The following is a 57,087-nucleotide window of genomic DNA, read 5'->3' as shown; positions in this document are numbered from 1 at the left end:
CGGCCCGGCTGCGGGTGCCGGTGCGGGACGAGCTGGGCGGCGACCTGACGGTCCGCCGGGCCGACCCGCAGGACCGGGCGGCGGCGCTGGCCATGCACCGGCGCTGCTCCACCGAGACGCTGCGCCGCCGCTACCACGGCCCGGTGGCGGACGCCGACCGCTACGTGGACCACCTGCTGGACCCCCGGCACGGCCAGACCCTGGCCGTGCACACCCGGGACGGCGACATCGTCGCGCTGGCCCACCTGCTCTGGGACGACGACAGCGCCGAGCTGGCCGTGCTGGTCGAGGACGCCTGGCAGCGGCACGGCCTGGGCCTGGACCTGCTGCGCCGGATGGCCGCGCTGGCCGCCCGGGCCGGGGTGGCCACCGTCTACGCAGTCACCCAGGCCGGCAACACCGCGCTGATCGGTGCGATGCAGCGGCTGGAGATCCCGCTGGACTACCAGGTGGAGGACGGCACCCTGGTGATCACCGCCCACCTGTCCGGCGCGGCCGAGCAGCTGCCCAGCCCGTGGACCACCCGGCCCGGGCGCCCCTGACCGCAGGGCGCGCCGGGTTCGAGCCTCCATCAGCGCGCTGAGCAGTCACGACCGGGGGCCGCGACTCGGATCCGTCCCGATGAGCCGTTAGGCTGGCTCGGTCTAACCCGCCCGACGGCACCGGTCAGCACCTGACCGGCGGTCGGCGGGAGGTCGTCAGTCAGAGGAGGAACCCCTGAGCATGTCAGGCACCGGATCGGAGGCCGCGGCCACCGGCGCGCGCGACTCCTCACTGCCCGCCCGCTCCAAGCTCGCCGTCACCGCGGGGAAGATGGCCGCCGCGGCGTCCCGGTCGGTCGGCCGTGGCAGCGGCTCGGTGATCGGCGGCAAGGTCGCCCTGAAGCTCGATCCCGATCTGCTCGCGCGGCTCGCCGAGCACCTGGACGTGGTGCTGGTCTCGGCGACCAACGGCAAGACGACCACCACCCGGCTGATCGCCGAGGCGCTGCGCGCCGCCGGCCCCGTGGTCTCCAACGCGCTGGGCGCCAACATGCCGGCCGGCATCACCTCGGCGCTGGCCGGCGGCTCGGACGCCCGCTACGGCGTGATCGAGGTGGACGAGAAGTACCTGGCCGGCGTGGCCCGGGACACCGCCCCGAAGGCCATAGCGCTGCTGAACCTCTCGCGCGACCAGCTGGACCGGGCCGCCGAGACCCGGATGCTGGCCGAGCGCTGGCGCGAGGGCCTGCAGCACACCGAGGCGGTGATCATCGCCAACGCCGACGACCCGCTGGTGACCTGGGCCGCCTCCTCCTGCCGCCGGGTGGTCTGGGTGGCCGCCGGTCAGGCGTGGAAGGAGGACGCCTGGTCCTGCCCGTCCTGCGGCGGCGTGATGCAGCGCCCGGGCGACGACTGGTTCTGCGGGGAGTGCGGCTTCCGCCGCCCGCAGCCGCACTGGGCGCTCCAGGGCCAGCACGTGATCGACCCCAACGGCTCCGCCTGGCCGATCAAGCTCCAGCTGCCGGGCCGGGCCAACCTGGCCAACGCGACCAGCTCGGCCGCCGTGGCCGCCGTGTTCGGCGTGCCGCCGCAGACCGCGCTGGAGCGGATGCAGTCGGTCGCCGCGGTGGCCGGCCGCTACGACGTGGTGAACTTCCAGGGCCGCGACGTGCGGCTGCTGCTGGCCAAGAACCCGGCCGGCTGGCTGGAGACCTTCTCGCTGATCGACGGCCCGCCGGCGCCGGTGATCCTGGCGGTGAACGCGCTGGACGCGGACGGCACCGACACCTCCTGGCTCTGGGACGTGGACTACGAACGGCTGCACGGCCACCCGATCTTCGTGATGGGCCAGCGCAAGCTCGACCTGGCGGTCCGGCTGGAGGTGGCCGGCCTGCAGTTCCAGGTGGTCGACTCGGTCGCGGACGCGGTCCGGCTGGCGCCCGCCGGTCGGATCGAGGCGATCGCCAACTACACGGCGTTCCAGCAGCTGCGCAAGGCGGTGGCGGCAGGATGAGCACTCCTCCCGGATACGGCGCCCCGCAGCCCGGCTACGGCGGGCAGCCCGGCCAGCCCGGCCAGCCCGGACACCCCGGCCAGCAGGGCGGGTACGGCGCGCCGCCGCAGGGCTACCCGGCGCAGCCCTACGGCGGCCAGCCCGCGCAGCCCCAACCGCCGCAGCAGCCCCAACAGCCCCAACAGCCTCCGCAGCAGCAGCCGGGCCAGGGCTACCCCGGCCAGCCCGGTCACCCGGGCCAGCAGGGCGGTCCGCAGGGCCACCCCGACTACGGCCGGCCGCCCGGCTACCCGGCGCAGCAGCCCCAAGCACCCCAGGCACCCCAACCGCCCCAGCACCCGCAGCAGCAGGGCGGTCAGCAGCACCCCGGCTACCAGGCGCAGCAGGCTCCGCCGCCGCCCGCGCAGCCACAGCAGCAGCACTATGGAAGGCCTTCTCGGATGAGCGACAGCAGCCTGCGGCTGGTCTGGGTCTACCCTGACCTGCTCAGCACCTACGGCGACCGCGGCAACGCGCTGGTCGTCGAGCGCCGGGCCCGCCAGCGCGGCCTGAACGTGCAGCGCATCGACGTCCGCTCCGACCAGCCGATCCCGACCAGTGGCGACATCTACCTGATCGGCGGCGGCGAGGACCGGCCGCAGCGGCTGGCGGCCGAGCGGCTGCGGGCCGACGCGGGCCTGCCGCGCGCGGTGGACAACGGCGCAATCGTCTTCTCGGTCTGCGCGGGCTACCAGATCCTCGGCCACGAGTTCATCAACGACCTGGGCGAGCGCGAGCCGGGCCTGGGCCTGCTGGACGTCTGGTCCACCCGCGGCGAGGGCGCCCGCAGCGTCGGCGACGTGCTGGCCGAGCCGGACTCCCGGCTGGGCCTGCCGACCCTGACCGGGTTCGAGAACCACCAGGGCGTGACCCACCTCGGGCAGGGGGTGGCGCCGCTGGCCCAGGTCACCGTGGGCGGCGGCAACGGCGACGGCAACGGGACCGAGGGCGCGTGGCGGGACACCGTCTTCGGCACCTACCTGCACGGCCCGGTGATGGCCCGCAACCCCGCGGTGGCGGACCTGCTGATCAAGCTGGCGCTGGACGTCAACGCGCTGCCGCCGGCCGACACCACCTGGTACGACGCGCTGCGCGCCGAGCGGATCTCCGCCGCCCAGGGTGCGTGAGCCGGGCCCAGCCGTGCGGAGCGGGCCCAGCCGCGTGAACCGGGCGGCCTCGGCCCGGGCGAGGTGAACGTTCTCCGGCGTCCGGATGTCCAGCATCCGGCGCCGGGAACGGTACCCCCGCGAAAGTAAGAGAATGAGCACCGTCGGATGCAACCCTCCTCGGCAACCGGCAGCACCATCGCGCGGGCGCGCCGACGACGCCGCCCCCGTGCCTGCCCTCGCCTGGCCGGAGGTGGGGGCCGCTATGATCAGTTCGGCGTGAAATGTCCGATTCTGACCCCGCCCTTTCCAAGGTGGTAGTCCCGGCCGCCGGTTAATCCCCCAGCCTGACGGCTGGGCGGTGCCCCCAGGGGAGTTGCAAGAACAATGCGAATTGGTGTGCTGACCAGCGGCGGCGACTGCCCCGGTCTGAACGCAGTCATCCGCTCCGTGGTCCACCGGGGGGTGGTCGACCACGGCGACGAGATCATCGGTTTCCAGGACGGCTGGCGCGGCCTGCTCGAAGGCGTCCACCGGCCGCTGACGCTCGACTCGGTCAGCGGCATCCTGGCCCAGGGCGGCACGATCCTGGGCTCCTCCCGGGTGCAGCCGAGCCATCTGCGGGACGGGGTGGAGAAGGCCCGGCGGTACTGCGCCGAGCTCGGCATCGACGCGGTGATCCCGATCGGCGGCGAGGGCACCCTCAAGGCGGCCAAGCTGATGAGCGACGCCGGCCTGCCGGTGGTCGGCGTGCCGAAGACCATCGACAACGACATCGCCTGCACCGACGTGACCTTCGGCTTCGACACCGCGGTCTCGGTGGCCACCGAGGCGCTGGACCGGCTGAAGACCACCGCCGAGTCGCACCAGCGGGTGATGGTCGTCGAGGTGATGGGCCGGCACACCGGCTGGATCGCACTCAACGCGGGCATGGCGGCCGGTGCGCACGCCATCGTGGTGCCGGAGCGCCCGTTCCACATCGACAAGCTCACCGAGGTGGTCCGCGAGCGGTTCGAGCGCGGGAAGAAGTTCGCCATCGTGGTCTGCGCCGAGGGTGCCAAGCCGGAGCCCGGCACCATGCGCTGGGAGGAGGGCACCCGGGACATCTACGGCCACGAGCGGTTCGCCGGGATCGCCACCACGCTCTCCGGCGAGCTGGAGCACCGGCTCGGCAAGGAGGCCCGCCCGGTGATCCTCGGCCACACCCAGCGCGGCGGCACCCCGACCGCCTACGACCGGGTGCTGGCCACCCGGTTCGGCTGGCACGCCGTGGAGGCCGCGCACAAGGGTGCGTTCGGGCACATCACCGCGCTGCAGGGCACCCAGATCAACCTGGTTCCGCTGGGCGAGGCGGTGGCCGACCTGAAGACGGTGCCGGCCGACCGCTATGCCGAGGCCGAGACCGTCATCTGAGCGGCCGGCTGACCAGTCGTCAGTGCGCCCCCGCCGGTGGATCCGGCGGGGGCGCTCTTGGTCGCGCCCTCCCGTTGGCGGGTTTCCGACGGTGCGTCAGACCCTCATGATCACCGTGCACTCGACCGTCCTAGAGTGGATCACAGCAGGACCACCGTCCTGACACATCCGGCGGAAGTGACACCCATGACCGACGCTCACCGGAGCGGCACCGCGGACCTCATAGCCTTCGCCCGCGCCCGCTCGCCCTTCTACCGCGACCTCTACGCGCACCTGCCCGCGGACGTCGCCGACCTGACCCGCCTGCCGCTGATCGACCACACCGCGTTCTGGCAGGCCCACACCGTCGCGGACAGCCGGCTGCTGACCGGCCCGCACACCGACGGGATCGTGTTCAAGACCGGTGGCACCACCGGGATGCCGCGGATCTCGTTCTACACCCGGCCCGAGTGGCGGGCGATGGCCCAGCGGTTCGGCGTCGGACTGCTCGCGGCCGGCGTGCAGCCCGGGGACCGGGTGGCGAACCTGTTCTACGCCGGGGAGTTGTACTCCAGCTTCGTCTTCACCCTCAACCTGTTCCAGGAGGCGCCGGTCACGACCGTGCAGCTGCCGATCGGCGGGGCGGCCACGCCGGAGCAGGTGGTGGCGACCATGCGGGACTTCTCGGCCACCGTGATCGCCGCGCTGCCGACCTCGCTCTCCCGGCTGGCCCGCGAGGTGGTGGACACCGTGGGCAGCATGCCGCTGATCCGGCTGGCGCTGTTCAGCGGCGAGGCCTTCCACGACGACCAACTGCCGCTGATCAAGCAGGCGTTCCCCAACATCACGGTGCGGTCGATCGGTTACGCGAGCGTGGACGCCGGAGTGCTGGCGGCCCCCGTGGCCGGGGAGTTCGACAACCGGGTGCACCAAGTGCTCGCCCCCGAGAAGGTGGTGGAGCTGCTGGACCCGGTGACCGGTGAGCCGATCGAGGAACCCGGGCGGCCCGGGCGGGTGGTGGCCACCGACCTGGTGCGGCGGCTGACGCCGATGATCCGCTACCCGGTGGGCGACCTGGCCGAGTGGGTGGACTTCCCCAGCCGCACCTTCCGGTTGCTGGGCCGCGCCGAGGAGGGTGCCCGGGTCGGGCCGGTGAGCATCTTCCTGGAGGACCTGCGGACGCTGGTGACCGAGACCGACACCGGCGGCCGGATCGGCGGCCTCCAGGTGGTGGTGCGGCACTTCGACGGGCGCGACCAGCTGACCCTGCGGCTGGCCGACAGCACCCCGCAGGCGGCCGGCCGGGAGCTGCTGGAGGCCGCCGTGATCGAGCAACTGGACGTGCGCCGACCGCTGTTCACCGACCAGGTGGCGCGCGGGGCGATCCACCCGGTGGCCGTGGAGTGGGTCGGGCCGGGCGGACTGGCCGTCAACCCGCGCACCGGCAAGGCGATCCGGCTGCTGGACGAGCGGCTCGGCTGACCACGCCGCAGGGGGTGGCGGCCGTTGCCGTCACCCCCTGCGGGACCGTCCGGTCAGCCGACCCGCAGGTCGACCACCTCGCGCAGCTTGCCGCTGGCCGCGGTGCGGGCCAGCGCGTCCACCGGCACCGCCTCGACCCGCAGGTCGACCACCCGGTCCTGCACCACGTCGGTCGCGAGCTGCGGGTAGTCGGCCAGGAACGCCTCGGCCAGCAGGGCGGAGTCGCGCTCGCCCGGCTCGAAACCGCCGAGCAGCACGGTCAGCGTGGTGACGGCCGAGTCGGCGCCGTCGGCCACCCGCAGCTGGACCGCGCCCAGGTGGTCCAGGGACTCCTGAGCGATCGTCACGAACCGGCGGTAGTTGAGGAAGTGGCCGCCGGCCCGGAAGATGTCGCCGAAGCGGCCGAGCAGTTCGAACCGCGGGGTGCGCCGCCCGCACGGGCAGTCGCCCTCGACCCAGCGGCCGAGGTCGCCGACCTCGTAGCGGTCCAGCCGCTGGCCGCGCCGGGTGTGCGCGGTGAAGACCAGGCGCCCGGGCTCGCCCGGGGCCGCCGGGCGGTCCTCGGTGCGGTCCAGGATCTCCAGCGTCTGCACGCCGCTGAACAGGTGGTGCACCCGGTCCCCGGCGTGCGCGCACTGGTAGCCGAGCGGGCCGGCGTCCACGCTGCCGTAGGCCGCCGAGCGGATCAGCTGCACGCCGAACTCCTCGCGCAGCCAGTCCTGCTGGCGCTGCGGGAAGTGCTCGCCGCCGAAGAACACCTTCCGCACGCCCCGGTAGGCGCGCAGCTCGGCCGCCCCCTCGGTGAAGACCCGCAGCAGGTAGTTCGGCATGCCGAACAGGGTGTCCACCCGGTTGTCGACGATCGCGCGGGCGACCATCGCGTGGTCCTCCTGCCCCGCCATCGGGAACTGCACGGCCCGCAGGGTCTCCAGCACCGAGTGGAAGCTGAGGAACCCGCCGGACAGCTGTCCGGCGAAGAACAGGTTCATCGACCGGTCGGTGCGCGGGTCGAAGCCCGCCGCGAGCAGGCCCTCGGCGCCCGAGCGCATGTGCTCGTGGTAGTCGTCCCAGGCGAAGGCCGACAGCTTGGGGGCGCCGGAGCTGCCGCCGCTGCGGAAGAACACCTCGGCCCGGGCGCCGTCGCCCTGCAGCCGGTCGAACTCGTCCTTGCCCGTCACCGGGACCTGGGGGACCGTCAGTTCGCGCACGCCCAGCAGGTCGTCGAGGCAGGCGTCGGAGCGGAAGCGCTCGTCCAGCTGGACGTCCACCCGGCGGCTGTAGCGCTGCAAGGCGTAGACGCCGTCGTGCGGTTCGCCGTTGTAGCTGTCCAGCATGGCGCCGGGGACGGTGACCCGCTGGGCGCCGGCGGTGAGCACCAGGCCGGCCAGCGCGGCGGTGTCGGTCCGGTCGGCGCCGAGCCCGACCGTCTGCAGGTAGCGGCGCATCGGGCGCAGCACCTCGACGATCCGGGTGCGCGGCAGCGGCTTGACCCACACCGTGCGGTGCAGCGGGGAGGCGCGCAGCGCGCTGCGCAGGTCGGCGAGCACGTGCCAGTCGCCGTCCGGGTCGGCGTGCACCCGGGTCAGGCCCAGGTGCTGCTCCAGGGTGGCCACCTGCACGGTGTTGCTGATCTCCGCGCTCTCCAGCGGATCGCGCTCGGGCAGGTCGAGTTCGCCGACCGCCTCGGCCAGCACGGCGGCGAAGCGCTCGGCGAAGGCGAGGACCTGCTCCTCGTCCTCGGTGTCCAGGTAGACCAACTGCGGGCTGGAGCAGGCCTGCTGGTCGAGCCGGCAGACGTCGGCGGCGATCCCGCGCAGGGTGTCCGCATCGGCCCAGCGGTGCTCGGTGAGGTAGGCGAAGGAGAGCTTCGGCCCCCAGTCGACCAGCCGGCAGCCGGCCGGGACCAGCTTGGCCACACCGGCCAGCGCCTCCTCGCCGCCCCAGGCGGCCACCGCGTCGGCGGGGGCGCAGAGCCGCTCCAGCCAGTCGGTGCGGCTGGAGGGGAAGGCCAGCACGATCACCCGGCGGGCGATCGCGCCGCTCGGGTCGAGGGCCGCGAGCTGGGCCAGCAGCTGCTGGGTGAAGCGCGAACCGCCGCTGGTCTTGGCCGCGTTGACGTTCCCGGCGAGCAGGCCCTCGATGACGCTCAGCGCGCCGGCGGCGGGCGCGTTGCCCGGCGCGACGTGCACCAGCAGGCCGACCGGCAGCCAGCCCTCGAAGATCTCCCGGCGGAAGTCGAAGCGGGCCAGGCGGCCCGGGTCGGTCCCGCCGAGCTCGCGCATCAGCTTGGTCTCCAGCGCCTCGCGGTCCAGCGCCCCGGCGACGTCGCGCAGGGTGCGGCCGGCCTCGGCCGGGTCCACCCGGGCGGCGGCCAACTCCTCGGCCAGCAGCTTGCGCTGGGCGCTCCCGGGGTCGCGCAGCGCGGCGGACAGCAGGTCGCAGGCGGCCAGCACGGTCAGCGGGCTGAGCCGCGGCTCGGCCAGCACCGAGCGGACGTCGGCGTCCAGCTCGTCCAGGCGGCGGCCGGCCTGGTCGTCGGTGAGGAACTCGCCCTGCCAGTAGTGCGGGCGGTCCTCGGCGGGCGTGTGCGGTGCGGTGGTCACGACTTCCCCTTGAGCAGTTCGGCGGCGGCGACGGCGCAGCTGCGGTTGCGGCTGAGCGCGGCCCGCCCGTGCACGGTGAACCAGGGCGTGGGCAGCCCGCAGCCGCACTCCTCGGGGCCGTGCTGGGAGACCAGGTCGGCCATCAGGACGGACTGGGCGGGCACCGAGGTGATGTAGGGCGAGATGAACTGGGCGTAGCCGCGCTCGCCGTGGCCGAGCGGGCGCAGGGTGCGCACGTCGCGCACCATCAGCCGCGACCAGGTGGGCACGTGCAGGTGGTGGTTGGCGCACTCCATGTAGAGCACCGAGTGCTCGACGGCGCCGAAGCCGTCCCTGATCCGCTCGTCCGGGATGCCCAGTTGCTCGTGGATGCGCCGGTACAGCTCGGGCTTGGTCACCTGCCGGTCGGCGTTGGCCTTCCAGCCGCCGCCGAACACCACCAGCGACTTCGGGTTCAACCGGATCGGCGGCAGGCCGAGTTCGCGCATCCGGTCGAGGGTGAAGGAGAGGAAGGCGGGGAACCCGAGGATGCGGACCGGGGCGCCCTCCTCGGCGAACCGCAGCAGCGCCCGCACGCAGCCGAACGGGTCGAACTCGTGGCCGCTGCCGGTGTGCTTCAGCGCGTACTCGGCCGAGCGGACCGGCGCGAAGTGGGCCAGGTACTCGTCGGTGAACGAGGTGCCGAGGTTCAGGCCCGGGCGCGGCTGGTAGTTGGTGAGCAGGTAGTTAACCGGCTCCTGCTCGCCGAGCCAGCCGTAGGAGTCGAAGATCCGAGCGACGATCCGCTGCCCGTTGCGCAGCGTCCAGTCGTCGAAGAACATCTGCGACTTCTGCCCGGTGGTGCCGGAGGAGGTGAGCCGGATCCGCACGTCCTGCTCGGGTATCGAGACGATCTCGTGCGCCTTGAAGAAGTTGGCGTGCACGAAGGGCAGTCGGGCCAGGTCGGCGGCCGACTCCAGGGGGCGCCGGGCGGCGGGGTCGGACTCCCAGAGCTTGCCGAAGAACGGCGAGCGGGCGGCGTGCCAGGCGTTGGACTCGTTCATCGCCCGCACGAAGAGCTCGTCGAGCTCGGGGCCGGCCAGGTAGGGCTCGGCCACGTCGAAGAGCCGCTGGACGTGGGCGAGCGCCTCCGGGTCGGGCACCTGGACCGGTTCGAGGTAACGGCTCGCCAGGTCCACCGGGGTGGTCGTACTCACTGGAACACCTCGTGCGTGTTGAGGTACTGCTGCTTCCACAGCTCGATGTACTGCTCGGTGAACGGCTGGAAGGCCGCGTCGATGGACAGGCCGCGGAAGTCCAGCGGCTGGAGGCTGCGGGTCATCACCACGTAGTCCCGGAAGCCCTCGCCCTGACGGCGCATCGCCGGGTAGGCGGCGGCGGGCAGGAAGCCGTGCGCGAGCAGCAGCCGCAGGTCCTCGTAGCGGTCCAGCGGCAGCAGCGCCTCGATGTGCGAGGCGCCGCCCTCGGCCAGCCGGGCGACCAGGCCCTCGAAGACCGGGGCCAGCGTCGCGAACGCGCCGCCGGCGGTGCCGATCAGCGCGCAGTAGCCGTCGGTGCGGTTCAGCTGGGCGTAGACCTCGTGCGCGCCGTCCGCCGAGGAGAGCAGCACGTTGGGGGTGTGGAAGGGGTAGAAGCGCTGCTCCGGGTCGGGCAGCGCCTCGGCGGTGCGGCGGGCCACGAACCGCGGCGCGTCGACGAACTCCATCTCGACGTCGGCGGACCGGCGGCGGCGCTCGGGCAGCGGCTCGTGGTCGATCGCGGGCAGCGGCTGCTCGGGCAGGCCGACCGCCTGGTGCAGCGCGCGGACCAGGTCGGCCAGGCCCGCGGGCACCCGCTCCACCGGCAGGCGCCGGTCCAGGACTCCCGGGCGGTGCTTGGCGAGCAGCACCATGGTCTCGTGCTCGTCGGCCTTGCGCAGGTTGGGGAAGATGCCCAGGGCCCGGAACCCGGCGCTCAGGCAGACGCGCTGCGGCGCGGTCGAGTTGGTGCGGGCGGTGGCGTAGACCGAGTCGGCGGGCGGGCGGTCGCCGGCTCCGCTCAGCAGTGCCTCGGCGAGCTGACGCACCGCCAGGTGGGCCAGGCCGGTGCCGCGGGCCTCGGGGTGGATCACCAGGCCCTGGAGCTTGCCGAGCCGCTCCTCGGGGTCGAGGGTGCCGATGATGGTCCCGACGATCCGGCCGCCCGCCGGCTCCCGGGCGGCGAGCCAGGTGGTGTTCGGGGCGGCGATCTCCCGTGCCGTCACGGCGGGATCGGTGCCGATCGGCAGCGCGTACCCGCTGCCGTAGACCTGTCGATAGAGTGCTAACAGTCCATTGATGTCGCTCTGCTCGACGGCAGAGAACCGCTGCGTCAAAACACTTCCCCAGTCTTGCCGGTGCACCGGCGGATCACGCCGGAACGCCAGGGTGGGCAGTCCTCGCGATCGAATGCGCGCCCCGGTGGGGTCGGGTCGCATGCGGGAATCCGCGTAGGGCGGGTCACCGTGCCGCGATTCCGCCGGAGTGGGGTGCCCGGCGGCCTGCGGCCGAAAGGAGGAGACGGCCGCGCGATGGCGCGGTCGACTCGTTCACTCTAGCTGCCGTGGGCCGAAGTTGACCATGTGTCAGTTCGCTGACCTGCCCACATGGACGTCGAGTGCGACTGAGATCACAGGATGAGCACGGTTCGCCGGGCCGGGTCGTGGCTTTCCGGCCGCCGGTGCGACGCTTTTCGGACAATGGCCGATCGATTGCCCGGAGTTCGGCGGTGTCCGCACTTTTGCCACGGTGGCAAGGATGGCGATCGACGTTCCCGTGAACTCCGGGGAAAGGCGGCGGGGCGTGCTCAGGGAAACGCGCATCGGGGCGGCCGGGACGGAAATGACGGCCCATTGGCATGTGCAGGGAGAAATGCGGAGGGGAGCGACCTAATGGGACGGGCCGGTGTTGCGAGGCCTCCGCGAGGCGTACCACGCGATTCACGAGCTCCTCGGTAGCGTGCTCCGCATGGAGATCATCGCCTTCGGCGTCCAGGCCGACGAACGGCCACTGCTGGAACAGGCCTTCGCCGGCCGCCACGCCCTGCGGGTGCTGTCCCTCTTCCTGAACCGGGACACCGCGCCGCTGGCCGCCGGCTTCCCGGTGGTCTCCACCAGCGTCAACGCCGAGCTGGACGCCGAGACCCTGGCCCTGCTCGCCGCCGGCGGCACCGAGCTCGTCGCCCAACGCTCCACCGGGTTCAACAACATCGACCTGGCGGCGGCGGCCGAGCTGGGCCTCACCGTCGCCCGGGTCTCGCACTACTCCCCCTACGCGGTGGCCGAGCACGCCTGGGCGCTGGCGCTGGCCGTCAACCGGCGGCTCACCCGGGCGGCGAGCCGGTCCCGGGAGTTCGACTTCCGGCTCGACGGGCTGCTCGGGCGGGACGTGCACGGCATGACCGTCGGGGTGATCGGCACCGGCAAGATCGGCGAGTGCTTCGCCCGGATCGCGCACGGCTTCGGCACCGAGCTGCTCGGCTGGGACCTAGCCGAGAACCCCGCCTGCCGGGAGCTCGGCATGACCTACACCGAACTGCCCGAACTGCTCTCCCGCGCCGACCTGGTCAGCCTGCACGTGCCGCTGCTGCCGGCCACCCACCACCTGATCGACGCCGCCGCGCTGGCCCGGATGAAGGACGACGCGATCCTGGTCAACTCCAGCCGGGGCGGCCTGGTCGACAGCGCCGCCCTGGTCGAGACCCTGCGGGCCGGCCGGCTCTCCGGCGTCGGCCTGGACGTCTACGAGGAGGAGACCGGGGTCTTCTTCACCGACCGCTCGATCCAGGGCATCACCGACGACACCCTGGCCCGCCTGGTCACCTTCCCCCAAGTCCTGGTCACCTCGCACCAGGCCTACTTCACCCGCACCGCCGTCGGCCAGATCATCGACGCCACCGCCCGCAACGTCGAGGACTTCGCCGCGGGGCGGCGCAACGGGAACACCCTGGTGCCGCTGAGCGGCTGACGCACCGGCGGTGCCCGAGGCAGTGCGGTCCCGAAGCCAGTTCCGGGCCCGTCCACCTGATGGTCCGATCAACCGCTGTTCACCTTGATCCCCTTTACTGTGCTCGTAGTTGTCTGATCGTCAGATGTGGAGGAACGCTATGCGAGTCGTTCGGTTCCATGAGCTGGGCGGGCCCGAGGTGCTGCGGCTGGAGGAGGCGGCGCCGGGCGTGCCCGGGGCCGGGGAGGCGCTGGTCCGGATCCGGGTGATCGGGCTCAACCGCGCGGAGGCCAGCTTCCGCGCCGGCCGGTACATCGAGCAGGCCCGGGAGCTGCCCGCGGGCCTGGGCTACGAGGCGGCCGGCGTGATCGAGCAGGTCGGCGACGGGGAGAGCGGCTTCGCCGTCGGCGACCGGGTGTCGATCCTGCCGACCTTCTCGATGAACGACTACCAGGTCTACGCCGAGCAGGCCGTGGTGCCGGTCTCCGCGCTGGTCAAGCTGGCCGCCGAGGTCAGCCTGGAGCAGGGCGCGGCGGTCTGGATGCCGTACCTGACCGCCTACGGCGCGCTGGTCGACATCGCCGGCATCGGCAAGGGCGACACCGTGCTGATCCCGGCCGCCTCCAGCAGCGTCGGCCTGGCCGCGATCCGGATCGCCGGCCGGCTGGGCGCGGTGCCGATCGCGGTCACCCGCACCGCCGCGAAGAAGGCGGCGCTGGAGGAGGCCGGCGCGGCGGCCGTGGTGGTGACGGACGAGCAGGACCTGGCGACCGAGGTGCTGCGGCTGACCGAGGGCGCCGGCGCCACCGTGGTCTTCGACCCGGTGGCCGGCCCCGGCTTCAACGACCTGGCCCAGCTCACCGCGCGCGGCGGCACGCTCTTCCTCTACGGCAGCCTGAGCAACCAGCCCACCCCGTTCCCGCGCGCGGCGATCGGCCGGGGCATCAACATCCGCGGCTACGTGGTCTTCGAGATCACCGCGCACCCGGTGCGCAAGGCCCGGGCGCTGGAGTTCGTCACCGCGGGCCTGGCGGAGGGCTGGCTGGACCCGGCGATCGACCGCAGCTTCCCGCTGGACGAGATCGTCACGGCGCACGAGTACCTGGAGTCGAACAAGCACATCGGCAAGATCCTGGTCACCGTCGACTGACGATCGGCCACGAGCGTCCGAGGGGTGCGGCCCGGCCCACCCCTCGGGCGCCGTCCGCCGTTCCCCTGACCGGGGAGCGGGCGTCGCGGTAAAGTGGCGGCGCGCCGGCGCCGCGTGCGGTACCGACGGCTGACGAGGTGTGGGTTCGAGTACGCAATTGGGGTAACTGTGGCGTCTACAGGGCACATTCTGCGGTTCGACGAGGTTCGCGGGTACGGCTTCATCGCGCCCGACGGCGGGGGCGAGGACCTCTTCATGCACGCCAACGACCTGCTCGGGGAGAAGCACCAGTTCCGCGCCGGGCTGGCGGTCACCTTCGAGGCGGAGCACGGCGACCGGGGCATGAAGGCCTCCCGGGTCCGGCTGGTGGACGCGCCGGTCCGCGAAGGGGTCGGCGTGCAGCGCGTGCCGGCGCCGATCCTGCCGCCGTGGAGCAGCCGGGACGAGCCGAACGACGGCCTGTGCGACGTGCTCTCGGGGGCCGAGTTCCAGCAGGAGCTGACCGAGGCGCTGCTGGAGTCGGCGCCCTCGCTGACCGGCAGCCAGATCCTGGCGATCCGCCGCGCGGTGCTCGGCCTGGCCCGTCAGCACAACTGGCTGGAGAGCTGAGCGGCACCCCGGCGGACTGACGACCTGGCGGACCGACGATCGGTCAATCCGTAGGTTCGAACAGCAGCCTGACGGTCGATCGGACGGTCGGACAACCACCATCCGATCGACTGACGGCGCGAGCGCGGCCGTGGCGCACCCGCCCCGGGCCGCGCGCGCCGCTTAGCCTGAGTCGGTGCGTACACCATCCCGGCGCGGCCCGGACGGCCACCGCCGGGCGGGGTCCGTCGGCGAGCTCACCCGCTGGTCGCCGTTCCTGCTGATCGCGCTCGCGGCCGTGGTCGACGTCGCCACCCCGGGGCAGCAGCGCTTCGACCGGGTGCTCTCCGCCGCGCCCGCGCTCGCCGCCGCCACCTGGAACGTGCCGGCCACCGCCGCGTTCGGCGTGCTGGCCGCCGCCTTCGAGGTGCTGCTCTCGTTCCGCCGGGTCAGCGAGCTGCACCCGGCCTCCTTCCTCACCGCGATGCTGGTGATCACCGCGGTGACCGTCGCGGCCTGCTTCGTCAGCCACGTCCGGCAGAGCCGCGAGCGCGAGCTGGCCGAGATCCACGCCGTCGCCGACACCGCCCAGCAGGTGCTGCTGCGGCCGCTGCCGCCCCGGCTCTCCGGCGTGGACCTGGACCTGCTGTACGCCGCCGCGGCCGCCCAGGCCCGGATCGGCGGCGACTTCTACGAGGCGCTGCGCACCGGCTTCGGCGTCCGGGTGATCGTCGGCGACGTGCAGGGCAAGGGGCTCGCGGCGGTGGAGGCCGCCTCGGTGCTGCTCGGCTCGTTCCGCGAGGCCGCCTACGAGGCGCCCGACCTCGGCTCGCTGGTCCGCCGGCTGGAGACCAGCATGATCCGCTACGCCGAGCAGGTGCCGGGCTCGGACGCCAGCGAGCGGTTCGCCACCGCCGTGCTGCTGGAGCTGCCGGCCGAAGAGCCGGTGGCCCGGCTGCTGAACTGCGGCCACCCGCCCCCGCTGCTGCTCGGCGCCGACGGCGAGGTGCGGCCGCTGGAGCCCTCCGCGCCCGCCCTGCCGCTCAACCTCTCCCCGCTGCTGGACGACGACCACCCGGTGGACACCGTGCCGTTCGGCCCCGGCGACCGGCTGCTGCTCTACACCGACGGGGTCAGCGAGACCCGCGACCCGGCGGGCGAGTTCTACCCGCTGGTGGAGCGGGTGGCCGGCTGGAGCGCCGGAACCTCCCGGCGGGTGCTCGACCTGCTCCGCGCCGACCTGCTGAGCTGGGGCAGCCACGCCAGCGACGACGTCGCCGTGGTGATCGCCGGCCGGCCCCGCCCGGAGCCCACCCCGGGGGCTGCCGGGGTGTAGGGCGCCCGTAGGGTGGAGCAGATGAAAAACGGACGAACCGGACCATCGGTCGTCCCGGCGCACGACGAGGGAAAGCAGGACCGCGGATGGACGGAATGTCGGGGATGCACCACCACGGTGGCGGGATGCTCGGACCGTTCACCCTGCACTCGGTGCTCACCTGGTCCCCGGACTGGCCGTTCCTGATCGGCTGCCTGCTGGCCGCCGGCCTGTACGGCGCCGGGGTGCTGCGGCTGCGGGCGCGCGGCGACCGCTGGCCGGTCGGCCGCGTGGTGGCCTGGCTGCTCGGCGTGCTCACCGTCGTCGCGGTCACCTGCTCGGGGCTGAACGACTACGGCATGGCGCTGTTCAGCGCGCACATGATGCAGCACATGGTGCTCAGCATGCTCTCGCCGATCCTGCTGCTGCTCGGCGCGCCGATCACGCTGGCCCTGCGGGCGCTGCGGCCGGCCGGCAAGGGCCGCCCGCGCGGACCGCGCGAGCTGCTGGTGGCGCTGCTGCACAGCCGGTACGTCAAGGTGCTCTCGCACCCTGCGTTCACCATCCCGCTCTTCATCGCCAGCCTCTACGGCCTCTACTTCACGCCGATCTTCGACTCGCTGATGCAGTCGCGGATCGGGCACCTGGCGATGATGGTGCACTTCCTCGGGGTCGGGCTGCTCTTCTTCTGGCCGATCATGGGCGTGGACCCGGGACCGCACCGGCCGAGCCCGGTGATGCGGATCCTGGAGCTGTTCATGGGGATGCCGTTCCACGCCTTCTTCGGCGTCGCGGTGATGATGGCGACCACTCAGCTGGTCACCACCTTCAACGCGGCCGGCGCCCCGCCCGGCACCGACCTGATGGCGGACCAGAAGATGGCCGGCGGGATCACCTGGGCCTTCGGCGAGATCCCGACCGCCGTGGTGCTGGTCGCCCTGGTCTTCCAGTGGGCCAAGTCGGAGCAGCGCCACGCCAACCGCAAGGACCGGGCGGCGGAGCGCGACGGCGACGCCGAGCTGGTCGCCTACAACGCCTACCTGGCCTCGCTCGAAGGCCGCGGCAACCGGCCGGCCGAGGCCGGCTGAGCCGGCCGCCGACACGCACGGGAGCCCCGTCCACCTCCGGGTGGGCGGGGCTCCCGCACGTGGTGGCAGGCTGGAGGGTGGGTGAGGACGATGACCGTGTTCCAAGCGCACCGGCCGAGGTTCCGCGACCGCGCCGAGGCCGGGCGACTGCTCGGCAAGCGGGTGGCCTCCTGGGCCGCGGACCAGCCGATCGTGATCGGGCTGCCGCGCGGCGGGGTGCCGGTGGCCTTCGAGGTGGCCCGGGCGCTGGGGGCGCCGCTGGACATCCTGGTGGTGCGCAAGATCGGCGCGCCCGGGCAGCCGGAACTGGCGCTCGGCGCGGTCGGCGAGGGCGGGATCCGGCTCTTCAACCACGACATCGTGTCGGCGCTGGGCGTCTCCGCCGAGCGGCTGGAGCAGCTGGCCACCGCCACCTCGGCCGAGGTGGCCGAGCGGACCGGGCGGCTGCGCGGGGACCGGCCGCCCCTGGAGGTGGCGGGCCGGTCGGTGGTCGTGGTGGACGACGGGATCGCCACCGGTGCGACGGTGCGGGCCGCGCTGGCCGTGCTGCGCCGGCGCGAGGTGGCCGAGCTGATGCTGGCCGTGCCGGTGACCGCGCCGGAGGCCCTGCGGGTGCTCGGGCCGCTGGCCGACGACCTGGTCTGCCTGAGCGCGCCGCCGGCCTTCATGGCGGTCGGGCAGTACTACGAGGACTTCGACCAGACCACCGACCAGGAGGTGCGCCGGCTGCTCGCGACGGCCGGCGAGCGGGCTTGACCCGCGGCGCGGGCGAAAGTTCTGCGCGAAGCCTTGACGTCCGCTCCGGGGAGGAGTTGTCTGACCCCCGGTCCGTTCGGTTCTGAGTGATTCCGAGCGAATCTGTTCGTATCTTCGGGCCATCCCCCGAGGCCCCACCCCGCTCGCACTACTGACGTGCCATCAGCAACCCCCATTGCGCAGAGAGGCGCCTCACCAGCATGCCTGGATTCAGCAGGGCCGGATTCAGCAGGACCGCCGCCACCGGGACCGCCCTCGGTCTCGTGATGGCGAGCTCCCTCACCATCGCCGCCGCCAGACCCGCACAGCCGCCGGCCACCACCGCCTGGCAGGCCGGCCGCTTCACCGTCGACACCCCGGACCTGGTCCGCCGCTCGGACGTGGTCCTGGCCGGTCCCAACCGCGACCAGACCCAGGCCCTGCCGCTGGGCAACGGCACCCTGGGCGCCGCCGTCTGGGCGGCCGGCGGGTTCACCGCCCAGCTCAACCGGTCCGACACCCTGCCGGACCGCAAGTCCCCCGGCTGGCTGACCATTCCGGGGCTGGCCAAGCTCACCTCGGCGCCCGACTTCGCCGCCCACCTGGACCTGTACGACGGCACCCTGGTGGAGTCCGGCGGCGGCATGACCGCCACCGTCTACATCCGGGCCGACAAGGACGAGATGGTGGTCGACGTGACCGGCGCCGACCCGGCCACCCCGCAGACCGCACGGCTCGCGCTCTGGTCCGGCCGCTCGCCGCAGGCCCTGGCGGCCGGCCAGGTGGCCGCCCTCGGCGAGACCTGGGTGGACAACTCCCAGCCCGGCGCCAGCGGTTCGACCTTCGGCTCGCTCGGGGCGATCACCGCGGGCGGGCAGGCGGTGACCGCCGCCGTCGTGGACCCGGAGACGGTGCAGGTGTCCTTCACGCCCAACGCCGACGGCAGCTTCCGGGTGGTCACGGCCGCCCCGCACTGGGCCGGCGGCGACGCCCTGGCCACCGCGGACAGTCTGCTCGGCACCGACGCCACGCTGCCCTCGGCGAGCCTGAGCGCGGCCCATCTCGCCTGGTGGCACGGCTTCTGGGGCGGCATCGGGCTGGCCAGGTTCTCCTCGGCCGACGGCAGCGCCGACTACCTGGAGAACCTGCGCACCCTGGACCTCTACGACGCCGCCGCGGAGAGCCGGGACACCTACCCCGGCTCGCAGGCCGGCGAGGGCGACCTGTTCTCGCCCTACCAGGACTCCCGCAACTGGGACCCCGGCGCGTACTGGCACTGGAACCTGCGGATGCAGGTCCAGGTGAACCTGTCGGCCGGCGCGTTCAGCCTCAACGACCCGTACTTCAGCCTCTACCGCGACAACCTGCCGGCCATGCAGGCCTGGACCCAGGCCCACATGGGCGGCCGGCCCGGCATCTGCGTGCCCGAGACGATGCGCTTCAACGGCCAGGGCTACGAGTACGAGACCTGGCTGTCCAGTCCGGGCCTCAACTGCGATGCCTCCAGCGGCCCTTACTACAACGCCCGGACCATCACCACCGGGGCCGAGGTCGGCCTCTGGGTCTGGCAGCAGTACCAGATGACCGGTGACCGCGCCTTCCTGGCCGCCAACTACCCGCTGATGGCCCAGTCCGCGCGCTTCCTGCTGGCCTACGCGACCACCGGAGCGGACGGCAAGCTGCACACCTACCCGTCCAACGCGCACGAGACCCAGTGGGACGTGCACGACCCCACCACCGACCTGGCCGCCGAGCAGACGCTCTTCCCCGCGACCGTCCAGGCCGCCCAACTCCTGGGCCAGGACGCCGATCTGGTCGCCCAGCTGAACGCCGCGATCCCCAAGGTGCTCCCGTTCGCGCGGACCGACGCCGCCACCCGCACCCAGTTGCTCACGCCCGCCGCGGACGCCGCCGGGCAGGACGTGATCGCCCCCTCCTACGATCCCGCGGCGACCAACCACAACAGCGAGAACATCGGCCTCGAACCGGTCTGGCCGTACGGCGTGATCGGTGACAGCGGCCCGCTCACCGACCTCGCCAAGCGCAGCTACGCCGTCCGGCCCTACCCGCTGGCCAACGACTGGAACCTGGACCCGCTGGACGCCGCCCGACTGGGCCTGGGCAGCGAGGTGGGCAGCACGCTGACCGCGCTCACCGAGAAGTACCAGACGCTGCCGGCCGGCTTCGCCAACTTCTTCGCCCAGGACTTCTACGCCGAGCAGCAGGGCGTCACCGCGGCGGCGCTCGACGAGGCCCTGGTCCAGGACTACGACGGGCTGGTCCGGATCGCCCCCGCCCTGCCGCCGGGCTGGGACGCCGACGGCACCGTCTTCATCCAGGGCGCCGACAAGGTCTCGGTCCAGGTGCACGGCGGGCAGATCGGCCCGGTCGGCATCAACGCCGGCTCCACCGGCAGCATCAAGCTGCGCAACCCGTGGCCCGGCCACCAGGTCCAGGTGGTCGACGGCACCGACGAAACGACCGTGGTGGTGAAGGCGACCACCGCCGCGCAGCTCACCATCCCGGCCGTGCGCGGCTCCTCCTACGTGGTGCAGCAGGTCGCCGACCCGGTCCGGGGACGCACCGTGGCGACAGTCACCGGCACCCCGGCCACCCAGCCGCGCAGCCTGGGGTCGGTGACGATCGGGCTGCCGAAGAGCAGCGCGCTGGTCGGCGCGGCCTCCGGGCGCTGCCTCGACGACCCGGGGGCGAGCACCACCGCCGGCACCCAGGTGGACATCTGGGACTGCGGCGGCGGCCTCAACCAGCAGTGGACCCCGCACCCGGACGGCTCACTGACCGTCAAGGGCCAGTGCCTGGACGCCGACGGCGCGGGCACCGTGCCGGGCACCCGGGTGATCCTCTGGCCCTGCAGCGGGTCCGCGAACCAGAAGTGGTCCCTGGCCACTGACGGTTCGATCCGCGCCACGGCCTCCGGGCTCTGCCTCGACGTGACGAACGGCGCGACGGACAACGGCAGTCCGGTGCAGCTCTGGACCTGCTCCGGTTCGGCGAACCAGCGCTGGACGCAGGTCTGATCCGAGCCGTCGCCGGCCCGCACGGGCCGGCGACGGCAGCGGGTCACCCCTCGTCGTCGGCCCGGAAGCTGACCACGTTCTCGCCGTGGACCATGAAGACGTCCGGGTTGGCGAGCGGGGCGAAGCCGGCCTTGGCGTAGACGCCGTGCGCGTCCCGGGTGGCCAGCATGATCCGGCGCAGGCCGTAGGGCGCCAGGTGGTCCCGGATCTCCTCGACCAGGGCGGTGCCCAGGCCCTTGCCGCGGGCCGGCCGGGCCACGTAGACGTCGCACAGCCAGGCGAAGGTGGCGAGGTCGGTGAGGATCCGGGCGTAGGCCACCTGCTCGCCCGAAGCCTCGTCGTAGACACCGAAGTTGAGTGAGTTCTCGACGGCCCTGCGGTGGCTGTCGACGGTGCGGCCGCCGGCCCAGTAGGTGTCCTCGGAGAGCCAGCGGTGCACCCGGTCGGCGTCCAACCGGGCCGGGTCGGTGGAGAGTCGGTAGCCGGCGGGCAGATGTGTCGTCATGATCGGATCCAAGCAGCCGGACCCGGACCGTGGCCACGGCATTTTCCGCTCCGCAAGCGTGCTGCCTGCTCAGGCCGGGGCGGGGATCCGGCCGGCCACCTCGGCGGCGAACTCGTCGAGCGTCATGAGCGCGTTGGCCTCCATCTCGTCCAGGTCGAACTGGATCCCGAAGCGCTCCTCGACCTGCAGCGCGAGGTCGGCCAGCGCGAGCGACTCCAGGTCCAGCCCGGACGGACCGAGGTTGGTCGCACCGGTCACCCCCGAGAGGTCGTAGTCCATCCCGGTGAGTGCGGCGAGCACGAAGGCGCGCACCTGTTCCTGCATCAGCCCTCTCCTTTCACGGCTGGGGTCTTCCATGGCGGGGGTCTTCCATGACGGGTCCGACCGGTGCGGGCGATCACCGGCGGGAATCCCGGAATTCCGGCGCGGGAACAACGGAGCGATTGTCCGGCGCCGATCCGAGATTGGCAGAGAAAGGTCGTCGGGTCAAGGTCTGTACCAATTCCTCGACACCAGCCCGCGCCGCCCGATGGAAATGGCCGTGAACACGCCAGAATGGAATTACGAGGACCCCGATTCACCGGCGGACCGGGTGGCGGAATTCTCCGGTGAACTGGCCCGTTGCGGCGGATCTGGCGCAGGCCACGGACCGGCTGCATGGACTGAGCGCATACGGAGCACCTGGTCGGAAACATTCCGCTGCCACCAGACGCCGACGGCCACCGGGACAGCGCTGGCGGATTCTTCGAACGCCACTGGCGGCGGCTGGAACTGATGCGGGCCGGACCGGCGATGCCCGCGCACGAGGAATTCATGCCGAATCGGATCTTCTGCCACGACGGGCACCGCCGGATTCATGCCGAGGCGGAACTCCGGCACGCGTTGACGGCCGCCGGATTCACCGACCGGAACATTCACCGGACCGCGGGCGCGGCCCGGCGCAGCAGCGGTTCAGTGCAGCAGCGGTTCAGCGCAGCAGCGGTTCAGCGCACCCGGTCGGCGAAGAGCCGGGCCGCCCAGCCGACCGCGAGCACGGTCAGCAGGCCGACCAGCAGCAGGCTGCGCCAGACCGCCGGGTCCCCAGGGTGCCCGGCGAACAGCGCCCGCATGCCCTGCACCGCCCAGTAGAACGGGTTCCACTCGGCCACCGCCCGCAGCCAGCGCGGGGCCAGCGCGAGCGGCAGCAGCACGCCGGAGAGCAGGGCGATCGGCTGGGCGATGGTGTTCACCACCGGGGCCAGCGCCGCGTCGCTGCGCACCACCAGCGCGATGCCGTAGGAGAGGGCCGAGGCCATCAGCGCCATCAGGCCGAGCAGCAGGTAGGCGAGCAGCAGCTGCCCGATCGGCACCGAGAGCCCGAACGGCAGGGCGAGCACCGTGATGATCACCGCCTGGACCAGCAGCGCGACGGTCTCCCGCAGCGCCCGGCCGAGCAGCAGCGCCACCCGGCTGACCGGAGTGACCCGGGAGCGCTCGATGATGCCGGCCCGCAGTTCGCCGAGCAGGGTGAAGCCGGTGAACAGGCCGCCCATGATCACCAGGGCGGTGAGCAGGCCCGGCACGTAGATCCGGTAGGCGTCGGCGTAACTGCCGCCCGGCGCCAGCACGGGGCGCAGCAGCGGGGCGAAGAGCAGCAGGTAGAAGACCGGTTGGAGCACGCCGACGGCGATCCAGACCGGGGTTCGGGCCATCAAGAGCAGTTGGCGCTGGAAGACCAGCCAGGTGTCCCGGGCGAGTTTCAACTCGGGTTCCGTCCTTGGTGTCGGACTGTCGGATGAGTCGTCGTCAGGCGGGTGTTCAGCGAGTTCAGCGGGTGAAGCGAGCGCGGGAGGGTCAGGTGAGGGAGCGTCCGGTGCGGGCCAGGAAGACGTCGTCCAGGCTGGGCCGGTGCAGCCGGATCTGCTTGGGCGTCAGGCCGGCCTCGGCGAGCTCGCGCAGCACCAGCGGAACGGCGGCCCCGCCGTCGTCCACGTAGAGCCGCAGCTCCTCCTGTTCGCCGGCTTCCATCCGGCGCAGGCAGCTGAGCCCGGCGAGCACGCCGACGGCCGGCTCGCGCTCGTCCTCGGGCAGGTCGATGCCGACCACGTCGCCGGAGATCTCCCGCTTGAGCTGCTCGGGGGTGCCCTCGGTGACCAGTCGGCCGTGGTCCACGATGCCGATCCGGTCGCAGAGCGCGTCGGCCTCGTCCAGGTAGTGGGTGGTGAGCACCACGGTCATGCCCTCCGCGCGCAGCCGGCGCACCTCGGCCCAGACGCCGGCCCGGCTCTGCGGGTCCAGGCCGACCGTGGGCTCGTCGAGGAAGAGCAGGTCGGGGCGGTGCACGATGCCGAGCGCGAGGTCGACCCGGCGGCGCTGGCCGCCCGAGTAGGTCCGGCAGTGCCGGTCCGCGAACTCGGTCAACTCGAAGGCCGCGAGCAGCCGTTCGGCGCGGCGGGCGGCCTCGGCCTTGGTGATGCCGTACATCCTGGCCTGCAGCACCAGCTCCTCGCGGGCGCTGGCGTGGTCGGTGGTGCCGCCGCCCTGGGAGACGTAGCCGATCCGGCGGCGCACCTCGGCGGGCTCGCCGCGCAGGTCGGCGCCGGCCAGGGTGGCCTCGCCGTCGTCCGGGCGGATCAGCGTGGCGAGCATCCGCATGGTGGTGGTCTTGCCGGCCCCGTTGGGGCCGAGCAGGCCGTAGATCTCGCCCTGATCCACCGTCAGGTCCAGTCCGCGGACGGCCTCGACGGTGGTGGTGCGGCGGCCTTGGCGGGACTGGAAGGACTTCCGCAGCCCCTTGGTCACGATCAACCGAGACTCCCGTGGTCGGTGGGACCGGCCGTCGCCCGCAGGACGCGGCGCGGTGCTCGGCGGCGGGTGGCCGCCCGGTCGGCCAACTGGCCCGGCGATCACCATAGGGGGTTCCACCGGCCCGGAACAATGGTCTGGACCAAGACGCCGGCACCCCGACCGGTCCATCAGCTGAGATGGACAGCCGCTTGCTCAACCCGGTCAACTGCCGTGCGTGCACCGCCTTCTGCCGGAAAGCCAGCAGCGGGAGGAGTGGGAAGCGTGGGGATCTTGTGCAGGCCCGACGGCGTGGGGATACTAGCCCGGGTGACCGCACTGGCGGCAGTCGCCGTCCATCTGCCATCCGAGTCCGTGCCGGTCGAACTCCTCGGTGAGCGACTCGGATTGACCTCTCGTCAGATCACCCTGCTGCGCCGCTTCCACGGCCTGGACCGGGTCCGGCTGGACCCGGACGGCGAGCTGCTCGACCTGCTGGCACCGGCCGTCGCCGGGCTGGCCGGGCTGCGCGGCCGGGAGTCCGACGTCCGATACGTGATCCACGCCCGGAGCATGCCGGTCGTGGCACCCTACCCGCGCAACCCGCTGCACGAGCTGGTCGACCTGTTCGGCCTGCACCCGGTGGCGGCCTTCACCGTGACCCACCACGCCTGCGCCGCCTCGCTGCTGGCGATCGACCTGGCCGGCCGGCTGCTCGCGGCCGAGCCCGACCCGGACGCGCTGGTGCTGCTGGTGGCCGGCGAGAAGACCTTCACCCGGCACGCCCGACTGGTGCCGGAGACCTCGCTGTTCGGCGAGGGCGCGGCCGCCTGCCTGGTCGCCGCCGACGGGCCCGCCGACCGGGTGCTGAGCTACGCCAGCAGCCAGCTCGGCGAGTTCGACGGTCGCCTGGACACCGACCGGGAGCTGCTGGCCGACTACCAGCGCGGCTACCCGATCGCGATGGTCGAGGTGATGGAGGCCGCGCTGGAACAGGCCGGGGAGAGCTGGCGGACGGTGCGGCTGCTGCTGCCGCACAACGTCAACCGGATCTCCTGGCAACGGCTCTGCAAGCTCACCGGGTTCCCGGTGGAGCGGGTGGTGCTGGACAATGTGCCCGAGGTGGGGCACAGTTTCGCTGCGGATGCGTTCATCAACCACCGCACCGCCACCGCGCGTGGTCTACTCCGGTCGGGCGACCGGTACCTGATCGCGGCGGCCGGCCTCGGCGCGACCTTCTCGGCCATGGTCCTGGAGCACTGACCGGCCGGCGGCCCGCCGTCCCTCCCCGATTCCGACGCCGCGCGGCGCTGCACCACCGCGCGGCCGCCTCCCCTGGACGGACCGTGACGGACCCTGCCCCCGCCCTGCCCTCGCCCACCACCGCCACCGATCCCCTGCTGCGCTCGCGGGTGCTGACCGGGATCGGCGAGCTGCTGCCCCGGGTGCTCGGCCGCGAGCTGCCCGAACTCGCCGAGAACGCCTGCCTCTTCGACGAGCTCGGGCTGACCTCGGCGAGCACCCTGGAGCTGATCCTGGAGTTGGAGGAGTCGCTGGAGATCCAGATCGACGTGGAACGGATCGACCAGGACGCGCTGCGCTCGGTCGCCTCGCTGGCCGACTTCGTGGCCGCCAACACCGTGCCGGAAGAGTGAGCCGATGTTCAGCAGCGGCGCGGTCGCGGCCGACCGCCCCGGCCGGCTGCGCCTGGGCGCGGCGCTGGCCCGGGAGTTCGGGGACCACTCGCCGACCGCCGGCGACCCCGACCTGCGGACCTTCACGGCGGACCTGGTGCGCCCGTACCGGCTGCCGCTCGACGAGGCGGTGCTGACCGGCGGCCTGGGCCACTCCTACGCCGAGCTGGGCGAACACCTGGTGGCCGAACTGACCTCGCCCGAGCGGCCGGTGGACCTGCTGGTGCTGGTCTTCGGCTCGCCCGACGTGCAGCCGGTGCGGACCACGGCGGTGCACCTGAGCACCCGCTGCCCCGGCCGGCCGCTCGCCTTCGCGCTCTGCGACCAGGGCGCGGCCGGGGTGTTCAGCGCGCTGCGGATCGCCCGGGCGTACGCGGCCTGCGGGGTGGTGCGGCGGGCGCTGGTGCTGGTGGTGGAGCAGGCGCACCTGCCGTACCAGCCGCTGCGGCCGGCGCCCTGGCCGGACCGGCACGCCGGGGTCGGGCTGCTCTGGGAGACCGACGGCGCGGGCGAGCTCGACCTGCCGACGGAGCACGGTCCCAGCCGGCAGGGTGAGTTGACGGACGAACAGGTCGACGCCGAACTGCGCGGTGCGCTGGCCGGGCTGGTCGAGCCGGTGCTGCTGCTCGGCCCGGGCCTGGCCGCGGTGCCCGCGCCCGCCGGGGTGCGCAGCGTGCGGGCCCGGCCCGGCGCACCGTTCACCGGACTGTGGAGCGAACTGGCGCGGCGTCAGGCGCAGTGGCGGGCCTCCGGGCGGAGCGTGCTGCTGGCGGACCGCGATCCGCTGCTCGGCTACCTCAGCCTGGCGGTCTGGACCCCTGAACAGAAAACCGCACGACCGGTCGTGCCGCATCTTCAGGTGGTGCGATGAGGCACGTGGACGCCTGGCGTCCGCCGACCACCCGTCAATTCCGAGCCCCTGGTGGACCGATGACCGACGACGACGCCCGCCCGCTGCCCACCGGGGCGCCCGGCGTGCAGCTCTTCCCCGCCCCGTTCGAGCAGGTGGTGGCCGGCCTGCGGGCCGGCATCGCCGCCCTCGCCGCCGACGAGCCGTTCCACCGCCTGGCCGTCGCGCCGGTGATCGCCCGCCGCACCCTGGAGCAGGCCGGCTACGTCGCCGCCTTCCCACAGCTGCTCGGCACCGTGCACAGCTACCAGGGCACGCCCGCGCAGTGGGCGCGACTGGCGCCGCTGGTGCCGGACGGCGGCGACTGGCACCGCGAGCAGCGGATCGGCGACCTGGTGCTGCTGCCCGCCGCCTGCTACCCGGTGCACGCCTCGCTGGCCGGGCGGGAGCTCGCCGAGCCGGTGCGGTTCGCCGTCGAGGCCGCCTGCTTCCGGCAGGAGCTGACCGCCGAGACCGGTCGGCTGCGCAGCTTCCGGATGGCCGAACTGGTCACGGCCGGCACCGAGCGGCACTGCCTGGCCTGGCGCGAGCGCTGGCTGGGGCGGGTCGGCGACTGGCTGGCCGGGCTCGGTCTGCGACCGGCCGTCGAGGTGGCCGACGACCCGTTCTTCGGCCGCAGCGCCCGGCTCTACCAAGCCGCCCAGCGGATGCAGCAGTTGAAGTTCGAGCTGCGGGTGGAGCTCGGCCCGGGGCTGGTCCAGGCGGTGGCCTCGGCCAACATCCACAAGGACCACTTCGGCGAGGCCTTCGGCTTCACCGCCGAGGGCGCACCGGGACAGACCGCCTGCACGGCCTTCGGCCTGGAGCGGATCGCGCTCGCCCTGTTGCACGCCCACGGCCCCCGGCCGTCCCAGTGGCCGGACGGGCTCCGCGGCGAGCTGGGGCTGGACCGGTGAGCGCCGGGCAGCGGATCACCGTCCGATACCGGGCGGCCGGCCCCGGCGGCGACGCTCCGCTGACGCTGGGTCAGGACAACATGGTGCGCTGCGTGCTGCGGGACGAGCCCGCGCACATGAGCAAGCAGGCGCTCTGGCCGGTGCCCCCGGGCACCGGGCTGCCCGCCGCGCTGGGCGCGCTGCGCACCCTGGCCGAGCGCCACCCGGCGCTGCGCACGGTCTTCCCCGGCACCCACTTCGAAAGCCAACGCGAGCTGTTGGAAGGGGAGTTCACGGTCGCGGTGGAGCCGGTCCCGACGGCCGCGGAGGTCGACGCCTACGGCGAGCGACTCGGTTGGCGGGAGCGGCAGCGGGCCTTCGACCTGGCCCGGGACTTCCCGCTGCGCTGCACCCTGCTGACCGTGGCGGGCGCGCCGGTGCGCCTGCTGGTGGTGGTCTGCCACGCCCAACTGGACGGCGCGGCCACCGCGTTGCTGTTCCAGGAGTGGCTCCGCCTGGCGGCCGGCGAGTCGCTGCCCCCGGTCACGGCGATCGGCCCGCGCGAGGTGGCCGAGCAGGAGCGCTCGGTGGTCGGGCGGCGCCGGGCGGCCGCCGCGCTGAAGCACTGGGAGCGGGTCCTGCGCGAGGACCCACTGGCCGTCTTCGCCGACGACCGGGTCACCCGCTCGGACGCCCAACTCCCCACCCTGATCGTGCGTTCGCTCGCAGGCGCGAAGGACCTGGCGCGCGCCGTCGAGCGGACCGGGGCGAGCACCTCGACCCTGCTGCTCACCGCCTACGCGGCGCTGGTCGCCCGGCTGGCCGACCAGCGCACCCTGGTGGTCTCCGCGCTCTCCGGCAACCGGCACCGGCGCACGTTGGCCGACCACATCGGCACCCTGGCCCAGGACGCGCTGATCTCGCTGACCGTCCCGCTCGACGAACCCGCGCTGGACCTGGACGAGTTGGCCCGCCGCACGCAGGCCGCCGCACTGGCCGGCTACTGGCACAGCACCTTCGACGCGGAGGCGGTCTGGCAGCTGATCGAGGACGCGGCGCTGCGGCGCGGCGCCCGCTACCCGCGCCACGTGGTGCTCAACGACCTGAGCGCGACCATTCCGGAGAGCGCGGCCCGGGCCCGGCCGCTGCCCGCCGCCGAGCCGGAGTTCGGCTGGCTGCCCGCCGAGACCATCCCGACCAGGGTCATGCTCAACATCTGGCGGGTCGACGGGGTGCTGGAGCTGAGCCTGCACCTCGATCCGGTGCTCTTCCCGCGCGAGCAGGCCGAGGGGCTGGCCCGCCTGCTGCTGCGCCTGCTCGCGCTGATCGCGGAACGCCCGGTGGCCCTGGGCGAGTTGACCGGCCTGGCGGAGCTCGCCGGGTTGCGGCCGGGTCGGCGGGAGCGGCCGGGCTGGCGGCGGGTGGACGGCAGTTGGATCGACCTGGCGGCCGTGCGGGAGCTGGTGGCGGGGGCACTCGGCCTGCCCTGCCGGATCGAGCTGCCGGAGGGCGGGCCGCTCACTGCCGTGCTGGCCGAGCGGCCCGGCGAGCCGCTCACCCCGGAGCGGGCGCACCGAGCGGTGGTCGCCGCGCTGCCGGAGCACCACACGGCGATGGCACCGCAGCTCTACCGGATGCAGCTCGACGGCCGGACCCTTCGTGAGGGGTCCGGCCGCTGAGGTTGTGACGGATCGTCAGGTGGTGGTCAGGAGAGCACGGTCCAGCTCTGGCCGGCCGCCGAGGAGTTGGCCGGGTTGGTCACGCCGTTGGAGCCGGCGGCGGTGCCGGAGACGTCCAGCGTCAGGCCGTTGCCGACGTTGGTGATGGTGATGCCGGTGGCGCCCTGGATCACCTTCCACTCCTGCCACGGGTTGTTGGCGGTCGGCGGGAGCAGGTACGCGGTGCCGACCCCGCCGCCGGCGGCGAGCACGGTGTGGCTCTGGGTGGCGGTGTAGCAGTTGTCGCTGATCGTCACGGTGCCGTCGTTGTTCGGCGTGAAGAGCCACTGCTGGGCCGCGTTGCCGCTCTGGTAGGCGTTGATGTCGGAGTTGCTGCCGGAGTTCGCGTAGCAGTTGCCGCCCTGCACCTCCAGCGCCTGGCCGCCGGTGCCGCCCGCGCTGATCGCGTGGTAGTTGCCGTCGCCGACGATGCTCGCGATCTTCGGGGTGGTGCCGGTCGCGGAGGCGGCGCTGATCCGGTAGAGCGCGGTGCCGTGGGCCGGGATCCAGTTCCCGCCGATGGTGCCGGTGGTGGTGGCGGTGGTGCCGTTCCAGACGTCCTTGTAGGTGTAGCTGGCGGCGGTCAGGCCGAGCTGGCTGAGCGCCACGCTGGGGTTGGCCCAGTTGTTCGGGTCCTGGTTGACCAGCGCGACGACGACGTCGCCGTTGGCCATGGTGCGCTTGAGGATCACCGGCGCGGTGGAGGTGGCGGGCGGGTTGCCGACCAGCGAGGCGGGCTTGCCCAGGCTGTCCTGGTCGATGGCGATCATGTCGGGGTTCTTCATGATCGACAGGGCCGAGGAGTTGATGCCGGTGGACCAGGTGTAGCCGCTGGCGGTGTGCTGGGACTGGGCGGCGGTGCGCAGGTCGGCTCCGGAGATCAGCGGCGCGGCCATCATCGAGAGGATCGACATCTCGGTGCGCGACTCGTCGTCGGTGAACGGCTTGTCGCCCGTGTTGGTGTCGGTCACGCCGTAGACGCCGTTGACGTCCTGCCAGCCGGTGAACAGCATGTCCATGTCGTGCCAGCCGCCGGGCTGCACGGTGTTCGCGTACTTCAGCGCGGTGCCCAGCTGCTGGTCGTACAGCACGCCGCTCAGGTCGCTGTCGCGGTCACCGCCGATCCGGCACATGTTGGCGACCTGGCCGCACCACACGCCGGTCGGCGAGTACCCGGGGGCCTGGTGCGGCTGGGTGCCGGCCGCGACCACCAACGGGTCGGTGCGGGCCGGGTCGTTGGCGTTCTCCAGGTACGGGATGCCGGTGTGCGCGGGCTGCGCGGAGAGGCTGAGGGTGACCTTCGGCTTGCCGGCCGCGGCGGTGGCCGCGTCCAGCGCGCGCTGGAAGGTCTGGGTGCGGGCGTAGATGGACTCGGTGAGCTCCTTGCCCTCGCCCTGCGGGTAGTAGGCGTAGCCGTCGGGACCGGTGATGGTCGGACCGTACGGGCAGTCGTCGTACTTGACGAAGTCCACGCCCCAGTTGACGAAGTCGGTGGCGTCGGTGGACTCGTGGCCCAGGCTGCCGGGGTGGCCCTGACAGGTGGTGTAGGTGTCGGTGGCGTACAGCCCGAACTTCATGCCCTTGCTGTGCGCGTACCAGGCCAGGTACTGGATGCCGTTCATGGTCTGGCCGTTGACGGTCTGCGAGGGGAAGTTGCGCGGGTCCGGCGCCAGGTGGCCGGAGGTCGGGTCGTTGCCCGTGCCGTCGCTGCCGGAGACCGGGTTGCCGTTGTTGTCGTACAGCTGCATGCCGTTGTCGGAGTTCTTCGCGAACGGCGCGCTCTGGTTGCTGCGGTAGCCCAGCGACCAGCCGTCGTCGATGGTCACCGTGTTGTAGCCGGCCTGCGCCAGGCCGTTGGCCGACATGAAGTCGATGGTCTGCTGGACCTGCTGCTCGTTGACCTGGGTGCCGAGCGAGTTCCAGGAGTTCCAACCCATGGGCGGGGTCAGGGCGTTGCCGTTGCCCAGGGCCAGGGCGGGGGTGGCGGCGCCGAGCGAGACGGCGCCGAGGCCGGAGGCGGCGAGGACCAGGGTGGCCAGCGCTCCGACCACGCGGTTCGGGGAAACGCGCATGTGGGGGCTCCAGATGGAGTGGTGGGGGGAGGAGAGAGCCCGGCCGGGCCCGTCGCGTGGACCCGGCCGGGAGTGGTGCGGGGTGGATCAGTTCTCGTGCGCCGAGGCGTCGTCGATCAGGAAGGCGGTGCCGGGGGTGGCGGAGGTCTCGTGCGAGACCAGCTTCAGGCTGATCGTGGTGCCCCAGCCGACCTGCTGGATGAAGGGGGTCAGGTCGACCGACTGCTGCTGGTAGCCGGCCTGGGCGCCCTGGCTGCTCCAGCTCTTCACCACACCGAGCTCGTGGCCGTCGTACTGCGAGTACGCGATCAGCTGCAGGGTGTCCGGGTTGCTCCCCGAGGTGTTGGTGGACTCGGTGTCCAGCCAGAACGAGAAGTTGGCGCTGCGGTAGCCCGGGTAGGTGTTCAGCGAGGTGTTGATCGAGTCGTCGGCCGCGCTGCCGGACTGGCCGAGCCAGGCGTACCACTGCCCGGAGTGGGCGGCGTGCAGGCTCGACGGGGTGATGATGTTGTAGCCGGAGGGGCCCCAGGCGTCGGTCATCACGGTGTGGTCGACGTCGGCCGAGCCGTTCTCGAAGCCCGGGTCGATCAGCTGCTCGGGGCCGCTGTTGCAGCCGCCGGCACCGCCGGTGACGTTCTCCCAGAACCCGGTGCTGGCCGTTCGTCCGCCCGCGTCGGTGGCGTTCACGGTGATCCGCTGCCAGCCGTTGGTGCCCGAGCTGGTGCCGGAGATGACGCCGGTGCCGGAGTTGATGCTCAGGCCGCTCGGCAGGCCGGTCGCGCTGTAGCTGACCGCGGCACCGGAGCTGTCAGCCGCCGCCGCGCCGATGTCCACCGGCTGGCCGGGGGTGTCGGTGCGGTCGCACATCACGCTCAGGGTGAGGGTGGGGCCGGTGACGATCGGGTCCGAGGACTGGCAGAGGTGGTCGGTGTTGGACCACAGGGTCTGCAGCGGGAAGGAGCCGGTGGAGAGGTTCTCGAAGAACAGGCCGCCGTTGGAACCCTTGGGGATCCAGGCGCACTTGTCCGCGACCTCCTGGCCGGTGACGTCGGTCCAGCCGCCCGGGGTGTTCGGGTCGGTCAGCGTCTCGGCGTACTCGTGGCCGCCGATGATGCCGTAGCCGTCCAGCAGACCGCGCGGGGTGTTCTCACCGAACCAGTTGGCGCCGCAGCCGGCCACGTCGGGCTGGTAGGGCATGTTGGTGTAGGAGATCGAACCGAACGAGGTGCGCTCGAAGTCGTGCCAGGCGCAGTAGCCGATCTCCTTCCACTTGTCCGGGTCGGCTCCCTGGGCGGAGTCGATCACGTACTGCACGTTGCGGTTCTGCGCCTCGGTGGTGTTGCCGAAGTGCTGCGCCGCGGCCGCCGCCTCGGCACCGAGCTGCGGCTCGGTGGCCGCCGCCGGGGCGGCGGCGCTGTTGTCCAGCCAGACGCCGGCCAGCACGCTGCCGGCCTGCGGGTACTGGATGTGCGCGGCGTTCGCCGGGCACTGCATGCTGCCGGCCTGGATGCCCTCGCAGTACTGGGTCAGCACCGCGCTCCAGCCGTCGCCGGAGGAGCCCAGGCCCTTGAAGAAGTCCTGCTGGTACGGGGCCGCGCCGTCCGGGTCGCCCGAAGCGACCAGGTCACCGCTGGAGTTGGTGCTCTGGGTGCCCCACTGGGACCCCCACAGCACCAGGTAGACCTTCGGCGGACCGGTCATCACACCGGCCGAGTCCTCGCCGCCCTTGTAGGTCATCGGCGCGTCGTACTCGTTGGCGACGTAGCCGTCACCGTCGTTGCCGTTGCCCGGGTCGGCGCCGTCGGCCAGCTGCGGGGTGACCTTGCCGCCGGTCTTGGTGGAGGCCTTGGCGGCGGCCGGACCGGCCTTCGCCGCGCCCGGCTTGAAGGCGTACGCCTTGTGCGGGCCGCCCGAGGCGGGGGTGCTGACGGGGGTGCCCGGTTCGGCGTTCGCCTGCGCGGTCGCGTGGAGCGCGGGGTGCGGGTCGGCGATCGCCGACAGCGGGCTGAAGGCGAGGCCGGTCACTGCCATGGCGGCCGTCAGGCCGACCATGAGCGTTCGCCTGCTGCGCCGCAGCAGGCGGGCTCGATTTCTGAGCACGTGTCACATTCCTTCTGGGGTCGTTGATCACCCGCGTCCGGGCGCATGGGGCGGCTCGGGCGGGCGACGGGAATGCGGTGGGGGGACACGAGGGCAGCACGGGGAGGTGGTGCCGTCGACGAGGCACTGCGTGGGGGAACTGCACGCGTCGCCGGGTCGCGGCGACAGTGCCATACGATATTGCACTGTCGGTAGACCGACAAGACTCGACGCAAGTAATCGACTTCCAACAGAATTCTTGGTCGATCTTGAGCGAATCAGAGCGGAACGGTCCGTCAATGACCCGCTACCGCAGGTTTACCGGGGCTGTCCGGACGCCAGATATCCCAGATGACGCAACAGTCCTTCCGGTGCTCCCCAGCGGTCCGGTACTCCCCCGAGGTCCGGGCCGCCCTCGACGACGGCCGCCCGGTGCTCGCCCTGGAGTCCACGATCATCGCGCACGGCCTGCCGCGGCCGCGCAACCTCGCCGTCGCGCTCGAACTGGAGGAACTGGCCCGCGAACACGGCGCCGTGCCCGCGACCGTCGCCGTCCTGGACGGGCAGCCGCGGATCGGCCTGGACCGGGCCGGGCTCGACCGGATCGCGAACCAGGACGGACTGCGCAAGCTCGCCCAGCGCGACCTCCCGCTCGCCGTGGCCACCGGGGCGAGCGGCGCGACCACCGTCTCCGCCACCGCCTTCCTGGCCGCCCGGGCCGGACTTCGGGTCTTCGCCACCGGCGGGCTCGGCGGGGTGCACCGGGACTGGGTGACCAGCCAGGACGAGTCCGCCGACCTGCCGCTGCTCGCCCGCACCCGGATCACCGTGGTCTGCGCCGGCGTCAAGTCCATCCTCGACGTGCCCGCCACCCTGGAGCGGATGGAGACCCTGGGCATCGCGGTGGCCGGCTACCGCACCGACGAGTTCCCCGGCTTCTACCTGACCTCCTCCGGCCACCCGCTCGGCTGGCGGGTCGACGACCCGCACACGGTGGTCGCCGCGATGCGGGCGCAGGACGCGCTGGACGGCCCGCCGGGCGCCCTGGTGGTGGCCAACCCGGTGCCGCCCGCACAGCAGTTGGACCCCGCGCTGCACGACCAGGTGGTGGCCGACGGCCTGGCCGCCGCCGAGCTGAAGGGGATCACCGGCCAGGCCGTCACCCCGTTCCTGCTCGCCCACCTGGTCGGCCACACCGGCAGCGCCTCGCTGGAGGCCAACCTGGCGGCGGTGCGCGGCAACGTGCGGCTCGGCGCCCGGATCGCCACCGCCTGGGCCGCCACCGACCGGACCGCCCCCCTGCGGACCGCCGGGTGAAGCCGCTGCTGGTGATCGGCGACGTGGTCACCGACATCGTGGCCCGCCACCGCGCCCCGCTCGCCGCGCAGACCGACACTGCCGCCCGGATCTCCGTGCAGCCCGGCGGATCGGCCGGCAACACCGCTGCCTGGGCAGTCAGTTCGGGCTGCCGGGAGGTGCGGCTACTGGCCCGGGTGGGCGCCGACTCGGCCGACTGGCACCGCTCGGCGCTGACCGCCGCCGGGGTCTCGGCCCACCTGGTGGTGGACCAGCGGCTCTCCACCGGCGTGGTGATCGCCCTGGTGGACTCCGCCGCCGAGCGCAGCTTCGTCACCGACGGCGGGGCCGCCGCCGCGCTCTGCACCGCCGACTGGCTGCCCGGACTGCTCGCCGGGGCCGGCCTGCTGCACCTCTCCGGCTACCTGTTCTTCCCGCCCGCCGGACGGGAGTTGGCCCGCCTCGCGATCCACGAGGCACGGGCGGCCGGGGTGCCGGTCTGCGTGGATCCGGCCTCCACCGGCTTCCTGACCGAGCTCGGGACGGCGTCCTTCTGGGCCACCGCGGCCGACGTCGACCTGCTGCTGCCCAACCTGGCCGAGGCCCGGCTGCTCAGCGGCGAGCAGGACCCGGAGGCGGCGGCGCGGGCGCTCAGCCACCGGGTCGGCACGGCCGTGGTCAAGCTCGGCCCGGACGGCGCGGTCGCCGCCCGGGACGGCGCGGTGATCGCCCGGGCACCCGGCACGGCGGCCCGGGCGGTGGACAGCACCGGCGCGGGCGACGCCTTCGCCGGCGGCTACCTGACCGCGCTGCTCGCGGGCGCCGACCAGCAGCGGGCGCTGGCGGCCGGGTGCCTGGCCGGCGCCCGGGCGGTCGAGGTGGTCGGCGGTCGGCCCGAGCGGTTCTGACGGATCGTCGGGATGCCTGTCAGCGGGCCTTTTCTGATTGACCGTCAGACTGTTTCTCAGCGGCCGACTTCGCGGCGCAGGAAGTCCTCCACCGTTTCGCGGCGCAGCAGTTGGCGGGCCCGGCCGTCGCGCACCGCGATCAGCGCGGGCCGGCCGACCAGGTTGTAGGTGGAGGCCATCGAGAGCTGGTAGGCGCCGGCCACCGGAACGGCGAGCAGGTCGCCGGGGCGCAGGTCGGCGGGGAGGTGGGCGCCGGGCACCAGCACGTCGCCCGCCTCGCAGTGGCGGCCGACCACGTCGATCGGCACCGGCTCCGCGTGCGAGGCGCGGCCGACCAGGCGCGCCGTGTACCGGGAGCCGTAGAGCGCCGGGCGCGGGTTGTCGCTCATCCCGCCGTCCACCGCCGCGAACACCCGCCCGTCCGTCCCGTGCTTGACCGCCAGCACCCGGTACAGCGCCACCCCGGCCGGCCCGACCACCGCACGCCCGGGCTCGACCAGCAGCCGCGGCACCCGCAGCCCGTGCGCCGCACAGGCGGCCGCCAACCGGGCGGTGACCAGGCGGGCGTACTCCGCCAGGTCCAACTCGGGGTCGCCGGGCAGGTAGGCCACGCCGTGGCCGCCGCCGAGGTCCAGCTCCGGCAGCTCGACCCCGTGCTCGTCCCGGATGCCGGCCAGCAGGGCGGTGATCCGGTCGATCGCGGCCAGGAACGGCTCGGGATCGGTGATCTGCGAGCCCAGGTGGCAGTGCAGCCCCGCCAGCCGCAGCCCGGGCTGGGCCAGCACCCGGCGGACCGCCTCGGCCGCGTCGCCGCCCTCGATCGGGAAGCCGAACTTCTGCCCGGCCACCCCGGTCCGCACCGCCGCGTGGTGTCCGGCCGCGACACCGGGCAGCACCCGCACCAGCACCCGCTGCGGCTCGTCCGCCACGGTCAGCGCGGCGAGCCGGGGGATCTCGGCCAGCCCGTCGATGACGATCCGTCCGACTCGCAGCCGCAGCGCCAGCCGCAGCTCCTCGGGGCTCTTGGCGTTGCCGTGCAGCAGCATCCGCTGCGGCGGGAACCCGGCCGCGGCGGCCAGTTGGAGCTCGCCGACCGAGCAGACGTCCAGCCCGAGCCCCTCCTCCTCGACCCAGTTCGCCACCGCGCTGCACAGGAAGGCCTTGGCGGCGTAGTGCACTTCGGCGTGCGGCAGGGCGGCGCGGTAGGCCCGCGCCCGGGCGCGCAGCTCCTGCTCGTCGAGCAGGTAGAGCGGGGTGCCGAACCGGTCGGCGGCCTCCGCCAGGCCGACCCCGCCGACCGCGAGGTCGCCGCCGGGCCGGGTGCGGGTGGAGGCCGGCCAGGGCGAGCCGGGGGCGGTGGGCGTCCCGGCGGTCGACGCGGTGGCGGTCGGTGCGGCGGCGGCGCTCGGCCCGGTGGTGGCGACGGTGGTCATCGGCTGCTCCTCTGACTGGTGCGTGTCCCCAGTTCAGCGCCGGGCCCACCGCCCGCGCAGCCGCTTTGACGAACGGCGTACGCGAACGCCCGCGGTTTTGACGTCGAGTTGACGCTTTGCCGGATATTGGCTCGGAGGCGCAGTAAGAACTTGTTAAAATACGACCCTGGTGTGCCGGGAAGTCTGGTCGGCCGGGGGACGGACTGCGGCGGTCGCCGACAGCGACCCCGAGAACGAAGCCCGAGGTCTCGGTCCATGCGCGCGGTCGGAACTGTCCTGCTCCTGGTGGTGCTGGCGACGAGTGTGGCGACCGGCGCCCGGCGATGGCGGATCCCCGCCCCCTCCCTGCTCGTGCTGGCCGGCCTCGCCGTCGCGCTGGTGCCCGGCACCCCCGCACTGCACATCGCGCCCGAGACCATCGGCCTGGTGGTGCTGCCGCCGCTGCTGCACGCCTCCGCCGAGGAGCTCTCGCTGCGCGACCTGCGCACCGTCTGGCGCCCCGTCACCGGGCTCGCGCTCGGCCTGGTGCTGGCCTCGGCGGCCGCCGTGGCCGGGCTGGCCGCCTGGCTCACCCCGCTGCCGCTGCCGACCGCCTTCGTGCTCGGCGCGGTGCTCGCCTCCACCGACCCGGTCGCGGTCAGCGCGCTCGGCCGCCGGCTCGCGCTGCCCGGCCGGGTGCAGGTGCTGGTGCAGGCCGAGAGCCTGTTCAACGACGCCACCTCGCTGGTGCTCTTCCGGGTCGCGGTCACCGTCGCGGTGGCCTCCTCCGCGTTCAGCTGGGGCGGCGCGGTCGGCGAGTTCCTGCTGCTGGCCGGCGGCGGCAGCCTGATCGGCGCGGCGGTGGCCGCGGTCGTCACCCAGATCCGCCGGCGCACCACCGACCCGGTGCTGGAGACCGTGATCGCCCTGGTCACCCCGTACGGCGCGTACGTGCTGGCGGAGGGCGCGCACACCTCGGGCGTGACCGCCGTGGTGGTCGCCGGGGTGCTGCTCGGCCGCTCCGGCCACCGGCTCACCGACGCCCGGATCCGGCTCCAGCTGCACGCCGTCCAGGCCGTGGTGATCTTCCTGCTGGAGAGCGTGGTGTTCAGCCTGGTCGGCCTGGAACTGCCCACCATGGTCCGCGAGTTGCCCGCCGGCACCGGCCTCTGGCCGCTCCAGGCACTGGTCGTGGCGGCGGCCCTGGTCGCCCTGCGGGTGCTCTGGATGCTGCCGCTGTCCACCGCGCTGCGCCCCAGCGGCGGGCGGCCCTCCTGGCGGATAGCCGGCGTGGTCAGCTGGGCCGGCACCCGGGGCGTGATGCCGCTGGCCGCCGCCCTGTCCATCCCGCTGACCGCCGCCGACGGCGCCGCCCTGCCCGGCCGGCCGCTGGTCCTGGTGCTCACCACCGCCGTCGTCGTCTTCACCCTGGTGGTGCAGGGGCTGAGCCTGGCCCCACTGGTCACCCGCTCCGGCCTCGCCCTCGAACCCGAGCACACCCTGCGCGAGGAGCAGCAGGCCCGCGCCAGCCTGGCCCACGCCGGCCTCGAACACCTCGACGCCCTCGCCGAGTTGGAATCCACCCCGGAACACCTCCTGGACCGCGTGCGACGCAGCCTCCAGGCCCGCCTGCACCACGCCGAGGACACCGCCGAACCCGACGCCTCCGCCCCCACCCTCCTCGCCTACCGCGACCTGCGCCGCGAGGTCATCGAGGTGCAGAGCGCCGAACTCCACCGCCTCTACGACACGCACCGGATCAGCGACACCACCCGCCGCCAACTCCAGCGCGACCTGGACCTGGAGGAGGCGGCGCTGGGGACGGTGTGATGACCCCCGGGCGCCTCTAGGATCGGCTCCATGAGGTCACCGAGGTCCGATGCCGCGTAAGCCGCCGGGCGTGGTGCGCGCGACCCCGCCCGAACACCCGGGGCCCGCCCCGGTCAGCCACCTGCTGATCGGCACCTGCCCCGGACCGCCGGCGTGCGCTGCCGTCCACACGTACCTCTTCGTCGACGGCCTGGACCTGATCGAGCGCAGCCACAGCGGCGCCGTCGGCATTCCGCCGCACCTGCTGCTCAGCCCCGGCGGGCCGCTCTACCCGACTGACCGCGCCCGCACGGTGACCGTGGCCGACCCGCCCCTGGGCTCCAGCAACTCCTTCGGAGTCGAGATCCGGATCCGGATGCGGGGCGGGACCGTCATCTGGAGCGACCTGATGTACCCCGGCGCGGACCGCGCGCCCATCTGGGAGGTGCGCTTCGAGCTCGCCCACTACCTGACCGAGCTCGAACGCGCCCACTCCCGCTGGGGGAACGCCGGTGGTTCGTAGGACCCCAGAGCGCCATTCCGGGCAGCCTGACAGGGCACCCTTGGGACGTCGATCCTGGTCAGGAGCGGTCGCGGCGCTCACGTTGTCGGCGAGCGGGCTCGGTTAGGCTGCCCCGCATGGTCGAGGGACAGCGGGAGCACTGGGAACGGACGTACGACGAGCATCCGGAGATGTACGGGCCGGAGCCGTCCGAGCCGGCGGTGCACGCGGCCGAGGCGTTCCGTGCGGCTGGTGCCCGCGAGGTGTTGGAGTTGGGGGCCGGGCACGGGCGGGATGCGCTGTACCTGGCCCGGGCCGGGTTCTCGGTGACCGCTGCCGACTTCAGTCCCGTCGGGCTCAACCAGCTCGCCGATGCCGCGGCGCATGACGGGTTGTCGGGTCGGCTGCGCACCGTGGCGCACGATGTGCGCACGCCGCTTCCGCTGGCCGATTCCTCGGTGGACGCCGTCTTCGCGCACATGCTGCTCTGCATGGCGCTGCGCACCGCGGAGTTGCACGCGCTGACCGCCGAGGTGCGCCGGGTGCTGCGGCCGGGCGGCAGCTTCGTCTACACCGTGCGCCACACCGGCGACGCCCACTACGGCGCGGGCACCGGCCACGGGGACGACATCTGGGAGCACGGCGGCTTCGCCGTGCACTTCTTCCCGCGCGAACTGGTGGACGCCCTGGCCGAGGGCTGGGACCTGCGGGAGGTCCAGCCGTTCGAGGAGGGCGCCCTGCCGCGCCGGCTGTGGCGGGTCACGATGTCGCGCGAGTCGAACCAGGGTCTGGTCTGACCGGTCCCGCCGATCCTGCGCAGGCGCAACATAGGCGCACCATAGGCGCAGGATCGGCGGGGCGCGCGCCCTAGGCCGCCGCCTGCACGAGGCGCGGGTCGTACTTGTAGCCGACCTGACGGACCGTCGCGATCGCGTCCCGGTGGCCCGGGCCGAGCTTGCGGCGGATCCGGGCGATGTGGGTGGCGATGGTGCGGGTGTCGCCGTTGTCGGGGCGGCCCCAGATCGCCTCCATCAGCTGGCCGCGGGAGTGCACCCGCAGCGGGCTGGCCACCAGGTGGGCGAGCAGTTCGAACTCCAGGAACGGCAGCTCTATCGGGCGCCCGTCCACCAGGACGGTGCGCTGGTCGACGTCGACCACCAGGCCGGGCAGCTCGGTCCGGGGAACGTCGGGGTGGTTCGCCGAGAAGACGACGTCGAGTCGGGGGTAGCGGATGGCCATGTCGAAGCTCCTTGGGTGGTGCGGGTTCAGCGGTCGGCGGTCCAGCGGCAGGCCAACCGGGTGGCCCCGTCGGCGGCGGTGACCGACTCCCAACGGGCCCGCAGCCGACGCGAACCGCCCTGCGGCCCGTCGGGGGTGACGGCGTGCAGCACCGGACTGTCGAACGGGCTCTCAGCGAGGCGCTGGACGGCCTGGGCGAACGCGGCGCGCAACGAGCGGGTGCGCGGGCGGCTCAGCTGGACGGACTGGAACGAGGCAATGACGGACATCTGGTGTCACCTCCGTGACCGGGTCTGCGGGCATGCCGAACACGCCCATGGACAGAACTGATGGGGGAAAAGGGAGTTGAGTGGGTGTCAGTGGGCGAGGGCGGACTGCACCAGCTTGATGACGACCAGGATCATCGCGATGAACAGGTACCCGCGCAGGGCGCCCATGCCGATCTTGCGACCCGTCGACATCACCGGCATCGTCAGCGTCTCCAGCGGCGGCATCCGCCAAGTGTCCCGGCCGGTACGGTCGATCGGGTCCTCCTTGGTCGCGGTGCGCTTGCGGGTGAAGGCGAAGCCCGCCGCCAGCACACCCACCACACCGCAGCCGGCCATGATGTCCAGGATCGCGCCCGAGGAGATGTCCGGGAACAGCACCGACGCGGTCAAGATGATCGACAGCGTCACCAGCACACCCACCACCGCGGACGTGAACGCGTTCGTCTTCGGCCCGTTCGTCCACGGCCCCAGCACCTGACGGTCGTTGCACAGCAGCAGCAGGAACACCGACGCCGACGGCAGCAACACCCCCGCCAACACCTGCACACCCTGCGTCAACAGACCCAGCGTGTGGTCCGAGGCCACCAGCACGATCCCCGCCGCCGCACACACCAGACCCGCGTACACCGCGTAGAACCCCTTCGCCCCACCGATCCCCCGGTGCAGCGAGTGCTTGATCCCGAACACGTCACCGATCGCATAAGCCGTCGACAGCGACACCGCGAACGCACCGATGATCGAGGCGTCCAGCAGCGCGATCGCGAACAGCACACCCACCAGCTTGCCCGCGTGCGCCTCCAACCCCCTGGCCACCCCGGCCGCGTCCGAGAACTGCCCGAACCCGTCCGTGCCCGCGAACGCCGCCGCCGCGAACCCCATCATCGCCGCCGCACCCACGACCACGATCACGATGCCGATCCACAGATCGACCTTCTCGTACTTCATGAACCGCGGCGTGATCCGCTTGTCGATCACGTAGCTCTGCTGGAAGAACAGCTGCCACGGCGCCACCGTCGTACCCACGATCGAGATGATCAGCAGCATCACCGTCGCCAACTGCCCCGTACCGCCCGGCATGTTGGGCACCACGAAGTCGTGGCCCATCTGCGAGCTCTTCGGGTGCACCATGAAGTAGATCGGGACCAGCAGCAGCGAACCCGCGCACAGCGCCACCGCGATCCGCTCGAACCGCCGGAACGAACCCGTGAACGCCGACGCGATGATGATCGCCGCCGCCAGCACCACCGACGCCACCTTCGGCAGCCCCAGGTACCCCGCCGCCAGCGTCACCCCGATGAACTCCGTCACCAGCGTCAACGCGTTCAACAGGAACAGGTCGATCACACTGAACGCGCCCCAGAACCTCCCGAACCGCTCCAGGATCAGCCGGGCGTGCCCCACCCCGGTCACCGCACCCAGGCGCAGCACCATCTCCTGGTTCACGTACAGCACCGGAACCAGCAGCAGCAGCGTCCACAGCAGGCTCGTGCCGTAGTTCTGCCCCGCCTGACCGTACGTCGAGAACGCACCCGCGTCGTTGTCCCCGACCATCACGATCAGGCCCGGCCCCACAATGGCCAGCAACGTCTTCAACTTCGCCGACAACCCCTTGCGCGGAGCGTCGTCGTCCAAACGAATGGTGCCCAGAGCACCCTTGATGTCACCGATGTGCGCGTCGTCCAGAACGGCGGCGCGGGGTGCCGGAACCCCGGCGGTGAGGTCGGTCTTGGTGGTGATGTCGGTCATGGCAGGCCTCCCTGGCCCCCCGATGACGGGGGAGGTCGGTGGCAGGCAGCAGCGATCCGCCCTGCGAGGGCCGTCCGGGCAGCACGAACTGACGTCGTGTCGGACGAAGGCGCAGAGAAGGTGGTTACCGCGTGCCGTAGGAGTACGAGGACAGGCGGGGGTAGGGGCAACTGTGGCCCGGACTACTGCAGTCCATGTCTCTCGCCTCCTCCCGGTCGCACACGCCCCGTGGCGTGTGTCATCGACACGGCAAGGAGTTCGCCAGTGCGCACGACGGCCTACTGGCTCACCCCAACTCGTCAGAGCTTTGGCACTTCACGGCGTACTCCCACCGGAGTGGGCAGCCACTTGGGATCAACCCTTAGGTCGGGAAGATCTGTCCTGACCCTGGGCGTCTCTCGACGTCGTGGGGTCAGTGGCCTGTGTCCGCGAAGACGCCTCACCGAACGAGGTGCCTGTTTTTGGATCCACTGCAAAACCACAACAAGGTTACTCCATGTTCGGGCAACCACTTCAGCCCTTTACGGAGTTTTGACGACCTGATTGCTACTCAGGCGGTCGGGTGCCCGGGCCGGCCGGGCCGAACTGCGCGGCGTGCTCGGCGATCCGGCGGACCGCGTCGACCGGCAGGTCGAGGTGCTGGGCCAGCCACTCGGGGCGGTGGCCCTGCACCGCGAGCAGGTAGGCGGTGTGGATCCGGGCGTCGTACGCCACCTCGGGCGAGGTGGTGGCGGCGAAGTCGCGGGCGTCCAGCAGGTAGAGCCGGGCCGCGCCGTCGCGCAGGGTGAGCCGCAGACAGCCGCGCGGCTGCGGGCCCCGGTCCTGCGGGTGGTGCTGCGGGTGGTGCTGCGCTGCGGCCGGCTGGTGCCGGACGTGTCGCGCGATGGTCAGGATGGACATGGCCAACCTCCGGTGTGCGCACGCGAGTTGACGGTACGTCGAGGACGCCGTCGACCAGCGTTGATCGAACGGGATGCCGGAAGGCGGTCGCCACTATAGCCACCGTTTGTGTCGTCACCGCCGCCTTGACAGCGTTCGCGAGAGCTGGGCCGTACTGTTCGCCGCGGCGCCCGTCTCCGATCCCGGCGCCGCTGTGACGGGGCGTCGACTCCGCAGGGTGGGCCCGCTCCGTCAGGCGGCCACCAGTGGGCGCACCCGCCGGGCCGGGCTCCGCTCCGGGCGCCAGATCCGCGCCGCCGCGACCGCCGCGACCGCCGCGAGGGCCCCCTGGGCGAGCACCGCCGCCGCCAGGCCCGCCGTGGCGCCGAGCCAGCCCGCGAGCGGATAGGTGAGCAGCCAGCAGCTGTGCGAGAGCGAGAACTGGGCGGCGAACGCGTCGGCCCGCCGCTCCGCGCTGACGCAGCGTCGGATCAGCCGGCCCGCCGGCGCGTTGACCGAGGCACAGGCCGCGCCGAGCGCCGCCCACACTGCAAGCAGCGTCGGCCACTGCCAACTCCCGCGCCCGCCGGCCATGGTGAGGCCGGTCAGCGGCACGAAGAGCGCCGCGATCGCGAAGCCGCCGCCGAGCAGCACGACCCGGTCCGACACCCGCTCCAGCACCCGGGGCAGCAGCAGCGCGGCCGTCATCGACCCGGCCCCGTAGGCGCCCAGCGCGAACGCCACCGCGCCCGCTCCCAGGTGCAGTTGGTGCCGCACGTACACCACGGTGTTCACGTAGACCACCGCTCCCCCGGCCGCCACCGCGAGGTTGAGCGCGAGCAGCGCCCGCAGCCGGGGTTCGCGCCAGAGCAGCCGCACCCCTGCGGTGGACCGGGCCAGCGCCCCGCCCTCGACCGGCCGCCGCACCGGCTTCGGCAGCACGGCCGAGACCACCAGCGCGGCCGAGGCGAGGAAGCCGACCACGGTGCCGAAGAAGAGCTGGTGGTACGTCAGCACGGCGAGCAGCCCGGCGGCCAGCGCGGGGCTGCACAGGTTCTCCAGGTCGTAGGCGAGGCTGGCCAGCGAGAGCGCCCGGGTGTACTCCCGCTCCTCGGTGAGCACTTCGGGCACCAGCGACTGGAAGGCGGGGGTGAACGCGGCCGAGGCCGCCTGCAGCACGAAGATCAGCAGGTACACCTGCCAGACCCGGTCGACGAACGGCAGCGCCAGCGCCACCCCGGCCCGGATCAGGTCGGCGCCGACCAGCAGCACCCGGCGCGGCAGCCGGTGCGCGTGCGCGCCGACCAGCGGGGCGAACCCGACGAACGCGACCATCTTGATCGCCAGCGCCGTCCCCAGCACCTCCCCGGCCCGCGCCCCGGCCAGCCCGTAGGCGAGCAGGCTCAGCGCGACGGTGGCCAGGCCGGTCCCGGTCAGCGCGATGACCTGGGCGGCGAAGAGATGACGGTACGTACGGTGGCGGAAGAGCCCAAACACGGCACACCTCGGCAGGGGTAGGCGCCAGCACGGTGCGCCGAGCATATCTCATGTGCGCACCTGCGCACATATAGACGGGATATTCGCACCGGAAGACGAGCAGACTTGCCAACCGAGGGTAATCAGGTAGTCACCTAACGTGGGATACCGTCGTGGCCTGACACCTACCAAGGAGGACGTCATGGCCAGCAGGGCCAGCATCGTTTTCGCCCACGGACTCTGGGCCGACGGGTCGTGCTTCAACAAGCTCATCCCCGCGCTCCAGGCCGAGGGCCACCAGGTCTACAGCTCGCAGCACGGCCTCGACTCGCTCGCGGGCGACGTCGCCTGCGTCACCCGCGCCATCGAGCACGTGCCCGGCCCGGTCGTGCTGGTCGGCCACTCCTACGGCGGGACCCTGATCACCAAGGCCGGCGTCCACGACCGCGTCGGCGCCCTGGTCTACATCGCCGCGCTCGCCCCCGACGAGGACGAGACCTCGCAGGACCAGCAGGCCAAGTACCCCACCATGCCCGTCTTCGAGCAGCTCGACGTCTCCGACGGCCGGATCTGGCTGCGCGAGTCGGGCCTCGCCGACTTCTGCCGCGACCTGCCCGCCGCCGAGCAGAAGCTCGTCCACGCGACCGGCGCCGTGCCCGTGCCCGACCTGTTCGCCCAGCAGGTCCCCGGCACCGCCTGGCGCACGAAGCCGAGTTGGTACATCGTCGCGAACCACGACCGCACCGTGAGCCCCGACCTGGAGCGGGCCGCCGCCGAGCGCATGGGCGCCAAGACCCACGACGTCGACAGCAGCCACGTGCCCATGCTGTCGCACCCCGACTTCGTCCTCGACGTCATCCGGGACGCCGCCAAGAGCCTGGAGGCGTAAGGCAGTCGGTGCCTCAGTCGTGCGAGGGCAGGTGCCCGATCTCGTGGTCGGCCACGCTGAGCGCCTCGTCGACCAGGCGGCGCAGGTGGCCGTGGCGCAGGGCGTAGACCACCCGGCGGCCGTCCTTGCGGGTGGTCACCAGGCCGGACAGGCGGAGCTTGCCGAGGTGCTGGCTGACCGAGGTGCGGGTGGCGCCGGTGGCCTCGGTGAGCGTGCTGACGTCGGCCTCGCCCTCGCCGAGGTGGTGCAGCAGGGCGAGCCGGGTGCGGTCGGCGAGCAGGGCGAGGATGCCGGCGGCGACGTCGAGCCGCTCCTCCGTCACCGGTTCCTGCACATGGTTCGCACCTGAGACCTGCCCGCCCTTGCTCATGAGGCCCATCCTAGGCGGCCCCGGACGCGCCGGAGGGCGCGGTGCCCGGCCGCCATGCCAGGTCCCGCGCCCTCCGCGTGTTGCGACCGGCCCACCGCTCCCCATCGGTCCGACCGGTCCGTCGCACCAGAAAGCTATCCGGGCCGCGGGGCCGTGCCGGCCGCCCTGACGCGTTCTTCACGCGCCCGGAGCGGATCTTGACGCTTGCTTGGCGCCCTTCGGTCCCGGCTCTCGGGCTCAGCCCGGGATCTCCAGCCGGAACCGCAGCCGGCAGATCACCGCGTCGGTGTACCGCCGCACCGCCAGGTCCAGCACCGCCCCGCGCTGGTTCTGCAGCAACCGCTGCCACGGGTGCGGCAGGTGGGTCTCCGGGATCAGCACCACCAGCCGCTCGTGGTCACTCTCCTCGGCCGCCACCCGGCGCAGGTAGTCGACGATCGGGCGGGTCAGCGAACGGGTCCGGCTGGGCAGCGGGACCAGCGGCACCTGCGGGTGCCAGGCCGCCCACTGCGCCCGCATCCGTTCCGCCGCCGTCTCGTCGTCGGCGTAGACCACGGTGACCGCCCGCACCTCGTCCCCCATCGACAGCGCCGCGCTCAACGCCTCCCGGGTGAGCAGGTTGACCGCGCCGACCGGCACCACCACCAGCGAGCGGCGCGGCTGCGGCGGCCCGGGCACCTCGTCCACCCGCAGCGCCAGCCCGATCCGCCGGTAACTGCGGTGCACCGACTCGAAGAGCAGCACCAGCACGGCCACCGCCAGGAAGACCAGCCAGCCGCCCTCGCCGAACTTGGCGATCAGCTCGATCACGGTGGCCGCGGCGGTGAGCACCGCGCCGACGCCGTTCAGCAGCGCCCGCCACCGCCAGCCGGGGCCGCGCTCGATCCGCCAGTGCCGGACCATGCCGACCTGGGAGATGGTGAACCCGATGAAGACGCCGATCGCGAAGACCGGCACCAGCGCCTGGGTGTTGCCCTGCGCGCCGACCAGCAGCACCAGCGCGGCCACCGCCAGCACCGCCACCCCGTGCCGGTAGACCTGCCGGTCGGCGCGCAGCGCGAAGACGTGCGGCAGGTGGTGGTCGCGGGCCAGCAGCGAGGTGAGCACCGGCATGCCGCCGAAGGAGGTGTTGGCGGCCAGCGCGAGCAGCGCCACGGTGGCGAACTGCACCACGTAGAAGGCCAGGTTGTGGCCGAGCGAGGCGTCGGTGAGCTGGGCCAGCACGGTCTTGGTGGGGTCCGGCGCGACGTGGAACCTGCGGATCAGCAGCGAGAGGCCGATCAGCATCGCGCCGAGCAGTGCGCCGAGCGCGATCTCGGTGCGCTGGGCCCGCAGCACCCGGGGCGTGCGGAAGGTCGGCACGGCGTTGGCGATCGCCTCCACGCCGGTCAGCGCGGCGCAGCCGGAGGCGAAGGCCTTGAGCAGCAGGAGCAGGCCGACGGCCTCGGTGGCCGGGCCCGGCCGGGTCGGCGCGGTCAGCGGGTGGCTGCGCAGCAGGCCGACCACGATCACCGCGAAGACCGCGACCACGAAGACCACGGTGGGCAGGATCAGCGCCTTGGCCGACTCGGCCACGCCGTACAGGTTGAAGCCGGTGATCAGGACCAGCACCGCGACGCAGATCACCACCCGGTCGCCGTACAGCGAGGGGAAGGCGGAGGTGAGCGCGGCCACCCCGGCCGAGACCGAGACGGCCACGTTGAGCACGTAGTCGATGATCAGCGAGGCGGCCGCGACCAGGCTGACCCGGCGGCCGAGGTGACGGCCCGCCACCGCGTAGGCGCCGCCGCCGTTCGGGAAGGCGGCGATCACCTGGCGGTAGGAGAAGGTGAGCGCGGCCAGCAGCACCACGATGGCCAGGGTGACCGGGAGGGTGTAGTCCAGGCCGGTCGCGCCGGCCGCGGCGAGCACCAGGACGATCGCCTCCGGCCCGTAGGCCACCGAGGCGAGCGCGTCCAGCGAGAGCGCGGCCAGTCCCTGGGGGACGGTCAGCCGGTCCCGCTCGCGCTCGCCGCCGACCGCCGGCTCCGTCGCCTCCACCGCCGCACCTCTCTCCGGGTTGTGGGGCGACGCTAGCGGCCGGGCCGCACCGGCCCGGGCAGGACGCGCAGCCAACGGACGGAATCCTTCCCTCCGCTTCGTTCTGATGGCCCGTCCGGGGGACGCCCGCCTAGATCGACTTGCAACCGGACCACCCTGCCGACGCGTCATATTCCGGGGGGATCCGGAGCACAGCTCAAGACCGCAGGGAGACGCATGCCCGCCAACAGGTGGACCCTGGCAGCCGACCGGAGCCTCACCGCCGCCAGGCACCTGGGCAGATCCGCCGGCCTGCGACTGCGCCGCCGGGCGCTCGCCTGCGTGCATCCCGAACTGCGGCGGCCCAAGGGCTACCCCCGACCGGACCGCAGCGGCCCGCGCCGCTGGCTGCCCTCCTGGCGGCACGTGCTGCGGATCGTGCTGTTCGGCACCGTGGGCCTGGTCGGCCTGCTGGCCTACGCCTACCACCAGACCCGGATCCCCACCGATCTGAAGGCCTTCGCCACCCAGCAGAACAACGTCTACTTCTGGGCCGACGGCACCGAGATGGCCCGCACCGGGGAGACCAACCGGGAGGACGTCCCGCTGGACCGAATACCGCAGGGCGTCCAGTGGGCGGCGCTGGCCGCCGAGAACGAGACCTTCTACACCGACTACGGCGTCTCGCCGCGCGGCATGGTCCGGGCGGTCTACAACATGGCCACCGGCGGCCAGACCCAGGGCGGCTCGACGATCACCCAGCAGTACGTCAAGAACGCCTACCTGAACCAGCACCAGACGATGAGCCGCAAGCTCACCGAGATCTTCATGGCGGTCAAGCTGGACCGCAAGGAGAGCAAGCAGCAGATCCTGGAGGGCTACCTCAACACCAGCTGGTACGGCCGCGGCGCCTACGGCATCGAGCGGGCCGCACTGGCCTACTACGGCGAGGACGCCGCCAAGCTCAACCCCAGCCAGGGCGCCTTCCTGGCCGCGCTGCTCAAGGGCGCGAGCCTCTACGACCCGGCCGGCGGAGCGGCCAACCACCAACGGGCGGTGGACCGTTGGAACTGGATACTGGACCGGATGGTGGTGATCGGCAAGCTCTCGCCGGCCGAGCGGGCCAGCTACACCACCTTCCCGGAGCCGATCGCCCCGCCCAAGCAGGTCGGCCTCACCGGCCAGACCGGCTACCTGGTGGACATGGCCCGGCAGTACGCGGTCGGCCACGCCGGCATCACCGACGCCCAGTTCGACCTCGGCGGCTACCAGATCTACACCACCTTCCAGAAGCCGAAGGAGGACGCGCTGACCGCCGCCGTCAAGGCCGCCGCCGGCCGCCAGCAGGCCGACGACCAACTCCGGGTGGGAGCGGCCTCGGTGGACACCGACGGCCGGGTGCTGGCGGTCTACGGCGGCCCGGACTACCTGAAACAGGGCTACGACAACGCCAACTCGGCGATCGTGCAGGCCGGTTCGGCGTTCACGCCGTTCGTGTACGCGGCCGCGCTCGGCCAAGGCGTGCAGAAGCAGCTGAACGTGCCGCGCGCCCCGGTCTCCCCCACCAGCACCTACGACGGTGACGACCAGGCGCCGATGATGACCCCGGAGGGCCCGTACTGGGACCGCAACGGGAAGATCGTCAAGAGCGGCAACGACGGCGGCAAGTCCTGGGGGTCGATCAGCCTGCAGCAGGCCGTCGCGCAGTCGGTGAACAGCCCGATGGAGCAACTCGGCCTGGACGTCGGCCTGGACCGGGTCCGGCAGACCGCCGTGGGCCTGGGCCTGCTGCCCGAGAGCATGGGCGCCCAGACCCCGGCCTTCTCGCTCGGCAACTCCACCCCGAGCGCCGTGCGGATGGCCGACGCCTACGCGGCCTTCGCCACCGGCGGGCTGCACACCGACCCCTACTCCGTCCTGCGGATCACCCGCAACGGGGCCGACGTGCCCGTGGCCGAGCCGGCCTCCGCCCGGGTGCTGAGCACCCAGGTGGCGCAGCAGGTGGACGCCGCGCTGACCGAGGCGGTGCGCAGCGGCAGCGCCCGGGCGGCCCAGCTGCCGGGCCGGCTCGTGGCCGGCAAGACCGGCACCACCCAGGACAACACGGCGGGCTGGTTCGTCGGCTACAGCGGCGAACTGTCCACCGCCGTCTCGGTGTTCCGCCTGGACGCGAAGAGCGTGCAGACCCTGCCGCTGGACGGCCAGGGCGACCCCGCCAAGTCGACCGCCGCGAACGCCTATCCGCTGGACGTCTGGAGCAGCTACCAGAAGGCCCTGCCCTAGCAGGCCTGACGGAGCGTCACTTGATGATGCTGGACCAGTCCGGGGCCTGCCCCGGGTCCAGGGTGCGCAACTGGGCGAGCACCTTGGGGTCCTGGACGTCCAGCCAGTCGGCGAGCTCCTTGAACGAGACGCAGCGCACGTCGGTCTGGGTGCAGACGGAGCGCATCACGTCCTCCACCGCCTTCATGTAGATGCCGCCGTTCCAGGTCTCGAAGTGGTTCCCGATGAAGAACGGGGCCCGGCTGCCGTTGTAGGCGCGCTCGAAGCCGTTCAGATAGCCGTCCCGGGTGGTCTTCTCCCAGGAGGCGTACTTGGACGGGTCGCCGTTCGGGTCGCTGTTGGACTGGTTGGCGAGGAAGTTGAAGTCCATCGAGAGCACCTGGAAGTTCTGCCCCGGGTAGGGGATCTCCTGCAGCGGGAAGTTCCAGATCCCGTTGCTCTTGCCCGGCCAGATCTGGAAGTCGCCCGGCGAGCTGGCGTCGTAGCGCCAGCCGAGCTGCTGCTCGACCGGCAGCAGCGTCTTCTGCCCCTCCAGGCACGGCGCCCGGCCGCCGACCAGCTCCTGCTGGTAGTCGAAGGGCAGCGGCGGGATGTCCTTGTAGCCGGTGTTGGTCTTCCAGTTCTCCACGAAGGAGTAGGCCTGCTGGGTCTCGCTCAGCCAGTCGGCGCTGCTCCAGTCGTTGCCGCCGCCGGGCCCGCAGAAGTGGCCGTTGAAGTGGGTGCCGATCTCGTCGCCGTCGGCCCAGGCCCCGCGCAGCTGCTCCAGGGTGTCCTTGATGTGCTGGTCGGTCGCGAAGTCGATGGCGGCGGTGCCCACCGGGTGCTTCGGCGGGTGGTAGAGGTAGCGCTTGGAGTTGGGCAGCAGGTACATCCCGCTCAGGAAGAACGTCATCTGGGCGTGGCTCTCCTTGGCCACCTCGCGGAAGTGCGAGAACAGGTGCTCGTCGCCCTCCAGCGCACCGTCCCAGGAGAAGACCACGAACTGCGGCGGCTTCTCACCCGGCTTCAGCTTCTCGGGCACCGGCTGGTTCGGCTCCGGCCCCGAGTCCTCCGTCGAACCGTCGCCGATCACGTGCACCTTGCCGTCCCAGGGCTTGGTGACCCGGGGCGACGGGCTCGCGCCCGCCGGCGCACCGGACGCGGGCGTGCTCGGCCCGGCGTCGGGGGCGGGCGACGCCGCGGCGGAGGGCCGGGCGTTGCCGCTCGGCTGGTCGGGGAGCAGGGCGAGCGCCACCGCGATCCCCAGGCCTCCGGTCAGCAGGACGGTCGTGCGCCGAGTGGTCCGCACCATCAACCTCGTTCCAGACGTGAGTTGCGGGCGTCCCGGCCGACTCGTGCCGGAACACCTGTTCCCCCCATGGGTTCAGACGCCACGAGTGGTCAAATCCGTTACCTGGAACGGTTGGTGATGATCATCACTCGTACGGATCGCTCGGCTGGGGAACCGTCACCAGCTGCGCCGCGTTGAGGGCCGGCACCGCGTCCGCCCCGGCCGACGGGTCCGGCTGCCAGGTGCCGGTCACCGAGACCCAGCTGTTCGCGGGCGGCATCGGCGCGCCCCGGACCTCCGCCTTGTACGTCATCGCGTCGGCCGCGCAGCAGCTGATCACCAGTCGGGTGACGAACCATCCGCCGCCGGCCTTCGGCGTGACGAAGCCGAGCAGTCGCACCCGGCGTCCGGCCAGCGGCTTCGCCGGGTCCCAGGCCGCCCGGACGTCGAACTCTGCCAGCGGCAACGGCAGCGGATCGCCGGCCGGCAGCGGCGGGAACCCGGCCGCCGAGTCCGGCTTGGCCACCGTGTTGCCCGCGTGCTGAGCCGTGTAGGAGCCGAGCGCGGGCGGCGCGACCAGCAGCACCGCCACGGCGGGGAGCAGCATCAGCCAGGCGATCCGCGGGCCGTGGGCGTGGTTGTGCGAGTGGCCGTGGTCGTGCTGCTCCTCGGCGTCCGGTCGGCGCCGCAGCGACGCCAGCGCGGTGAGCACGCCGAGCGCGACGACCACCACGCCCGCGGCGATCAGGTACGGCCGCGACTGGGCCCGGACGTACCGCAGGTAGCTGTCGCCGAACAGCGAGATCCGCAGCACCGCCGACCCCAGCAGCACCAGCAGGATCGCCTGCACCTCGCGCCTCACAGCAGCCACCACCCGATCAGCGCCGAGGCCGCCACCGCGACCGTGAAGGTGGCGGCCGAGAACCGCCAGGCGAAGGACCAGCCGAAGGTGCCGGCCTGCATCGCCACCAGCTTCACGTCCACCATCGGCCCGACCACCATGAAGGCCAGCCGGGCGGCGAGCGGGAAGGTGCCCAGGCTGGCCGCGACGAACGCGTCCGCCTCCGAGCAGACCGCCAGCACCACGGCCAGCACCGCCAGCACCAGCACCGGCAGCACCGGCAGGTGGGCCAGCGAACCCAGCCACCCGCGCGGGACCACCACGTTCAGCGTGGCCGAGGTGATCCCGCCGATCACCAGGAACCCGGCCGCGTGCAGGAACTCGTGGGTGAACGCGCCGCGGAACGCCGTCCAGCGGTCCTCCCCCGCCGCCCGCTCCCGGCGCGCCGACGGCCGCAACCACTCGGGCTGGCCCAGCCGCGCCCACAGCCAGCCGATCAGCACGGCGGTGACCAGCGAGGCGGCGAACCGGGCCAGCACCATCTCCGGGCGGCCCGGGAAGGCGACGGCGGTCGCCGTGAGCACCACCGGGTTGATCGCCGGCGCGGAGAGCAGGAAGGCCAGCGCGGCGGCCGGCGCCACCCCGCCCGCGATCAGCCCGTCGGCCACCGGCACCGAGGCGCACTCGCAGCCCGGCAGCACCGCCCCGGCCAGCCCCGCCACCGGCACCGCCAGCGCCGTCCGCCGGGGCAGCGCCCGCCGCAGGAAGGAGGCCGGCACCAGCGCGGTGATCACCGCCGAGAGCAGGGTGCCGAGCACCAGGAACGGCAGGGCCTGCACGCAGATCGCCACGAAGACCGTCGCCCAGGCCTGGAAGCCGGGCACCGCGAACCACTCGGCCAGCCAGGGCCTGGCCACCAGCAGCAGCACCAGGCCCGCGACCAGCAGTTCGAGCGAGCCGATCCGCCGCGCGGCGGACGGTCCCGCCGCGCGGTCTCCGGGTGGATCCGTTCCTGATGCCGGGTCACGGCCGGTGGCAGTGGTGCTGGTGCTGGTGGTGCCGGTGGTGGTGTGCAGGCTCTGCTCCGTCATGGCCGTCCGTCGCCCCCTGGGATCCCCACTCGCTCTCCGCGGGGACGATAGCCCGTCAGTTCGATCGTCCGGTGGGCGGTCCGGGGTTCAGCGGCCGGCCGAGCGGCCTGTGGCATCCTGAGCCGCGAACCCACACCACCGAGGAGCCCGCCATGCCGCTGATCGCGATCGACCACTCGCCGGGGCTCGACCTCGACCACGACGCGTTCGCGAAGGAACTGCACGAGCTGGTCGCGGACACCCTCGGCGTGCAGGTGACCAGCGTGAAGAGCGTCTTCCGCCCCGCCGCCCACCACCGGGTCGGCGACGGCGCCACCGACCGCGAGCTGCTGCTCATGGAGGTCAAGATCCTGACCGGCCGCCCGGCCGAGCTGCAGACCGCCCTGACCGACCGGATCACCGCCCTGCTGGAGTCCCGGCTGACCGGCCCGGTCTACGCCGCCGTCCAGCTCACCGAGCTGGCCCGGGAGACCTTCCGCTCCATCACCACCTGACGGCTGGTCACCACCTGACGGCCTGCCACCACCTGACGGCCGGCCATCACCTGCCGATCGGCCGCCTCCTGACGGCCGATCGGCTGCCGCCCGTCAGCCGGCTGACGCGTGCCCTGGCAGGTCATTTGTTTCGCATGCTATCTTGCAATGCATGGTACCTGGCATCGCAAACCACGAGGGCCCCGACGGCGGCGTGGACGGGCCGGTGGCGACCCAGCTCCGCAAGGGCGTGCTGGAGTACTGCGTCCTCGCGCTGCTGCGCGAGGAGCCGCGGTACGGCGTCGAGTTGCTGCAAGAGCTCGGGCGGTTCCCGGCCCTGGCGACCAGTCAGGGCACGATCTACCCGCTGCTGTCGCGGCTGCGGCGGGCCGGACTCGCCGACACGTTCCTGCGCGACTCGGCCAGCGGGCCGTCGCGCCGCTACTACACCCTCACCGATGCCGGGCGCAGCGCACTGAAGGACTTCACCGCGCTGTGGCCCGCTTTCCGCGAAACCGTCGATCACGTACTCGCTCCGGGAGACACCTCGTGAACAACGCCACCGAGCACCCCCTGGTCCGCGCCCACCTGGACGCCGTCGAGCGGTACACGGCACCGCTGGCCGCCGAACGCCGCCGCGAACTGCTCGCCGACCTGCGCGAGCACGTCGAGGTCGCGCTCGCCGAGAGCGACGCCGCCGACGACGACGCCGTCCGCCACGTCCTCGAACAGCTCGGCAGCCTCCGGCGGATCGCCGACGCCGCGCTCGCCGAGGAGGGCCGCGCCCGACCCGAGCCCGAGACCCGCCTGCGCACCGCGACGACCCTGGCCCTCGCCGTCCTGGCACTGCCGCTGGTCCTCGTCCCGGGGATCGGCCCCGGCCTCGCGCTGCTCAGCGCCGTCGTCGCGGCGATCCGGCTCGCCAAGTCCCGGCAGTGGACCGGACGGGAGAAGAAGCAGGCCACGCTGCTGCTGCTCAGCCCGATCCTGCTCACGCCCCTGGCGGCCGCCACCGTCGCCTTCGCCGCCGAGCTGACCGCGGCCGGCGTGCTCCTCGCCTGCGCGGTCGGGTTCTGCCCGACCCTCGTCGCCGCGTTCCGCCTCGCCCGGTCCGCCGCCCGGCTGCGCTCCGCCGCCGTGGCCGCCTGAGCCGGGCCGCGCGCACCAACGGATGTGCGGGCTCCGGGTCCGGTCGCCGCGGTGAGCTCAGGCGAGCGGCTCGCTCAGTTCCACCGAGCGCAGCGCGGCGGCCAGCGCCCGGGGGTCGCCGACGTCGAGGGCGGTGTCGGTGAGCTTGATGACGTGCTCGTCGCCGTGGGCCAGGGCCCGGTCGAAGACCTCCTCCGGACCGAGCGAGGTCAGCGGAGCCACCCCGGCGGACAAGCCGTCAGGCGCGTACATCGCGGTGACGGCCGCCGAGGCGGTCCAGGCGGCGTGCAGGCTCGGCACCCAGAGCCGGGCGGGCAGCGCGGGCAGGGCGCGCAGCACGGCGTTGGGGGCGGTGGCCGCGTGCACCAGCATGGTCGGCTCGCCGTGCCCGTGGGTGGCGTAGCGGTGGGTGGCCGCGCGGACCAGTTCGGCCAACCGGGCCCGGGCCAGGGCCGGTTCGGCGAGCACCCCGGGCCAGGCCGGCAGGGCGGTGACCCGGGCCAGCCGCTCCGGGAAGCCACCGGTCCGCTCGGCGATCGGCGACACTGCGTCCAGCGCCGCGTCGGCGTCGGCGAACCCGCCTGGCCCGTCGGCGAGTTGTGCCAGCGGGCGGTAGCGGGCCGCCCAGTAGCCCAGCCCGTGGGCGAGTTCGGCCAGCCGTGGCCCGGTGGGCTGCGCGCCGAGCAGAGTGCGCACCGCGTGGCCGACCCGGATCACCGGGTGGGTCGAGCCGCCGTACAGGCCCGGCAGCAGCCTCGGCCACCACTGGCCGAGCACCTCCCGCCAGGGCCGGTCGGCCAGTTCCCGTTCGAAGTACCCGATCCAGTCCGCCAGCCGTCGCGGATCCCCCAGCGCCTCGGGCCAGTTGGCCGCCGTGACCCGCTCGGTCGCGGTCGGGAACTCCTCCAGCTTGCGCCGGTACAGGTCGAGCCAGCGGTGCACCTGCCCCGCCCGCCCGCGGGCGGCGAGCGCCTCGACCACCATCGGCGCGTGGTTGGTCAGCCGTCCGTTCCGCTCCGGGCCGGCGGCGTGCAGTCGCTGGAGCGCTTCGTCGAGGGTGCCCGTGGTGTCCATGACGGAACGGTAGGCACACCACCGATCCGCCGGGAACGGGCCAAAGGCGTAAGCGGCCAGACCTAGGCCCACCTCCGCAGCACCTCGTGACACTTGGTCAGAACTTTCTGCAAGTTACCGAAAGTCTTTGCAGGAACCCTTGACGCACCCCTGTGCGACAAGGGATCGTCAGGTCCCGCGGCCGACCGGTCCCGAGGGCGGCCGCCGCTGACGTCAGGTCAGCGGGCCCCACCCCCACCAACTGGCCGACCGGTCACGGCCCCACGACGCGCCTGCCCTCCCCCGGCCACCGGCCGGGCGGGGCCCCCACGCAGGGCGCGCCCGCGGCCGGTCGGCCGTCAGCCACGGGAGTTCTCCACCATGACCTTCTTCCGCAGACCCGCCCGCTCGCGGCGCGGCCGCCGCGCCGTGTCCGGACTGGCCGCCGCCGGCGCGCTGGTGGCCGGCGCCGTCCTGCCGCTGTCCCTGCACGGCACGGCCCACGCGAGCGCGCCGAACTCCGGTGACGTGATCGCCAACCTCTTCGAGTGGAACTGGCCCTCGGTGGCCAACGAGTGCACCACCGTGCTCGGGCCGAAGGGCTACGGGGCCGTGCAGGTGGCCCCGCCGCAGGACTCGATCCGGCTCGACCAGTCCAGCCACCCCTGGTGGGAGGTGTACCAGCCGGTGGCCTACGACCTGAACAGCCGGATGGGCACCCGGGCCCAGTTCGCGGCCATGGTGACGACCTGCCACAACGCGGGCGTCAAGGTCTACGCGGACGCGGTGCTCAACCACACCGCGGGCACCAACCAGACCTCCACCGACTCGTACGGCGGCGCGACCTTCAACGAGAGCAACTACTCCTACCCTTCGGCCGGTTACACCGCCGCGGACTTCCACAGCTACCCGGGCAACTGCCCCAACGCCAACCTGGCGATCAACGACTGGAACAGCCAGCAGCAGGTCCAGGAGTGCGACCTGGTGTCGCTCTCCGACCTGGC

Annotated in this window: 50 protein-coding genes and 1 riboswitch (2 of these 51 only partly in view); of the genes, 28 read left to right on the top strand and 22 right to left on the bottom strand. The window is 72.9% G+C overall.

Features of this window, described 5'->3' with window-relative positions:
* On the top strand, positions 1–542 hold the final stretch of the coding sequence (locus FHX73_RS26160; protein WP_145907627.1) for a GNAT family N-acetyltransferase. 871 nt of this gene lie to the left of the window's left edge; the window shows 542 of its 1,413 coding nt (coding positions 872–1,413); the start codon falls outside the window, past its left edge; its stop codon occupies positions 540–542.
* 181 nt (positions 543–723) lie between these two features.
* Positions 724–1,995: a MurT ligase domain-containing protein gene (locus FHX73_RS26155; protein ID WP_145907625.1), complete on the top strand. Its 1,272-nt coding sequence runs from the start codon at positions 724–726 to the stop codon at positions 1,993–1,995.
* On the opposite strand, the gene FHX73_RS26150 is transcribed toward FHX73_RS26155, so the two are convergent.
* Complete coding sequence (locus FHX73_RS26150; RefSeq protein WP_145907623.1) at positions 1,950–2,417, bottom strand: hypothetical protein; 468 nt, start codon at positions 2,415–2,417, stop codon at positions 1,950–1,952. The genes FHX73_RS26155 and FHX73_RS26150 overlap by 46 nt on opposite strands.
* Before the next feature lie 18 nt (positions 2,418–2,435).
* Between FHX73_RS26150 and FHX73_RS26145 the strand changes: the two genes are divergently transcribed.
* The 3 genes from FHX73_RS26145 (at position 2,436) to FHX73_RS26135 (ending at position 6,014) form a co-directional block, all read left to right on the top strand.
* Positions 2,436–3,161: a type 1 glutamine amidotransferase gene (locus FHX73_RS26145; RefSeq protein ID WP_145907621.1), complete on the top strand. Its 726-nt coding sequence runs from the start codon at positions 2,436–2,438 to the stop codon at positions 3,159–3,161.
* 366 nt (positions 3,162–3,527) lie between these two features.
* Positions 3,528–4,553 (top strand): 6-phosphofructokinase, encoded by a 1,026-nt coding sequence (locus FHX73_RS26140; RefSeq protein ID WP_145907618.1) that lies wholly within the window; start codon positions 3,528–3,530, stop codon positions 4,551–4,553.
* A gap of 186 nt (positions 4,554–4,739) precedes the next feature.
* On the top strand, positions 4,740–6,014 hold the full coding sequence (locus tag FHX73_RS26135) for a phenylacetate--CoA ligase family protein (protein ID WP_145907615.1): 1,275 nt from the start codon (positions 4,740–4,742) through the stop codon (positions 6,012–6,014).
* A 53-nt stretch (positions 6,015–6,067) separates the two neighbouring features.
* On the opposite strand, the gene FHX73_RS26130 is transcribed toward FHX73_RS26135, so the two are convergent.
* The 3 genes from FHX73_RS26130 to FHX73_RS26120 are packed head-to-tail and all read right to left on the bottom strand — an operon-like array spanning position 6,068 to position 10,970.
* Entirely contained in the window at positions 6,068–8,617 is a 2,550-nt protein-coding gene (locus FHX73_RS26130; protein WP_145907613.1) for an acyl-CoA reductase, read from the bottom strand.
* Positions 8,614–9,813 carry a LuxE/PaaK family acyltransferase gene (locus FHX73_RS26125; RefSeq protein ID WP_246213722.1) on the bottom strand — a complete coding sequence of 400 codons (1,200 nt, stop codon included), beginning with the start codon at positions 9,811–9,813 and terminating at the stop codon, positions 8,614–8,616. Before FHX73_RS26125 ends, FHX73_RS26130 begins: the two co-directional genes overlap by 4 nt.
* Positions 9,810–10,970, bottom strand: a complete 1,161-nt coding sequence (locus FHX73_RS26120; RefSeq protein ID WP_170305027.1) for a GNAT family N-acetyltransferase — start codon at positions 10,968–10,970, stop codon at positions 9,810–9,812. The genes FHX73_RS26125 and FHX73_RS26120 overlap by 4 nt, the downstream gene beginning before the upstream one ends.
* Before the next feature lie 631 nt (positions 10,971–11,601).
* Here FHX73_RS26120 and FHX73_RS26115 point away from each other — a divergent pair.
* The 7 genes from FHX73_RS26115 (at position 11,602) to FHX73_RS46440 (ending at position 20,493) form a co-directional block, all read left to right on the top strand.
* Positions 11,602–12,600, top strand: a complete 999-nt coding sequence (locus FHX73_RS26115) for a 2-hydroxyacid dehydrogenase (RefSeq protein ID WP_145907608.1) — start codon at positions 11,602–11,604, stop codon at positions 12,598–12,600.
* 139 nt (positions 12,601–12,739) lie between these two features.
* Complete coding sequence (locus FHX73_RS26110) at positions 12,740–13,729, top strand: zinc-dependent alcohol dehydrogenase family protein (protein WP_145907605.1); 990 nt, start codon at positions 12,740–12,742, stop codon at positions 13,727–13,729.
* A 114-nt stretch (positions 13,730–13,843) separates the two neighbouring features.
* Entirely contained in the window at positions 13,844–14,338 is a 495-nt protein-coding gene (locus FHX73_RS26105) for a cold-shock protein (RefSeq protein WP_342795320.1), read from the top strand.
* A gap of 175 nt (positions 14,339–14,513) precedes the next feature.
* Positions 14,514–15,653, top strand: a complete 1,140-nt coding sequence (locus FHX73_RS26100) for a PP2C family protein-serine/threonine phosphatase (protein WP_145907598.1) — start codon at positions 14,514–14,516, stop codon at positions 15,651–15,653.
* 104 nt (positions 15,654–15,757) lie between these two features.
* Positions 15,758–16,720, top strand: a complete 963-nt coding sequence (locus FHX73_RS26095) for a cytochrome c oxidase assembly protein (RefSeq protein WP_145908537.1) — start codon at positions 15,758–15,760, stop codon at positions 16,718–16,720.
* Positions 16,721–16,810: 90 nt separating this feature from the next.
* Complete coding sequence (locus tag FHX73_RS26090) at positions 16,811–17,476, top strand: phosphoribosyltransferase (RefSeq protein WP_145907595.1); 666 nt, start codon at positions 16,811–16,813, stop codon at positions 17,474–17,476.
* A 266-nt stretch (positions 17,477–17,742) separates the two neighbouring features.
* Positions 17,743–20,493, top strand: a complete 2,751-nt coding sequence (locus FHX73_RS46440) for an RICIN domain-containing protein (protein ID WP_246213721.1) — start codon at positions 17,743–17,745, stop codon at positions 20,491–20,493.
* 43 nt (positions 20,494–20,536) lie between these two features.
* On the opposite strand, the gene FHX73_RS26080 is transcribed toward FHX73_RS46440, so the two are convergent.
* The 4 genes from FHX73_RS26080 to FHX73_RS26065 form a co-directional block, all read right to left on the bottom strand.
* Positions 20,537–20,998 carry a GNAT family N-acetyltransferase gene (locus tag FHX73_RS26080; protein ID WP_145907592.1) on the bottom strand — a complete coding sequence of 154 codons (462 nt, stop codon included), beginning with the start codon at positions 20,996–20,998 and terminating at the stop codon, positions 20,537–20,539.
* A 69-nt stretch (positions 20,999–21,067) separates the two neighbouring features.
* The gene (locus FHX73_RS26075) at positions 21,068–21,322 is read right to left on the bottom strand and encodes a phosphopantetheine-binding protein (RefSeq protein ID WP_145907589.1); all 255 of its coding nucleotides are present in this window, start codon (positions 21,320–21,322) and stop codon (positions 21,068–21,070) included.
* Between the two features lie 659 nt (positions 21,323–21,981).
* A complete protein-coding gene (locus FHX73_RS26070) occupies positions 21,982–22,740 on the bottom strand; it encodes an ABC transporter permease (RefSeq protein ID WP_145907586.1) in 759 nt (252 codons plus the stop codon).
* Positions 22,741–22,831: 91 nt separating this feature from the next.
* The gene (locus tag FHX73_RS26065; RefSeq protein ID WP_246213901.1) at positions 22,832–23,779 is read right to left on the bottom strand and encodes an ATP-binding cassette domain-containing protein; all 948 of its coding nucleotides are present in this window, start codon (positions 23,777–23,779) and stop codon (positions 22,832–22,834) included.
* A gap of 390 nt (positions 23,780–24,169) precedes the next feature.
* Here FHX73_RS26065 and FHX73_RS26060 point away from each other — a divergent pair, with 390 nt between their 5' ends.
* From FHX73_RS26060 to FHX73_RS26040, 5 genes are all read left to right on the top strand, one after another.
* Positions 24,170–25,024, top strand: coding sequence for a 3-oxoacyl-[acyl-carrier-protein] synthase III C-terminal domain-containing protein (locus FHX73_RS26060; RefSeq protein ID WP_246213720.1), 855 nt, complete (start codon positions 24,170–24,172; stop codon positions 25,022–25,024).
* An 83-nt stretch (positions 25,025–25,107) separates the two neighbouring features.
* The gene (locus FHX73_RS26055; protein ID WP_145907579.1) at positions 25,108–25,416 is read left to right on the top strand and encodes a phosphopantetheine-binding protein; all 309 of its coding nucleotides are present in this window, start codon (positions 25,108–25,110) and stop codon (positions 25,414–25,416) included.
* Between the two features lie 4 nt (positions 25,417–25,420).
* Positions 25,421–26,326 carry a 2-hydroxy-acid oxidase gene (locus FHX73_RS26050; RefSeq protein ID WP_145907575.1) on the top strand — a complete coding sequence of 302 codons (906 nt, stop codon included), beginning with the start codon at positions 25,421–25,423 and terminating at the stop codon, positions 26,324–26,326.
* Positions 26,327–26,385: 59 nt separating this feature from the next.
* On the top strand, positions 26,386–27,261 hold the full coding sequence (locus tag FHX73_RS26045; protein WP_145907572.1) for a class-II aminoacyl-tRNA synthetase family protein: 876 nt from the start codon (positions 26,386–26,388) through the stop codon (positions 27,259–27,261).
* On the top strand, positions 27,258–28,919 hold the full coding sequence (locus FHX73_RS26040) for a condensation domain-containing protein (protein ID WP_246213719.1): 1,662 nt from the start codon (positions 27,258–27,260) through the stop codon (positions 28,917–28,919). The genes FHX73_RS26045 and FHX73_RS26040 overlap by 4 nt, the downstream gene beginning before the upstream one ends.
* Positions 28,920–28,945: 26 nt before the next feature.
* Here the strand turns inward: FHX73_RS26040 and FHX73_RS26035 are convergent, their stop codons facing one another.
* Positions 28,946–31,030, bottom strand: a complete 2,085-nt coding sequence (locus tag FHX73_RS26035; protein WP_145907570.1) for an alpha-galactosidase — start codon at positions 31,028–31,030, stop codon at positions 28,946–28,948.
* Between the two features lie 87 nt (positions 31,031–31,117).
* Positions 31,118–33,130 carry an Ig domain-containing protein gene (locus FHX73_RS26030; protein ID WP_145907568.1) on the bottom strand — a complete coding sequence of 671 codons (2,013 nt, stop codon included), beginning with the start codon at positions 33,128–33,130 and terminating at the stop codon, positions 31,118–31,120.
* Between the two features lie 330 nt (positions 33,131–33,460).
* Between FHX73_RS26030 and FHX73_RS26025 the strand changes: the two genes are divergently transcribed.
* The gene (locus tag FHX73_RS26025) at positions 33,461–34,426 is read left to right on the top strand and encodes a pseudouridine-5'-phosphate glycosidase (protein ID WP_145907565.1); all 966 of its coding nucleotides are present in this window, start codon (positions 33,461–33,463) and stop codon (positions 34,424–34,426) included.
* A complete protein-coding gene (locus FHX73_RS26020) occupies positions 34,423–35,313 on the top strand; it encodes a carbohydrate kinase family protein (protein ID WP_145907562.1) in 891 nt (296 codons plus the stop codon). Before FHX73_RS26025 ends, FHX73_RS26020 begins: the two co-directional genes overlap by 4 nt.
* 56 nt (positions 35,314–35,369) lie before the next feature.
* Here FHX73_RS26020 and lysA read toward each other — a convergent pair whose 3' ends face one another.
* A complete protein-coding gene (lysA, locus tag FHX73_RS26015; protein ID WP_145907559.1) occupies positions 35,370–36,746 on the bottom strand; it encodes a diaminopimelate decarboxylase in 1,377 nt (458 codons plus the stop codon).
* Positions 36,747–37,001: 255 nt separating this feature from the next.
* Between lysA and FHX73_RS26010 the strand changes: the two genes are divergently transcribed.
* The 3 genes from FHX73_RS26010 (at position 37,002) to FHX73_RS26000 (ending at position 39,833) form a co-directional block, all read left to right on the top strand.
* The gene (locus FHX73_RS26010; protein ID WP_145907557.1) at positions 37,002–38,555 is read left to right on the top strand and encodes a Na+/H+ antiporter; all 1,554 of its coding nucleotides are present in this window, start codon (positions 37,002–37,004) and stop codon (positions 38,553–38,555) included.
* A gap of 49 nt (positions 38,556–38,604) precedes the next feature.
* The gene (locus FHX73_RS26005) at positions 38,605–39,057 is read left to right on the top strand and encodes a hypothetical protein (protein ID WP_211786254.1); all 453 of its coding nucleotides are present in this window, start codon (positions 38,605–38,607) and stop codon (positions 39,055–39,057) included.
* Positions 39,058–39,173: 116 nt separating this feature from the next.
* Entirely contained in the window at positions 39,174–39,833 is a 660-nt protein-coding gene (locus FHX73_RS26000; RefSeq protein ID WP_145907554.1) for a class I SAM-dependent methyltransferase, read from the top strand.
* A 70-nt stretch (positions 39,834–39,903) separates the two neighbouring features.
* Here FHX73_RS26000 and FHX73_RS25995 read toward each other — a convergent pair whose 3' ends face one another.
* The 5 genes from FHX73_RS25995 to FHX73_RS25975 form a co-directional block, all read right to left on the bottom strand.
* Positions 39,904–40,275 (bottom strand): winged helix-turn-helix domain-containing protein, encoded by a 372-nt coding sequence (locus tag FHX73_RS25995; RefSeq protein ID WP_145907551.1) that lies wholly within the window; start codon positions 40,273–40,275, stop codon positions 39,904–39,906.
* A gap of 26 nt (positions 40,276–40,301) precedes the next feature.
* Positions 40,302–40,544 carry a hypothetical protein gene (locus FHX73_RS25990; protein ID WP_145907548.1) on the bottom strand — a complete coding sequence of 81 codons (243 nt, stop codon included), beginning with the start codon at positions 40,542–40,544 and terminating at the stop codon, positions 40,302–40,304.
* A gap of 87 nt (positions 40,545–40,631) precedes the next feature.
* Positions 40,632–42,290: an NRAMP family divalent metal transporter gene (locus FHX73_RS25985; protein WP_145907546.1), complete on the bottom strand. Its 1,659-nt coding sequence runs from the start codon at positions 42,288–42,290 to the stop codon at positions 40,632–40,634.
* A 283-nt stretch (positions 42,291–42,573) separates the two neighbouring features.
* Positions 42,574–42,748, bottom strand: a riboswitch (M-box (ykoK) riboswitch).
* 88 nt (positions 42,749–42,836) lie between these two features.
* Complete coding sequence (locus tag FHX73_RS25980) at positions 42,837–43,190, bottom strand: hypothetical protein (protein WP_145907544.1); 354 nt, start codon at positions 43,188–43,190, stop codon at positions 42,837–42,839.
* A 231-nt stretch (positions 43,191–43,421) separates the two neighbouring features.
* Complete coding sequence (locus FHX73_RS25975; RefSeq protein ID WP_145907542.1) at positions 43,422–44,666, bottom strand: MFS transporter; 1,245 nt, start codon at positions 44,664–44,666, stop codon at positions 43,422–43,424.
* Positions 44,667–44,847: 181 nt separating this feature from the next.
* Here FHX73_RS25975 and FHX73_RS25970 point away from each other — a divergent pair, with 181 nt between their 5' ends.
* A complete protein-coding gene (locus FHX73_RS25970) occupies positions 44,848–45,534 on the top strand; it encodes an alpha/beta fold hydrolase (protein ID WP_145907540.1) in 687 nt (228 codons plus the stop codon).
* A 13-nt stretch (positions 45,535–45,547) separates the two neighbouring features.
* Here the strand turns inward: FHX73_RS25970 and FHX73_RS25965 are convergent, their stop codons facing one another.
* Both FHX73_RS25965 and FHX73_RS25960 read right to left on the bottom strand, forming a co-directional pair.
* Positions 45,548–45,904 (bottom strand): ArsR/SmtB family transcription factor, encoded by a 357-nt coding sequence (locus FHX73_RS25965; RefSeq protein WP_145907538.1) that lies wholly within the window; start codon positions 45,902–45,904, stop codon positions 45,548–45,550.
* A gap of 237 nt (positions 45,905–46,141) precedes the next feature.
* A complete protein-coding gene (locus FHX73_RS25960; protein WP_246213718.1) occupies positions 46,142–47,944 on the bottom strand; it encodes an APC family permease in 1,803 nt (600 codons plus the stop codon).
* 216 nt (positions 47,945–48,160) lie between these two features.
* Here FHX73_RS25960 and FHX73_RS25955 point away from each other — a divergent pair, with 216 nt between their 5' ends.
* Positions 48,161–50,206 carry a transglycosylase domain-containing protein gene (locus FHX73_RS25955; RefSeq protein ID WP_145907535.1) on the top strand — a complete coding sequence of 682 codons (2,046 nt, stop codon included), beginning with the start codon at positions 48,161–48,163 and terminating at the stop codon, positions 50,204–50,206.
* A gap of 16 nt (positions 50,207–50,222) precedes the next feature.
* On the opposite strand, the gene FHX73_RS25950 is transcribed toward FHX73_RS25955, so the two are convergent.
* The 3 genes from FHX73_RS25950 to FHX73_RS25940 form a co-directional block, all read right to left on the bottom strand.
* Positions 50,223–51,497, bottom strand: coding sequence for a polysaccharide deacetylase family protein (locus FHX73_RS25950; protein ID WP_145907533.1), 1,275 nt, complete (start codon positions 51,495–51,497; stop codon positions 50,223–50,225).
* A gap of 124 nt (positions 51,498–51,621) precedes the next feature.
* Positions 51,622–52,347, bottom strand: a complete 726-nt coding sequence (locus FHX73_RS25945) for a TIGR03943 family putative permease subunit (RefSeq protein WP_342795319.1) — start codon at positions 52,345–52,347, stop codon at positions 51,622–51,624.
* Positions 52,335–53,408, bottom strand: a complete 1,074-nt coding sequence (locus tag FHX73_RS25940) for a permease (RefSeq protein ID WP_145907532.1) — start codon at positions 53,406–53,408, stop codon at positions 52,335–52,337. The genes FHX73_RS25945 and FHX73_RS25940 overlap by 13 nt, the downstream gene beginning before the upstream one ends.
* Positions 53,409–53,560: 152 nt before the next feature.
* Between FHX73_RS25940 and FHX73_RS25935 the strand changes: the two genes are divergently transcribed.
* The 3 genes from FHX73_RS25935 to FHX73_RS25925 all read left to right on the top strand — a co-directional run bounded on the left by FHX73_RS25935 (position 53,561) and on the right by FHX73_RS25925 (position 55,030).
* Positions 53,561–53,902: a tautomerase family protein gene (locus tag FHX73_RS25935; RefSeq protein ID WP_145907529.1), complete on the top strand. Its 342-nt coding sequence runs from the start codon at positions 53,561–53,563 to the stop codon at positions 53,900–53,902.
* A 151-nt stretch (positions 53,903–54,053) separates the two neighbouring features.
* On the top strand, positions 54,054–54,434 hold the full coding sequence (locus tag FHX73_RS25930) for a PadR family transcriptional regulator (protein WP_145907526.1): 381 nt from the start codon (positions 54,054–54,056) through the stop codon (positions 54,432–54,434).
* Positions 54,431–55,030 carry an HAAS signaling domain-containing protein gene (locus FHX73_RS25925; RefSeq protein WP_145907523.1) on the top strand — a complete coding sequence of 200 codons (600 nt, stop codon included), beginning with the start codon at positions 54,431–54,433 and terminating at the stop codon, positions 55,028–55,030. Before FHX73_RS25930 ends, FHX73_RS25925 begins: the two co-directional genes overlap by 4 nt.
* Positions 55,031–55,087: 57 nt before the next feature.
* Here FHX73_RS25925 and FHX73_RS25920 read toward each other — a convergent pair whose 3' ends face one another.
* On the bottom strand, positions 55,088–56,104 hold the full coding sequence (locus FHX73_RS25920; protein WP_145907520.1) for a questin oxidase family protein: 1,017 nt from the start codon (positions 56,102–56,104) through the stop codon (positions 55,088–55,090).
* A gap of 360 nt (positions 56,105–56,464) precedes the next feature.
* Here FHX73_RS25920 and FHX73_RS25915 point away from each other — a divergent pair, with 360 nt between their 5' ends.
* Positions 56,465–57,087, top strand: the beginning of a protein-coding gene (locus FHX73_RS25915) for a carbohydrate-binding module family 20 domain-containing protein (protein WP_145907517.1). It continues 1,579 nt past the right edge of the window; 623 of the gene's 2,202 nt are visible here — the first part of the coding sequence; it begins with the start codon at positions 56,465–56,467; its stop codon lies beyond the right edge, outside the window.

The sequence above is a fragment of the Kitasatospora viridis genome (assembly GCF_007829815.1).
Classification (GTDB): Bacteria; Actinomycetota; Actinomycetes; order Streptomycetales; family Streptomycetaceae; genus Kitasatospora; species Kitasatospora viridis.
The sequence above is the reverse complement of the archived record's forward strand: the minus strand, read 5'-3'. Positions and strand labels throughout refer to the sequence as shown.

Bases quoted from the DNA above. Each gene is read 5' to 3' on its own strand.
- FHX73_RS26155 (WP_145907625.1), top strand. From the start codon at position 724: ATGTCAGGCACCGGATCGGAGGCCGCGGCCACCGGCGCGCGCGACTCC.
- FHX73_RS26145 (WP_145907621.1), top strand. From the start codon at position 2,436: ATGAGCGACAGCAGCCTGCGGCTGGTCTGGGTCTACCCTGACCTGCTC.
- FHX73_RS26140 (WP_145907618.1), top strand. From the start codon at position 3,528: ATGCGAATTGGTGTGCTGACCAGCGGCGGCGACTGCCCCGGTCTGAAC.
- FHX73_RS26135 (WP_145907615.1), top strand. From the start codon at position 4,740: ATGACCGACGCTCACCGGAGCGGCACCGCGGACCTCATAGCCTTCGCC.
- FHX73_RS26115 (WP_145907608.1), top strand. From the start codon at position 11,602: ATGGAGATCATCGCCTTCGGCGTCCAGGCCGACGAACGGCCACTGCTG.
- FHX73_RS26110 (WP_145907605.1), top strand. From the start codon at position 12,740: ATGCGAGTCGTTCGGTTCCATGAGCTGGGCGGGCCCGAGGTGCTGCGG.
- FHX73_RS26095 (WP_145908537.1), top strand. From the start codon at position 15,758: ATGCACCACCACGGTGGCGGGATGCTCGGACCGTTCACCCTGCACTCG.
- FHX73_RS26090 (WP_145907595.1), top strand. From the start codon at position 16,811: ATGACCGTGTTCCAAGCGCACCGGCCGAGGTTCCGCGACCGCGCCGAG.
- FHX73_RS46440 (WP_246213721.1), top strand. From the start codon at position 17,743: ATGGCGAGCTCCCTCACCATCGCCGCCGCCAGACCCGCACAGCCGCCG.
- FHX73_RS26080 (WP_145907592.1), bottom strand. From the start codon at position 20,998: ATGACGACACATCTGCCCGCCGGCTACCGACTCTCCACCGACCCGGCC.
- FHX73_RS26075 (WP_145907589.1), bottom strand. From the start codon at position 21,322: ATGCAGGAACAGGTGCGCGCCTTCGTGCTCGCCGCACTCACCGGGATG.
- FHX73_RS26050 (WP_145907575.1), top strand. From the start codon at position 25,421: ATGTTCAGCAGCGGCGCGGTCGCGGCCGACCGCCCCGGCCGGCTGCGC.
- FHX73_RS26045 (WP_145907572.1), top strand. From the start codon at position 26,386: ATGACCGACGACGACGCCCGCCCGCTGCCCACCGGGGCGCCCGGCGTG.
- FHX73_RS26035 (WP_145907570.1), bottom strand. From the start codon at position 31,030: ATGCGCGTTTCCCCGAACCGCGTGGTCGGAGCGCTGGCCACCCTGGTC.
- FHX73_RS26025 (WP_145907565.1), top strand. From the start codon at position 33,461: ATGACGCAACAGTCCTTCCGGTGCTCCCCAGCGGTCCGGTACTCCCCC.
- lysA (WP_145907559.1), bottom strand. From the start codon at position 36,746: ATGACCACCGTCGCCACCACCGGGCCGAGCGCCGCCGCCGCACCGACC.
- FHX73_RS26010 (WP_145907557.1), top strand. From the start codon at position 37,002: ATGCGCGCGGTCGGAACTGTCCTGCTCCTGGTGGTGCTGGCGACGAGT.
- FHX73_RS26005 (WP_211786254.1), top strand. From the start codon at position 38,605: ATGCCGCGTAAGCCGCCGGGCGTGGTGCGCGCGACCCCGCCCGAACAC.
- FHX73_RS26000 (WP_145907554.1), top strand. From the start codon at position 39,174: ATGGTCGAGGGACAGCGGGAGCACTGGGAACGGACGTACGACGAGCAT.
- FHX73_RS25995 (WP_145907551.1), bottom strand. From the start codon at position 40,275: ATGGCCATCCGCTACCCCCGACTCGACGTCGTCTTCTCGGCGAACCAC.
- FHX73_RS25990 (WP_145907548.1), bottom strand. From the start codon at position 40,544: ATGTCCGTCATTGCCTCGTTCCAGTCCGTCCAGCTGAGCCGCCCGCGC.
- FHX73_RS25985 (WP_145907546.1), bottom strand. From the start codon at position 42,290: ATGACCGACATCACCACCAAGACCGACCTCACCGCCGGGGTTCCGGCA.
- FHX73_RS25980 (WP_145907544.1), bottom strand. From the start codon at position 43,190: ATGTCCATCCTGACCATCGCGCGACACGTCCGGCACCAGCCGGCCGCA.
- FHX73_RS25970 (WP_145907540.1), top strand. From the start codon at position 44,848: ATGGCCAGCAGGGCCAGCATCGTTTTCGCCCACGGACTCTGGGCCGAC.
- FHX73_RS25965 (WP_145907538.1), bottom strand. From the start codon at position 45,904: ATGAGCAAGGGCGGGCAGGTCTCAGGTGCGAACCATGTGCAGGAACCG.
- FHX73_RS25955 (WP_145907535.1), top strand. From the start codon at position 48,161: ATGCCCGCCAACAGGTGGACCCTGGCAGCCGACCGGAGCCTCACCGCC.
- FHX73_RS25950 (WP_145907533.1), bottom strand. From the start codon at position 51,497: ATGGTGCGGACCACTCGGCGCACGACCGTCCTGCTGACCGGAGGCCTG.
- FHX73_RS25940 (WP_145907532.1), bottom strand. From the start codon at position 53,408: ATGACGGAGCAGAGCCTGCACACCACCACCGGCACCACCAGCACCAGC.
- FHX73_RS25935 (WP_145907529.1), top strand. From the start codon at position 53,561: ATGCCGCTGATCGCGATCGACCACTCGCCGGGGCTCGACCTCGACCAC.
- FHX73_RS25930 (WP_145907526.1), top strand. From the start codon at position 54,054: ATGGTACCTGGCATCGCAAACCACGAGGGCCCCGACGGCGGCGTGGAC.
- FHX73_RS25920 (WP_145907520.1), bottom strand. From the start codon at position 56,104: ATGGACACCACGGGCACCCTCGACGAAGCGCTCCAGCGACTGCACGCC.